52 protein-coding genes (2 of these 52 running past the window's edge) are annotated in these 57,671 nt (G+C 42.0%); 34 read left to right on the top strand and 18 right to left on the bottom strand.

Going from position 1 to position 57,671, the window contains the following annotated elements:
* The 18 genes from lexA to ABMY35_RS04100 form a co-directional block, all read left to right on the top strand.
* On the top strand, positions 1-524 hold the 3' portion of the coding sequence (lexA, locus tag ABMY35_RS04185; protein ID WP_349285142.1) for a transcriptional repressor LexA. It extends 94 nt beyond the left edge of the window; the window shows 524 of its 618 coding nt (coding positions 95-618); its start codon lies beyond the left edge, outside the window; it ends in the stop codon at positions 522-524.
* A 249-nt stretch (positions 525-773) separates the two neighbouring features.
* Complete coding sequence (gene coxB, locus ABMY35_RS04180) at positions 774-1,913, top strand: cytochrome c oxidase subunit II (RefSeq protein WP_349285141.1); 1,140 nt, start codon at positions 774-776, stop codon at positions 1,911-1,913.
* A gap of 2 nt (positions 1,914-1,915) precedes the next feature.
* Positions 1,916-3,496 carry a cytochrome c oxidase subunit I gene (gene ctaD, locus ABMY35_RS04175; RefSeq protein WP_349285140.1) on the top strand — a complete coding sequence of 527 codons (1,581 nt, stop codon included), beginning with the start codon at positions 1,916-1,918 and terminating at the stop codon, positions 3,494-3,496.
* Position 3,497: 1 nt separating this feature from the next.
* On the top strand, positions 3,498-4,049 hold the full coding sequence (locus ABMY35_RS04170; RefSeq protein ID WP_349285139.1) for a cytochrome c oxidase assembly protein: 552 nt from the start codon (positions 3,498-3,500) through the stop codon (positions 4,047-4,049).
* A gap of 8 nt (positions 4,050-4,057) precedes the next feature.
* The gene (locus tag ABMY35_RS04165; RefSeq protein ID WP_349285138.1) at positions 4,058-4,927 is read left to right on the top strand and encodes a cytochrome c oxidase subunit 3; all 870 of its coding nucleotides are present in this window, start codon (positions 4,058-4,060) and stop codon (positions 4,925-4,927) included.
* A 20-nt stretch (positions 4,928-4,947) separates the two neighbouring features.
* On the top strand, positions 4,948-5,670 hold the full coding sequence (locus ABMY35_RS04160; protein WP_349285137.1) for an SURF1 family protein: 723 nt from the start codon (positions 4,948-4,950) through the stop codon (positions 5,668-5,670).
* Positions 5,660-6,148 (top strand): transmembrane cytochrome oxidase associated protein, encoded by a 489-nt coding sequence (locus ABMY35_RS04155; RefSeq protein ID WP_349285136.1) that lies wholly within the window; start codon positions 5,660-5,662, stop codon positions 6,146-6,148. The genes ABMY35_RS04160 and ABMY35_RS04155 overlap by 11 nt, the downstream gene beginning before the upstream one ends.
* Positions 6,149-6,156: 8 nt before the next feature.
* Positions 6,157-7,158 carry a COX15/CtaA family protein gene (locus ABMY35_RS04150; protein WP_349285135.1) on the top strand — a complete coding sequence of 334 codons (1,002 nt, stop codon included), beginning with the start codon at positions 6,157-6,159 and terminating at the stop codon, positions 7,156-7,158.
* Positions 7,155-8,054: a heme o synthase gene (gene cyoE / locus ABMY35_RS04145; protein ID WP_349285134.1), complete on the top strand. Its 900-nt coding sequence runs from the start codon at positions 7,155-7,157 to the stop codon at positions 8,052-8,054. Before ABMY35_RS04150 ends, cyoE begins: the two co-directional genes overlap by 4 nt.
* A complete protein-coding gene (locus ABMY35_RS04140) occupies positions 8,054-8,644 on the top strand; it encodes an SCO family protein (RefSeq protein ID WP_349285133.1) in 591 nt (196 codons plus the stop codon). The genes cyoE and ABMY35_RS04140 overlap by 1 nt, the downstream gene beginning before the upstream one ends.
* Before the next feature lie 155 nt (positions 8,645-8,799).
* Positions 8,800-9,066, top strand: coding sequence for an STAS domain-containing protein (locus ABMY35_RS04135; RefSeq protein ID WP_349285132.1), 267 nt, complete (start codon positions 8,800-8,802; stop codon positions 9,064-9,066).
* Between the two features lie 14 nt (positions 9,067-9,080).
* Complete coding sequence (locus tag ABMY35_RS04130) at positions 9,081-9,443, top strand: response regulator (protein ID WP_058031180.1); 363 nt, start codon at positions 9,081-9,083, stop codon at positions 9,441-9,443.
* A gap of 14 nt (positions 9,444-9,457) precedes the next feature.
* Positions 9,458-11,563: a chemotaxis protein CheA gene (locus ABMY35_RS04125; protein WP_349285131.1), complete on the top strand. Its 2,106-nt coding sequence runs from the start codon at positions 9,458-9,460 to the stop codon at positions 11,561-11,563.
* Positions 11,564-12,049 (top strand): chemotaxis protein CheW, encoded by a 486-nt coding sequence (locus ABMY35_RS04120; RefSeq protein WP_349285130.1) that lies wholly within the window; start codon positions 11,564-11,566, stop codon positions 12,047-12,049.
* A 23-nt stretch (positions 12,050-12,072) separates the two neighbouring features.
* Positions 12,073-14,790 (top strand): methyl-accepting chemotaxis protein, encoded by a 2,718-nt coding sequence (locus tag ABMY35_RS04115; protein WP_349285129.1) that lies wholly within the window; start codon positions 12,073-12,075, stop codon positions 14,788-14,790.
* Positions 14,791-14,891: 101 nt separating this feature from the next.
* A complete protein-coding gene (locus ABMY35_RS04110; protein WP_349285147.1) occupies positions 14,892-15,704 on the top strand; it encodes a protein-glutamate O-methyltransferase in 813 nt (270 codons plus the stop codon).
* 1 nt (position 15,705) lies between these two features.
* Positions 15,706-16,323, top strand: coding sequence for a chemoreceptor glutamine deamidase CheD (cheD, locus tag ABMY35_RS04105; protein WP_349285128.1), 618 nt, complete (start codon positions 15,706-15,708; stop codon positions 16,321-16,323).
* 8 nt (positions 16,324-16,331) lie between these two features.
* Positions 16,332-17,363 carry a chemotaxis response regulator protein-glutamate methylesterase gene (locus ABMY35_RS04100; RefSeq protein WP_349285127.1) on the top strand — a complete coding sequence of 344 codons (1,032 nt, stop codon included), beginning with the start codon at positions 16,332-16,334 and terminating at the stop codon, positions 17,361-17,363.
* Here ABMY35_RS04100 and ABMY35_RS04095 read toward each other — a convergent pair.
* The gene (locus ABMY35_RS04095) at positions 17,353-18,390 is read right to left on the bottom strand and encodes a polysaccharide deacetylase family protein (protein ID WP_349285126.1); all 1,038 of its coding nucleotides are present in this window, start codon (positions 18,388-18,390) and stop codon (positions 17,353-17,355) included. The two genes, ABMY35_RS04100 and ABMY35_RS04095, sit on opposite strands and share 11 nt — an antisense overlap.
* Between ABMY35_RS04095 and ABMY35_RS04090 the strand changes: the two genes are divergently transcribed.
* On the top strand, positions 18,367-19,698 hold the full coding sequence (locus ABMY35_RS04090) for an MATE family efflux transporter (protein ID WP_349285125.1): 1,332 nt from the start codon (positions 18,367-18,369) through the stop codon (positions 19,696-19,698). The genes ABMY35_RS04095 and ABMY35_RS04090 overlap by 24 nt on opposite strands.
* Here the strand turns inward: ABMY35_RS04090 and ABMY35_RS04085 are convergent.
* Both ABMY35_RS04085 and nfuA read right to left on the bottom strand, forming a co-directional pair.
* Positions 19,643-19,918: a hypothetical protein gene (locus ABMY35_RS04085; protein ID WP_130254198.1), complete on the bottom strand. Its 276-nt coding sequence runs from the start codon at positions 19,916-19,918 to the stop codon at positions 19,643-19,645. The genes ABMY35_RS04090 and ABMY35_RS04085 overlap by 56 nt on opposite strands.
* 2 nt (positions 19,919-19,920) lie before the next feature.
* Positions 19,921-20,496 carry a Fe-S biogenesis protein NfuA gene (nfuA, locus tag ABMY35_RS04080; RefSeq protein ID WP_138478225.1) on the bottom strand — a complete coding sequence of 192 codons (576 nt, stop codon included), beginning with the start codon at positions 20,494-20,496 and terminating at the stop codon, positions 19,921-19,923.
* Positions 20,497-20,642: 146 nt separating this feature from the next.
* Between nfuA and ABMY35_RS04075 the strand changes: the two genes are divergently transcribed.
* Complete coding sequence (locus ABMY35_RS04075) at positions 20,643-23,198, top strand: M14 metallopeptidase family protein (protein ID WP_349285124.1); 2,556 nt, start codon at positions 20,643-20,645, stop codon at positions 23,196-23,198.
* Here ABMY35_RS04075 and ABMY35_RS04070 read toward each other — a convergent pair.
* Entirely contained in the window at positions 23,160-23,864 is a 705-nt protein-coding gene (locus ABMY35_RS04070; RefSeq protein WP_349285123.1) for a phosphoribosyltransferase family protein, read from the bottom strand. The genes ABMY35_RS04075 and ABMY35_RS04070 overlap by 39 nt on opposite strands.
* Positions 23,865-23,920: 56 nt before the next feature.
* On the opposite strand from ABMY35_RS04070, the gene bioH reads away from it, so the two are divergent.
* The 3 genes from bioH (at position 23,921) to ABMY35_RS04055 (ending at position 25,982) form a co-directional block, all read left to right on the top strand.
* Complete coding sequence (bioH, locus tag ABMY35_RS04065; RefSeq protein WP_349285122.1) at positions 23,921-24,658, top strand: pimeloyl-ACP methyl ester esterase BioH; 738 nt, start codon at positions 23,921-23,923, stop codon at positions 24,656-24,658.
* A 104-nt stretch (positions 24,659-24,762) separates the two neighbouring features.
* Positions 24,763-25,071, top strand: coding sequence for a hypothetical protein (locus tag ABMY35_RS04060; RefSeq protein ID WP_349285121.1), 309 nt, complete (start codon positions 24,763-24,765; stop codon positions 25,069-25,071).
* 5 nt (positions 25,072-25,076) lie between these two features.
* Positions 25,077-25,982: a putative metalloprotease CJM1_0395 family protein gene (locus tag ABMY35_RS04055; protein WP_349285120.1), complete on the top strand. Its 906-nt coding sequence runs from the start codon at positions 25,077-25,079 to the stop codon at positions 25,980-25,982.
* 80 nt (positions 25,983-26,062) lie between these two features.
* Here the strand turns inward: ABMY35_RS04055 and ABMY35_RS04050 are convergent, their stop codons facing one another.
* Both ABMY35_RS04050 and greB read right to left on the bottom strand, forming a co-directional pair.
* Positions 26,063-28,372 carry a Tex family protein gene (locus ABMY35_RS04050; RefSeq protein WP_349285119.1) on the bottom strand — a complete coding sequence of 770 codons (2,310 nt, stop codon included), beginning with the start codon at positions 28,370-28,372 and terminating at the stop codon, positions 26,063-26,065.
* Positions 28,373-28,460: 88 nt separating this feature from the next.
* Positions 28,461-28,934: a transcription elongation factor GreB gene (gene greB, locus ABMY35_RS04045; protein ID WP_058031162.1), complete on the bottom strand. Its 474-nt coding sequence runs from the start codon at positions 28,932-28,934 to the stop codon at positions 28,461-28,463.
* Positions 28,935-29,116: 182 nt separating this feature from the next.
* On the opposite strand from greB, the gene ompR reads away from it, so the two are divergent.
* Both ompR and envZ read left to right on the top strand, forming a co-directional pair.
* Positions 29,117-29,836: a two-component system response regulator OmpR gene (gene ompR / locus ABMY35_RS04040; protein WP_138478239.1), complete on the top strand. Its 720-nt coding sequence runs from the start codon at positions 29,117-29,119 to the stop codon at positions 29,834-29,836.
* Between the two features lie 8 nt (positions 29,837-29,844).
* Complete coding sequence (envZ, locus tag ABMY35_RS04035) at positions 29,845-31,146, top strand: two-component system sensor histidine kinase EnvZ (protein WP_349285118.1); 1,302 nt, start codon at positions 29,845-29,847, stop codon at positions 31,144-31,146.
* A 71-nt stretch (positions 31,147-31,217) separates the two neighbouring features.
* Here the strand turns inward: envZ and hemN are convergent, their stop codons facing one another.
* Both hemN and ABMY35_RS04025 read right to left on the bottom strand, forming a co-directional pair.
* Positions 31,218-32,588, bottom strand: coding sequence for an oxygen-independent coproporphyrinogen III oxidase (gene hemN, locus ABMY35_RS04030; RefSeq protein WP_349285117.1), 1,371 nt, complete (start codon positions 32,586-32,588; stop codon positions 31,218-31,220).
* A 107-nt stretch (positions 32,589-32,695) separates the two neighbouring features.
* Positions 32,696-34,726 (bottom strand): methyl-accepting chemotaxis protein, encoded by a 2,031-nt coding sequence (locus ABMY35_RS04025; RefSeq protein ID WP_349285116.1) that lies wholly within the window; start codon positions 34,724-34,726, stop codon positions 32,696-32,698.
* Positions 34,727-34,866: 140 nt separating this feature from the next.
* On the opposite strand from ABMY35_RS04025, the gene ABMY35_RS04020 reads away from it, so the two are divergent.
* Positions 34,867-35,622 carry an NADP-binding protein gene (locus ABMY35_RS04020; RefSeq protein WP_349285115.1) on the top strand — a complete coding sequence of 252 codons (756 nt, stop codon included), beginning with the start codon at positions 34,867-34,869 and terminating at the stop codon, positions 35,620-35,622.
* Positions 35,623-35,629: 7 nt separating this feature from the next.
* Here the strand turns inward: ABMY35_RS04020 and hutC are convergent, their stop codons facing one another.
* Positions 35,630-36,349, bottom strand: a complete 720-nt coding sequence (hutC, locus tag ABMY35_RS04015; RefSeq protein WP_349285114.1) for a histidine utilization repressor — start codon at positions 36,347-36,349, stop codon at positions 35,630-35,632.
* Between the two features lie 112 nt (positions 36,350-36,461).
* Here hutC and hutI point away from each other — a divergent pair, with 112 nt between their 5' ends.
* Positions 36,462-37,685: an imidazolonepropionase gene (hutI, locus tag ABMY35_RS04010; protein ID WP_349285113.1), complete on the top strand. Its 1,224-nt coding sequence runs from the start codon at positions 36,462-36,464 to the stop codon at positions 37,683-37,685.
* Positions 37,686-37,716: 31 nt separating this feature from the next.
* Positions 37,717-39,495 (top strand): GGDEF domain-containing phosphodiesterase, encoded by a 1,779-nt coding sequence (locus ABMY35_RS04005; protein ID WP_349285146.1) that lies wholly within the window; start codon positions 37,717-37,719, stop codon positions 39,493-39,495.
* A gap of 17 nt (positions 39,496-39,512) precedes the next feature.
* Here ABMY35_RS04005 and ABMY35_RS04000 read toward each other — a convergent pair whose 3' ends face one another.
* Positions 39,513-40,565 (bottom strand): formimidoylglutamase, encoded by a 1,053-nt coding sequence (locus tag ABMY35_RS04000; RefSeq protein WP_349285112.1) that lies wholly within the window; start codon positions 40,563-40,565, stop codon positions 39,513-39,515.
* Positions 40,565-41,074: a ribonuclease E activity regulator RraA gene (gene rraA / locus ABMY35_RS03995; RefSeq protein ID WP_349285111.1), complete on the bottom strand. Its 510-nt coding sequence runs from the start codon at positions 41,072-41,074 to the stop codon at positions 40,565-40,567. The genes ABMY35_RS04000 and rraA overlap by 1 nt, the downstream gene beginning before the upstream one ends.
* 251 nt (positions 41,075-41,325) lie before the next feature.
* Between rraA and ABMY35_RS03990 the strand changes: the two genes are divergently transcribed.
* Together ABMY35_RS03990 and ABMY35_RS03985 are read left to right on the top strand one after the other, a co-directional pair.
* Positions 41,326-42,354 carry a glycosyltransferase family protein gene (locus ABMY35_RS03990; RefSeq protein WP_349285110.1) on the top strand — a complete coding sequence of 343 codons (1,029 nt, stop codon included), beginning with the start codon at positions 41,326-41,328 and terminating at the stop codon, positions 42,352-42,354.
* 130 nt (positions 42,355-42,484) lie between these two features.
* On the top strand, positions 42,485-44,341 hold the full coding sequence (locus ABMY35_RS03985; RefSeq protein ID WP_349285109.1) for a methyl-accepting chemotaxis protein: 1,857 nt from the start codon (positions 42,485-42,487) through the stop codon (positions 44,339-44,341).
* A gap of 85 nt (positions 44,342-44,426) precedes the next feature.
* Here ABMY35_RS03985 and ABMY35_RS03980 read toward each other — a convergent pair whose 3' ends face one another.
* The 5 genes from ABMY35_RS03980 to priA form a co-directional block, all read right to left on the bottom strand.
* Positions 44,427-44,810: a gamma-butyrobetaine hydroxylase-like domain-containing protein gene (locus ABMY35_RS03980; protein ID WP_349285108.1), complete on the bottom strand. Its 384-nt coding sequence runs from the start codon at positions 44,808-44,810 to the stop codon at positions 44,427-44,429.
* An 88-nt stretch (positions 44,811-44,898) separates the two neighbouring features.
* Entirely contained in the window at positions 44,899-46,227 is a 1,329-nt protein-coding gene (gene hslU / locus ABMY35_RS03975; RefSeq protein ID WP_349285107.1) for an HslU--HslV peptidase ATPase subunit, read from the bottom strand.
* Between the two features lie 9 nt (positions 46,228-46,236).
* Positions 46,237-46,755: an ATP-dependent protease subunit HslV gene (gene hslV, locus ABMY35_RS03970; protein ID WP_058031148.1), complete on the bottom strand. Its 519-nt coding sequence runs from the start codon at positions 46,753-46,755 to the stop codon at positions 46,237-46,239.
* Between the two features lie 84 nt (positions 46,756-46,839).
* On the bottom strand, positions 46,840-47,373 hold the full coding sequence (locus ABMY35_RS03965; RefSeq protein ID WP_130254175.1) for an SPOR domain-containing protein: 534 nt from the start codon (positions 47,371-47,373) through the stop codon (positions 46,840-46,842).
* A gap of 7 nt (positions 47,374-47,380) precedes the next feature.
* Positions 47,381-49,552: a primosomal protein N' gene (priA, locus tag ABMY35_RS03960; RefSeq protein WP_349285106.1), complete on the bottom strand. Its 2,172-nt coding sequence runs from the start codon at positions 49,550-49,552 to the stop codon at positions 47,381-47,383.
* Between the two features lie 254 nt (positions 49,553-49,806).
* Here priA and rpmE point away from each other — a divergent pair, with 254 nt between their 5' ends.
* Both rpmE and ABMY35_RS03950 read left to right on the top strand, forming a co-directional pair.
* Positions 49,807-50,022: a 50S ribosomal protein L31 gene (gene rpmE, locus ABMY35_RS03955; protein WP_058031145.1), complete on the top strand. Its 216-nt coding sequence runs from the start codon at positions 49,807-49,809 to the stop codon at positions 50,020-50,022.
* Positions 50,023-50,621: 599 nt separating this feature from the next.
* A complete protein-coding gene (locus ABMY35_RS03950) occupies positions 50,622-51,875 on the top strand; it encodes a malic enzyme-like NAD(P)-binding protein (RefSeq protein WP_349285105.1) in 1,254 nt (417 codons plus the stop codon).
* 75 nt (positions 51,876-51,950) lie between these two features.
* Here the strand turns inward: ABMY35_RS03950 and metJ are convergent, their stop codons facing one another.
* The gene (gene metJ / locus ABMY35_RS03945; RefSeq protein WP_058031143.1) at positions 51,951-52,274 is read right to left on the bottom strand and encodes a met regulon transcriptional regulator MetJ; all 324 of its coding nucleotides are present in this window, start codon (positions 52,272-52,274) and stop codon (positions 51,951-51,953) included.
* 299 nt (positions 52,275-52,573) lie between these two features.
* Here metJ and metB point away from each other — a divergent pair, with 299 nt between their 5' ends.
* Positions 52,574-53,797 carry a cystathionine gamma-synthase gene (metB, locus tag ABMY35_RS03940; RefSeq protein WP_349285104.1) on the top strand — a complete coding sequence of 408 codons (1,224 nt, stop codon included), beginning with the start codon at positions 52,574-52,576 and terminating at the stop codon, positions 53,795-53,797.
* Between the two features lie 6 nt (positions 53,798-53,803).
* On the top strand, positions 53,804-56,152 hold the full coding sequence (gene metL / locus ABMY35_RS03935) for a bifunctional aspartate kinase/homoserine dehydrogenase II (protein WP_349285103.1): 2,349 nt from the start codon (positions 53,804-53,806) through the stop codon (positions 56,150-56,152).
* A gap of 88 nt (positions 56,153-56,240) precedes the next feature.
* Here the strand turns inward: metL and ABMY35_RS03930 are convergent, their stop codons facing one another.
* Positions 56,241-57,671, bottom strand: partial view of a PBP1A family penicillin-binding protein gene (locus ABMY35_RS03930; protein ID WP_349285102.1) — the 3' portion only. The gene runs 1,020 nt beyond the window's last position; only the last 1,431 of its 2,451 coding nucleotides appear in the window; the start codon falls outside the window, past its right edge; the stop codon is at positions 56,241-56,243.

Raw genomic sequence — 57,671 nt, 5'->3', positions numbered from 1 at the left:
CTGATGCGCTTGGTTTTAAAAGTGCTAATGCTGCTGAGGAGCATTTAAAAGCCTTAGCTAAGAAAGGGGTGATAGAAATGGTGCCTGGGGCTAGTCGTGGTATTCGATTAGTCGACGATGGCTCGTCTGAAGATACAGGGCTTCCTTTGATTGGTAAAGTTGCTGCAGGAGAGCCCATTTTGGCTCAAGAACATATCGAAAGTCATTATGAGGTTGATCCGAGTTTATTTAAGCCTGCTGCTGATTACTTATTACGTGTAGATGGAATGAGCATGAAAGACATCGGTATTCTTGATGGTGATCTTTTGGCTGTACATAAAGCGCAAGTTGCTCAAAATGGTCAAGTTGTTGTTGCTCGAGTAGACAACGATGTAACAGTTAAAAGGTTAGAACAAAAAGGTAGCAAAGTGCTATTACATGCTGAAAATGAAGAGTTTTCTCCAATCGAGGTTGATCTAGAACACGAACCTTTTGCTATTGAAGGTCTCGCTGTAGGTGTTATAAGAAATTCTAATTGGATGTAACTTCTATATAATTCTAACAATAGGTTAGCTGCTCTCTTTTTCTGTTTCTTTAGTCAGCTAACCATATCTCTTCTTACTTTCCATTTTAATATATCAAATTCTTCTATTTTACTTTCTTGCTAATTGCTTATTTATTGACTAATTGTTAATAGGTCATGTATTGCCTTCGACTTTAGTCGGATCCTATGACGGTCATCCAATAATTCTAACTGCGAACTTCATGCTGAAGTCGATAAATGGGGGCGTCGTATGAGAATAAGTAAATTTGCTTATTTGCTTACTTTTTTGTTGCTTAGTCCACTTTCATTAGCCAATAGTGACTACAACATGAGAAAAGGGGTTACTGATGTAAGTCATAGTGTTTATGAACTACATATGACCATTTTTCTAATCTGTTGTGTAATCGGCTTGATTGTATTTTCAGTGATGTTTTGGGCTTTATTAAAGCACAGAAAATCAAAAGGAGCTGTGGCTGCACAGTTTCATGAAAGTACCAAAGTTGAAATTGTTTGGACTGCTATTCCTTTTCTTATTCTTGTCATCATGGCGATCCCCGCAACTAAGACTTTAATTGCTATGGAGGACACCAGCAAGGCTGACATAACAATCAAGGTCACAGGGTCACAGTGGAAATGGCACTATGAATACCTTGGTCATGACGTTGATTTCTTTTCTGTGTTATCTACGCCTTTATCTCAGGTTAATAATGAGGAAGAAAAAACAGAGACCTATCTATTGGATGTAGATAAACCGCTGGTAATACCTACAAACAAAAAAGTGAGATTTCTAATGACGTCAGATGACGTGATTCATTCATGGTGGGTACCTGATTTTGCAGTTAAGAAAGATGCCAACCCAGGGTTTATCAATGAAGCTTGGACCAAAGTAAATGAAGAAGGTATTTACCGAGGTCAGTGCGCTGAGCTATGTGGTAAAGACCATGGCTTCATGCCTGTAGTTGTTGAAGCTGTCTCACCTGAAAAATTCGAACAATGGTTAACTGAGCAACAATTAGCCAAAACAGAAGCAGCGAAAGAGGCCGAAGCTGTACTATCACAAACTCTAAGTAAAGAAGAGTTAATGACAGAAGGTCAGACAGTTTACATGGGATATTGTGCAGCTTGTCATCAACCTACAGGATTGGGGTTGCCTGGCGTCTTCCCTGGTCTTAAAGATAATGCGGTTGTTAAAGGGGATCTAGATGAGCATATAGATGTGCTGCTAAACGGTCGCCCAGGTACAGCAATGCAGGCATTTGCAAAGCAACTTACAGTAAAACAAATTGCGGCTGTTATAACTTACAAACGCAATAGCTGGGGTAATGATACAGGCGAAGTAATCCAGCCAAGCCAAGTTCAAGCATTCATCGATAAAGCGTCAGGAGAGTAATCATGAGTACTCAGGTTCAAAGTTCAGAACATGCTCATGAAGAGCATCTTACAGGTATAAAGCGTTGGTTGTTTACGACCAATCATAAAGAAATTGGCTCTCTTTATTTAATCTTTTCGTTAGTGATGTTTTTGATCGGTGGAGCTATGGCCATGGTGATCAGAGCTGAGTTATTTCAGCCTGGACTACAGCTAGTTGATCCACACTTTTTTAATCAAATGACCACTGTGCATGGTTTGATCATGGTGTTTGGCGCTGTTATGCCTGCCTTTACAGGCCTCGCTAATTGGATGATCCCCATGATGATAGGCGCACCAGATATGGCGCTGCCTAGAATGAATAACTGGAGTTTTTGGATTTTACCTTTTGCATTTGCAATCTTACTTGCTTCACTGTTTATGGAAGGAGGGGGCCCAGCGTTTGGCTGGACTTTCTATGCACCGTTATCCACAACATATAGTAACGACAATACAGCATTGTTTGTGTTTGCAGTTCATATAATGGGCATCAGTTCAATCATGGGAGCAATTAATGTCATTGTAACCATTGTCAATTTACGCGCCCCTGGCATGACATGGATGAAGTTACCTCTCTTTGTATGGACCTGGTTAATAACCGCCTTTTTATTGATTGCCGTAATGCCTGTATTAGCTGGTGCTGTAACTATGGTACTTACCGATAAATATTTTGGTACCAGCTTCTTTGATGCAGCAGGTGGCGGAGATCCTGTTATGTTCCAGCATATTTTTTGGTTCTTTGGTCATCCTGAAGTTTACATCATGATACTGCCTGCATTTGGCATTATATCGACCATAGTGCCTACTTTTTCCCGGAAAAAGCTATTCGGCTACTCTTCCATGGTATACGCAACCTCTTCTATTGCTTTTTTATCTTTTATCGTATGGGCACACCATATGTTTACCACAGGTATGCCGTTAGCTGGAGAGCTCTTCTTTATGTATGCGACCATGCTGATATCTGTACCTACGGGAGTCAAAGTCTTTAATTGGGTTGCAACTATGTGGCGTGGCTCGATTAGTTTTGAGATCCCTATGATGTTTTCCATTGCGTTTATCGTGCTCTTTACGTTGGGGGGCTTCTCGGGGTTGATGCTTGCGATCACTCCAGCAGACTTCCAGTACCATGATACTTATTTTGTTGTGGCGCACTTCCATTACGTACTTGTAACAGGTGCTGTATTTTCCATTATGGCGGCTGTTTATTATTGGTTACCTAAATGGACTGGCAACATGTACTGTATAACCACAGCGAAGTGGCATTTTTGGATGTCATTAATTAGCGTCAACATTTTATTTTTCCCAATGCACTTTGTAGGCCTTGCGGGTATGCCAAGACGCATACCTGATTACGCGCTTCAGTTTGCTGATTTCAATGCCATCATTAGCATTGGTGGTTTTGCCTTTGGCCTTTCTCAGCTCATTTTTGTGTGGTGTGTGTTCAAATGTGCACGGGGTGGTGAATCGGTGCCAGCTAAAGTGTGGGATGGTGCAGAAGGGCTAGAGTGGGAGGTACCTTCCCCAGCACCTTTACATACATTCAGTACTCCTCCTAAGGTGAAGTAGTATGCATGCGGCACTCGTTAAGAAACTCATAATCGCTGTAGTAGGCATGTTTGCTTTTGCTTTTGCACTTGTGCCGCTTTATGACGTTTTTTGTGAAGTAACAGGCTTAAACGGAAAGCCTGATATGGAAGCGGCACAGGCTAGTAGTTTAGTGGATGAATCGAGAATGATTGATGTGAGTTTTATTACTCAAACTAAGCAAGGTGTGCCGTTTAGTGTAAAAGCAAAACAGTTTTCTGTCGCTGTAAAACCAGGTGAGATGTCAGAGCTTATTTTTGTCGCTAAAAACCTTAGTGAATACCAGAGAGTGATGCAGGCAGTACCGTCTGTTTCACCAGGAAAAGCAGCCAAATACTTACATAAAGTAGCTTGCTTTTGCTTTGATAGACAGCCGTTCGAACCTAATCAAGAAGTTGAGTTCAAGCTCGTATTTTATGTTGATACAGAGTTACCTCAAGACGTTCAAGAGCTAACCTTATCTTACGCCATTTTTGATATCAGTGACGTCGCGTTAGCGCGTGATGACGCGAAAACCGAACCTTACAAAGGTTAGGAGGAATTATGCAATCTCAAAGTTATTATGTACCCGCCCAAAGTCCTTGGCCAATTATAGGTGCTGTAGCTATGTTCTTCATTGCTGTTGGGGCAGGTCTGACTGTCATGCAATTGGGTAGTGAAGATTTAAGTGGTGTTCTCATATTAGGTTTAGGTGTTTTGATATTACTTTATATGCTTTTTGGCTGGTTTAAGCATGTTATCCAAGAGTCTGATAAAGGCCTGTATTCAGCGCAAATGGATCGTTCATTCAAGCAAGGTATGAGTTGGTTTATTTTTTCTGAGGTGATGTTCTTTTTTGCATTTTTTGGTGCTCTGCTTTACGCAAGAGTGTTTTCTGTACCTTGGCTAGGAGGTGCAAGCAATAACCAAATGACGAATGAAGTACTATGGCCAAACTTTGAAGCGATGTGGCCGCTACTTTCAACACCGGCTGGAGATGTAACACAGAGTATGCCATGGTATGGTCTGCCACTTATTAATACGATTATTCTGCTTACATCTTCTGTAACCTTACATTTCGCGCATAAAGCCATCGAGTCAAATAAACGCAAACCGCTCACTCTTTTCTTACTTATCACGGTAATACTTGGTTTTATCTTTTTAGCACTACAAGCCCAAGAATATGTCCATGCGTATGAAGCGCTCAACTTGACGCTTCAGTCAGGTATCTATGGCAATACCTTTTATCTTTTAACTGGGTTTCATGGTATGCACGTCACCATAGGCGCAATTTTATTAACGATTGTATTAATAAGAGTGGCAAAAGGACATTTTACCGAAGATAAACATTTCGCTTTTCAAGCCGCTGCTTGGTATTGGCATTTTGTCGATGTTGTATGGGTATGTTTATTTGTTTTCGTCTACGTTTTATAGGTGTGAAATGAGGGACTTATATGGCTTTAATCAGAGCGCTGCCATGGCAAGCTATAATCATTTGGCTAGTATGCATCACAGTTGTGACAACGTGCCTAGGTTTGTCTTACTGGCAGTTTTCTAGAGCAAAAGAAAAGCAGCTTCAACTTGATGAATTTAGTCAAGTTGAGCTGACTTCGTTAGAGTTTATCCAAGCATTGCAAAATCGCTCTATTGAAAGATTGCATGGCCAAACCGTTTCTTTAATGGGAAGGCTAGAGCAAGAATACATCTGGTTTTTAGATAATAGAATTGTGGATGGACGTGTCGGTGTTGATGTCATTTCCCTTTTTAAAGTTGCGGGTTTAGAAAAGTATCTATTAGTTAACTTAGGGTTTATACCGCTTCAAGGCCGAGGGCAACCTGACACACTCTCTTTTGACGAAATTCAAAACTTAAATTTAGTGATAAAAAGTCGCCACTTAGAGCACTTTACTTTAGCAAAGTCAGCGCTTGAAGCTCACTCTCAGCGGTTGCAGTTTATAGATCATTTGTACTTATCAAACTTAACAGGTAAAGATATCTACCCTGCCATTTTTTATCAATTACCTGACTCAGCAGTGATTGCTGAACCTCACTATCAACCAGTAGTAATGAGTCCTGAAAAACATCATGCCTATGCTTTGCAGTGGTTTTTAATTGCAGTCGCAGCGGCTTTTATTGCATTTAAGGCAACAAGAACAGAGGTGCCGAATGAAGCTTAAACCAATATGGATGTTTATTATCTGCTGTATTACGCCATTTATTTTGGCGTATGCGGCAATTCAGACAAACTGGCTGCCAGATAATACAACGAATAAAGGGCGTCTTCTCAGTAACGATATACAAGTGCCTAATTGGCAGGTAAATGATAATACGCTTTGGAGTATTGCACTATCTGCACCGGTTGATTGTGGGTTGGTTTGTATTCAACAAAATCAACGCTTACAAAATGTGTATCAAGCGCTTGGCAAAAAACAAGACAAAGTAAGTCTAGTGATTTTTGGTGAGGCGAAAAATAATGACATGACTCAGTATCCGGCACTACCTGAGTTGCAAGCTGGATGGCTTTATCTTGTAGATCACCATGGTTTAGTTGTGCTTGCTTATCCATACGAAGAAAGTGAGCAAAAAAGTAGAGTGTTACATAAAGGATTGTTATCGGATCTAAAGAAGTTACTCAATTATGCGCGCAGTAGCTAGGAGGAAAAATGAATAAAAAATATATTTACCTCACTGTAATTAGCACATTTATTACTTTTTGTGTCGTTGCTTTAGGGGCTTATACTCGCTTGAGTAATGCGGGGTTAGGGTGCCCAGATTGGCCTGGGTGTTATGGTTTTTTAACCGTGCCTAACACTGCAGATGAGTTACAAGCGGCAGCTAATGCTTTTCCTGGCAGTACAGTTGAACCTTTTAAAGCTTGGATTGAAATGATCCATCGTTATTTTGCGTCTTCGTTAGGTCTGTTGGTGATTGGCTTGTTGTATTTTTCGCTTAGAAAGCGTGTTGAGAAAGTCCCTAAAAAGTTAACTATTGCTTTGTTTGTGTTGATTTTACTGCAAGGTAAGTTAGGCATGCTGACAGTAACAATGAATTTGCAGCCCTTTATAGTGATGGGCCATTTACTCGGTGGATTTACTATTTTGGGACTGCTTTCAATGCATTGCTTTTATTTATTTACACCAGAAAAGCGTTTTCTCATATCTCCTACAAAAATCCCTGCTAGGTTGTCAGAAATTAGCTTGATTGTCTTGGTGTTACAAATCGCGTTAGGCGGCTGGGTCGCTGCTAATTATGCGGCACCACACTGCGTCGGATTGCCTATTTGTGAGAATATCCATTTATTTTCTGTAGAAAGTTTATTTCATCTTCCCATTGGGGAGTTGAACTATGAATATGGTGTATTGCCATTTGAAACTCGGCTATCCATACATATGGTTCATCGAGTTTGGGCGGTTGTCACAGTACTTACACTTGGTATATGGGCATGGTATGTGTTGACTAACAGTAAAGAAAAACTCTTAAAGAATACTGCAAGTTTACTTATTGCTGGCTTAGTTCTTCAGCTGTTTTTGGGAGCATTGATTGTGCACCTGCAATTTCCAATATTAATTACACTTTTTCATAATCTAATGGCGGCATGTTTGCTGATTGTTAGCTTATTTTTATGGTTTTTACTTACTTATAAAAGTACCAAGGAGGCAGCATGAAAAGTCTTACTCTCAAGCCCGAAGTACTGTTTCAGTCATTAAACTTATCTGCGTACTTGGGTATTTGTAAGGTAAAAGTAGTCGCTATGCTAGTCATTACCGCTTGGGTTGGGTTAATGCTTGCGCCTGATATGAACAGAACTCTCCTTGAGCAAAGCATGAGTTTATTAGGTATAGGGCTATTGTCAGCATCGGCCGCTGCGATAAATCATGTCGTAGATCGAGAGATAGATAAAAAAATGGCAAGAACAAGACATAGGCCGCTAGTGCAAACTCAACTGAGCGTGAAACAAGCACTTGGGTTTGCTGCGCTTATTGGTCTGATAGGGAGTGTGGCGTTATTTTATTGGAGCAATACTTTAACGCTCTTTATGACACTGGGCGCATTAGTTGGCTATGCGGTGGTATACACCATGTTTTTAAAAAGAGCGACACCACAAAATATTGTTATTGGTGGTTTGGCGGGGGCAATGCCACCGTTATTGGGGTGGATCAGTGAAACAGGTCAGCTCGATGTGCAAGCTTGGCTGCTAGTCATGATAATCTTTATTTGGACGCCGCCACACTTTTGGGCTTTGGCCATAGCAAGAAGGAATGACTATAAACGCGCCAATATACCTATGTTACCTGTGACACATGGTAGTGAATTTACTAGATTCTTCATTGTAATTTATTCAATTCTTTTATTTGTAGTTTGCTTGTTGCCTTATCTAGTTACTATGTCAGGCAACCTATATTTGCTTTGTATACTTATACTTAACAGTGTTTTCTTATATAAGAGCATTGTTCTGTATATAAAATGTTCAGATGAATCTGCGATGGCACTTTTTCATTTTTCAATTACTTATTTACTGCTACTCTTTATATCGCTATTTATTGATAGATGGATCCTTTGATGCGCTACATATTGTTTTTGCTAGCTTTATTATTGTTTGGATGTGATAAAAAAGTGCCTGTTTCAGAACATGCTATTCACTATAAACAAGCAAAAGAAATCCAAGATTTTAATTTGCAAGATCAGCATGGCAATACAGTCACAAAGCGGGACTTACTTGAGCAATGGACATTGATATTTTTGGGATACACAAGCTGTCCGGATATTTGTCCAATGACATTGGTAAAGCTCACCGAGTTACATGCTGAATTAGCACAACAACATAATGTTAAAGTTTGGTTTGTTTCGGTCGATCCTAATAGAGATACTCAGCAACAGCGCAAGGCATATATAGACTATTTTAACTCAGACTTTAAGGCGGTATCGGCAGAGCATGCAAACCTATTTCCTTTTGTCAGAAATATCGGTTTGATATATGCAATCAATAACAGTAAGGAAACAGAATATTATGTGGACCATAGTGCTTCAGTTGCACTAATTAACCCAGAAGGGAATCTAAGTGGTATTTTTAAGGCTAAATTTGCAGCCAATGAAGTGCCATTAATTGATGCAGCGCAAGTAATAAAAGATTTTAATGCTATCGTGCATTAGAGTGCTTGGATAAACTGGGTGAGCTTTATGATTGATTCATAAATCGAGCTAACACCCTAATTATTTTTAGCTTTTAGTTAATAACTTTTATGGCATTTCTGCTAACTGGGTCTAAGCTAAAAATATAAAAATTACACAAGGAGAGCGCATCGCGCATGTTAAAACTTCCTTCAGAACTCACAATAAGTCATGTTGAAGAGTTTCATCAACAGGTATTGCAAGTGCTTCATGCTGAGCACGATGTCAGTATTGATGTGTCAGATGTGCTACGTGTAGACACAGCATCAATACAAGTTTTATGTGCTTTGCAAAAGCATCTTCTTGAAATTAACAATGGAATTCGTTGGCATGGTGAAAGTCAGGCGCTTAATAAAGCGGTTGATGAGCTTGGTTTAACAGAATTACTCGCCCTATCGGCGTGAATTAAGAGGTCATTATGAAAAAGATTTTGGCAGTGGATGATTCAGCATCTATGCGACAAATGGTTGGCTTTACTTTAAAAAAAGCGGGTTTTGAAGTAGTTGAAGCAAAGGATGGCAGTGAGGCTTTAGGTATTGCTAAGCAACAAAGCTTTGATGCCGTGATCTCCGATGTCAACATGCCTGTGATGGATGGGATTACACTTATTAAAGAGCTAAGAACATTACCTAGCTATAAGTTTACTCCACTACTAATGCTTACGACTGAATCAGGTTTAGACAAAAAAACTGAAGGTAAAGCTGCAGGCGCGACAGGGTGGATTGTTAAACCTTTTAACCCAGATCAGTTGCTAGCTGTTCTTAAAAAAGTTATTCGCTAAGCTAGGGTGTTGTTATGAGTATTGATTTAAGTCAGTTTTTCGAGGTCTTTTTTGAAGAGAGTCTCGAAGGGTTAGATGCAATGGAAGCGGAGCTCCTAAACTTAGAGCCCGGCAATGAAGACATGGAAACCATCAATACTATTTTTCGTGCTGCGCACTCTATAAAAGGAGGAAGTGGCACGTTCGGCTTTACTTCTGTTTCTGATTTCACACATGTATTAGAAACATTGTTAGATCAAATCAGAGATGGACAACGTGCATTAACAGCAGAGCATGTAAACCTTTTACTGAAATCAGTTGATTGTTTAAGAGGCATGTTGGCAGCGTTACAGGCAGAGCAAGAACCAGACCTAACTGAAGCCGATGAAATTAGAAAGCGCTTTGAAGTTATTTTGGGTCTTTCTGAAGACTCTGATTCAACCAGTTCAGAAACTCCAGAAACACAAAGCGAAAATACTTACCAAATTGATTTTAAGCCTCACCCTCATTTATTCAAAACGGGTAACGAGCCCTTATATATGATTTCAGAACTTGCCGAGTTAGGTGAGTTAGAAACGCAGGCATTTTATGATGCCATACCCGATATAGATTCATTACATGCTGAAGAGTGCTTCTTGGCGTGGCGCTTTTTTTTGACGACATCTAAGCCTGAATCTGCGATTTCTGAAATATTTGAGTGGGTTGAAGACGATGCCGATATAGACATTGTTTTATGTGGTGGGTTATTTGAATCTGATTTATCAGATGATGAAGGTTCTACTCCCTCAGTTCAAGTGTCCACTGAATCTGAAAGTAGATTAGAAAACCCTGAGCCTGAAAGTAAAGCGGTCACGTCAATCGCCACAAATGCTCCTGTTGTGAAAAAAGCTGAGGCTAAGAAACCATCCGACTCCTCAGCAACCTCTATCCGTGTTGGCATAGATAAAGTTGATTCCTTAATTAATATGGTGGGTGAGCTTGTGATAACACAAGCCATGTTGAGTCAAATTGGTGAGCAAGAAATTACCGAATCAACGATTACAGCATTACAAGAAGGGTTAGCTCAACTTGCCCACAACACGAGGGACTTGCAAGAAAATGTCATGCGGATCCGCATGCTGCCGATTAGTTTCGTGTTTAGTCGGTTCCCAAGATTAGTAAGAGACACATCTCAAAAGCTGGGTAAACAAGTAGAGCTGAAATTATTAGGTGAACAAACTGAACTCGATAAAACCGTTATGGAAAAGATATCAGATCCTATGGTTCACCTTGTGAGAAATTCTTTAGATCATGGGTTAGAAACACCTGAGCAGCGTGTTGCTGCAGGTAAAGATCCGGTTGGTACTGTTACGTTAAATGCGTTCCATCAAGGCGGTAACATTGTCATTGAGATAATGGATGATGGACAAGGTTTAAATACTGAAAAAATAAGAAGCAAAGCCATTGCCAATGGCTTAATTCAAGAAACTGATGAACTCTCGCCGGATGAAATAAACGAGTTGATTTTTATGCCTGGCTTTTCTACGGCTGATGAAGTAAGTGATATATCCGGCCGAGGTGTGGGCATGGATGTTGTTAGAAGAAATATTCAAGCTTTAAACGGCTCGGTTGAAGTGGCCTCGGCTCCAGGTGTTGGCTCAACCTTTACAATTCGCTTGCCACTTACGTTGGCTATTTTGGATGGTCAATTAGTTAAGGTTGCCCAACATACCTACATTATCCCGCTCATTTCAATTGTTGAATCATTACAAATAGATATCAGTAAAGTCAGCCGAGTTGGGAAAGACCTAGACGTGTTAAGGCTTAGAGATGAATATATTCCGATTCTTCGATTATACGATATTTTCAATCATGGCGGTGCGATTGAAGAGTTAGATAAAACATTACTCGTTGTTGTTGAAAGTGATAACCATAAAGTTGGTTTATTGGTCGATGATTTACTTGCTCAACAGCAGGTTGTTATTAAGAGTCTTGAAGCGAATTACCAAAAAGTTGATGGTATCTCTGGTGCAACAATCTTAGGCGATGGCAGGGTGTCTTTAATTATCGATATCAGTGGCTTAATTAAATTAAGTGGTTTAAAAAGACCAGGTTCCCAAGACTTAATTGTCGAGCAAAACGCAGTAGGGGGGGCAGCATAAATGTCAGAACAGGCAGAACAAAATCAGCAATTGATCTTGGAAGGTCAGCACGATGAGAATCAGTACCTGACATTTATGATGGCAGGTGAAGAGTACGGAATGAATATTCTGGCTGTACAAGAGATTCGTGGATGGGAAGATGTCACTGCAATCCCTAATTCACCAAGCTTTGTGAAAGGTGCCATTAACCTTCGTGGCACGATTGTGCCGGTTATAGATTTAAGACTGCGATTTGGTATTGCAGATAATGAGTATGGTCCACTTACCGTTGTTATTGTTGTCGCAGTTGAAATAAATGGTCAGAACAAAGTGATGGGTATCGTGGTTGATGCTGTCTCAGATGTATATAGCATTTCTGAAGAGCAGGCTAAAGATGTGCCTGATTTTCAAGATTCAGATAACGCCGAGTTTGTTCATGGATTGGTTAATGTTGGGGAGAAAATGGTTGTTCTTCTTAATTTGGAAAGCGTTTTAAACTTAGAGTAAAAATAAGCACGGGTAGGGTCAAGATGAGTGGTAGAAACGTTCAAAGTGAAGTAACCAATAAGCTATTGATATCAGCAGTAGTTATAGTGGTGTCCATCGCAATTGCATTGCAAATTTTAGGTGTGTCATTGAGTGGTGAAAATGCGATTGGGTTAGGCTTGCCTTTCGTCATCACTTTAGCGGTAATATTTTATTTAAAACAAAGTTTCAGCACTTATGCGGCACAATTAGAAACGGTTGATAGTGCGATAAACTTGTTAAAGTTTAAAGATGAAGAAGCCGCACAGCGCTTAAATTTAGATGCCTATCCTCAATTACGTACTTTGTTGGTTGCAGATGATACAGAAGCAGAGTTGGAGGGTGATGGGCAACTTGTTGAAAGCATGATTAGTGCACTACAAGTATGTCAGGCAAATATTATGATTGCTGACGCTGATTTAAACATAAGTTACTTGAATGATTCAGTAACGGACATGCTCTCTGCCAATGAACATAAATTACAAAGAGATCTGCCGAACTTCAGTGTTGCTTCTTTAGTAGGCCAGAATGTTGATGTATTCCATAAAAACCCAAGTCATCAAAGGGGCTTACTAGCCAACTTAAGATCGGTCTATAAAACACAAATTACCGTAGCAGGTTTAACATTTGATCTTATAGCCACTCCAGTATTTGATGACCAGCAACAGCGTATAGCAACGCTTGTTGAATGGAAAGACCTCACCGAGCAAATTGCCTTCGAAAAAGAAAAACAAATTTCTGCAGCGCACAATGCCAGAATTACAAGTGCATTAGATGTTTGCCAAGCAAACGTCATGTTGGCTGACACAGACCTAAATATTGTTTTTGCTAATCACTCAGTACTTGAAATGCTGAGCAATAATCAAGAGCAGTTACGCTCCGCACTGCCAAACTTTGATGCAAGCAACTTAATTGGCGAAAACATTGATGTTTTCCATGCAAACCCAGCCCATCAAAGACAGATGCTAAGTGCCTTAACTGATACCTATAAAACTGATATTAATGTTGCAGGGTTCACTTTTGGGTTGATCGCAACCCCTGTTTATGATGACCAAGGCGATAAAGTAGGTACTGTGGTCGAATGGGATGATAAGACCCAACGACTAGCTGCAGAAGAAGCTGCGTCTAAGCTTGCGAATGAAAACGCTCGTGTTAAGAGTGCACTCGATAATGTAACTACAAATGCGATGATAGCCGATGCTGAATTTAACATTGTGTATTTAAATGACGCTGTTGTAAGCATGATGCGCAATGCAGAAAGTGACCTGAAGAAAGACTTGCCTAACTTCGATTCGTCCAAATTATTGGGTGCCAATATAGATATTTTCCATAAGAACCCAGCGCATCAAAGGGCGATGCTAGAAAGGTTAAGTTCTACATATAAAACAGAAATCGTTGTAGGTGGAAGAACTTTTGCTTTGGTTGCGAACCCAGTTTTCAACGATGAAAATGAAAGAATTGGCACCATCGTAGAATGGAATGATAGAACAAGTGAAGTCTTAATAGAGAAAGAGGTTGCAGATCTTGTTAGTGCAGCTTCTGAAGGTAACTTGACTCAGAGAATTAATGAGTCGGGTAAGGAAGGGTTCTACCTAAGATTATCACAAGGCTTAAACCAACTGGTCAGCATTGTAGATGATGCAGTAACAGACACTGCACAAATGCTTGATGCATTAGCGAATGGTGATTTAACACAAAGAATTACGCAGGAATATCACGGTTCGTTTGATAAGTTAAAACGCGATGCGAATGTTACGGCGGACAAATTAACTGAGGTCATTAATCGTATTAGTTCGTCCGCGACTCTTGTGGCTAGTGGGGCTGAAGAAATCTCGCAAGGTAATGCAGACCTAAGCCAGCGCACAGAAGAACAGGCATCTTCGCTTGAAGAAACAGCCTCAAGTATGGAGCAAATGACAAGTACTGTTCGTCAGAATGCAGATAATGCAAAAGTTGCCAATGAACTTGCAGAAGAAACAAGCTCCAAGGCAATGCAAGGTGGCGAAGTTGTGAACCGTGCAGTTCAGAGTATGTCGGGGATTAATGAATCTAGTAAAAAGATCGCTGATATCATTGGGGTTATTGATGAGATTGCTTTCCAAACCAATCTGCTTGCATTAAATGCAGCTGTGGAAGCGGCTAGAGCTGGTGAACAAGGACGAGGTTTCGCAGTTGTGGCAGGTGAGGTTAGAAACTTGGCACAGCGTTCAGCAGGTGCTGCGAAAGAAATCAAAGACTTGATCCGCGATAGTGTAAGTAAAGTTGAAGACGGAACACTACTCGTGAATGAGTCAGGTGAAACGTTGAAAGACATTGTCGCGTCGGTGAAGCGTGTTACTGACATGATTTCAGATATTGCTGAAGCATCTGTTGAGCAAAGTTCTGGTATTGAGCAAGTCAATAAAGCCGTGACACAAATGGATGAAATGACGCAACAAAATGCAGCATTAGTAGAAGAGGCATCTGCTGCAGGTGAGTCTATGGCTGAGCAAGCTAATGATATGCGCCGTTTGCTTAATTTCTTTACAATCGATGACTCGACTTCAACATCCATGATGCTTTCAGAGGTTAAGCCAGACAAAGCACCAGCGAGAATAGCTCCGACGCCTTCGACTGTTCAAGAAACTAAGTCAGAGATCCAGTCACCAGTGAAGTCTCCTGTGAATCCTGCAGTGACTGCTAATCAGTTCGCAGATAGCTCTGATGAATGGGAAGAGTTCTAATTAGGTATGAAGAAGGTGCTTATTGTGAGCACCTTCAAATCTTAAATACACCTTTCTTGTTGAGTCACTCGTTTAAGTGTTGCCTGTTTATAGGATAAATGATGAGAGAATTTGCACTATCTGATCAGGATTTTCAGACCATTGCACAAAAAGTCTATAAAGCATGTGGTATTGTTCTTGGTCCTCATAAAAGGGAAATGGTTTATTCAAGACTGGCGAGGCGTATTAGGGCAAATCAGTTGGATTCATTTTCTTCATATTTAAGATTCTTAGAAGAGAATGAAGAACAAGAGTTCAGTCAATTTATCAACGCTATCACGACAAACCTCACTTCATTCTTTCGAGAAAATCATCATTTTGAATATCTATCGAATACGGTTATTCCTAAGCTTCTAGAAGAAAATAAACTCTCAAAGAGAATACGTATTTGGTCGGCTGGCTGTTCTACAGGTGAAGAACCCTATAGTATCGCCATGACAATCGCAAACCGCTTCCCGTCTGATTGGGATGTGAAAATTCTCGCTACAGATTTAGACTCCAATGTGCTCTCAAAGGCGCAAAGTGGTGTTTATGATGCTGGCAATGTAACCGGACTCGATGATGACGTTTTGAAAAAGTGGTTTTTGAAGAGCTCTGACAATCATGCGTATAAAGTTAAGCCAAGCCTGCAGTCATTAATCTTTTTTAAAAGACTAAATTTACTTGAAAAATGGCCAATGAAGGGACCTTTTGATGTGATTTTCTGCAGAAATGTGTTGATTTACTTTGACAAGGAAACAAAAGATAAGTTGTTCAGAGGCTACCACCAAATGCTAGGTGAAGACGGGCACTTATTTATTGGCCACTCAGAAACCATGGGTAAAGAACATCATGAGTTTAAAAATTTAGGCCGCACCATGTATCAAAAGGTTTAGTATGGATAATCGATTTAAGCCGGTTATCAGCGGCTTTGAGCATGTCAAACGTTTTTGGGATTCAGGAAGAGGCTGTGTGATAGCCAAAGTGTTACCAGGAGAGTTCTATGTCTCAAAAAATGATGAGCTAATCTCAACTGTACTAGGATCATGTATTGCTGCTTGTGTATATGATGATAAATTGGGCGTAGGTGGAATGAACCACTTTATGCTGCCAGCAGCAAAAGGGATTAAAGAAATTCATGCGGATGATTTAACTTGCCGTTACGGAAACTGGGCAATGGAATACCTAATCAATGAAGTGCTCAAGAACGGTGCATCAAAAGCTAATCTGAAAGTTAAACTTTTTGGTGGTGGTAAAATAATTCGCTCTATGACAGATATTGGTGTCGGTAATATTCGTTTCGCAAATGCTTACATACAAGAGGAAGGACTCGAGTTGGTTTCTCATGATGTCGGTGGTCCATGGCCACGCAAAGTGGTATTTCATCCACAAACTGGTCGTGCACAAGTCAAGAAATTAAGAGAAATGCATAACGACACGATTGAAAGACGAGAAGTGCGTTATTTTCATGATATTGAATCGCAAGATGCACAGACAGATATTGAGCTGTTTTAGGAGTTGGCATGATAAAAGTTTTAATTGTTGATGACTCGCCTTTAATCCGAGGGATACTGACAGAGGTGATCCAGCAGGCTAATGATCTTGAAGTGGTAGGTAGTGCTGAGGACCCTTATCAAGCGAGAGAGATGATAAAGTCGCTTAATCCAGATGTGATTACGCTAGATATTGAAATGCCCAAAATGGATGGTATCAGCTTTTTAAGAAACCTGATGCGTCTTCGTCCTATGCCTGTTGTAATGATTTCAACTTTAACGCAACAAGGCTCACCTATTACGTTAGAGGCACTCGAAATTGGTGCCGTTGACTTTATTGCCAAGCCCAAAGTTAATGTAGCAGAGCAATTACAACATTATGCTGAAACAGTGCAAGAAAAAGTTCGCACAGCTGCAACTGCCCGCTTGCGGCCATATCGCACTTCTGAGGCTGCGGCTCATAAAGCGCAACTACCCTCAGGGCAATCTTTCGAACGGAACTCGATTATTGCTATTGGCGCTTCAACAGGTGGTACCGAGGCGATTAAAGAAGTTTTGGTTCAAATGCCAAAAGATGCCCCCCCAATAGTCATTACCCAGCATATTCCTCCTGTATTTAGCACGTCGTTCGCAATGAGGATGGATAAAACTTGTGCAATGCATGTCAAAGAAGCTGAAGACGGTGATATTCTTGAGTTTGGCCGAGTTTATATCGCGCCAGGAGATAAACATTTAAAAGTAGTCAACAAAGGGTTAAGTAAAGTTTGTGTTTTAGACGATGGCGCACTCGTCAATAGACATAAACCAGCAGTGGACGTATTGTTTGATTCCTTAAAACCATTTGCTAAACATGTATCAGCTGTATTGCTTACAGGCATGGGTAGTGATGGTGCAAGAGGTATGCTGGACTTGTTAGAAGCGGGGGCAAAAACCGCTGCACAAGATGAGCAAACCTGTGTTGTTTGGGGGATGCCAAAAGCGGCTGTAGATATGAAAGCTGCACAAAAAGTGCTACCACTACAAAGTGTGGCAGCACATCTGCTCAAGTCTACTAGTCGTTAGTTTGCAGCACCCAAGGCTGAGAAAACCAATAGAACTGACCGGAATGTTTGATGGAAGGGGCTGTACAGTTATAACGTGTACGGCCTTTTTTAATGTCTTTAGGTGAAGTGACCGACACCCTTTTCTCATTTTTCCAGGAAATATCAGCACGTCCAATACCTGAAACGAAACATGCAAATTGAGATTTGTAAAAATCTTTACTGGCAAACTCGATCTCAATAGTAGGTGTTGGATTAGTTGTTACAGAGTCTGTGTAAGCAAGCTCTGAGATTGCAAAAGGTAGTGAGTGTAATTTGGTTTTTAGGGTGTCTAATTTACTGTAAAAGCCTGATGCAGGGTATCGTGGGACGCGTGTATAGTCGGTAAATTTTGACACCGCACCAGAGTGCTGCCCAATACCAATAAAACCGAGTTCTTTAACGAGGTTTTGTAGTTGTCTATTGAACTCACCATAGGGGTAGGCGAGCAACTTTACATTATGACCCACTTCTTCTTTGATGCGCTTTTCTGAGAATAGGATATCTTCACGGACACGTTTCAACCATTGCGCTTGGGTTTCACTGTCTTGTTTTAAATGTAGGTGATCATGCTTCGCGCTGTGATTAGCAATTAATGCGCCGCGTTTTGCTAAAGCTCTGAGTTCGTCCCAAGTCATCACATACGATTTATTTTCATCGATAAGCTGAGGGTTTACAAAAATAGTATACGGGTAGCCAAATGCTTCGAGAATAGGCGCCGCTTGCTCAATGTTATTGTCGTAACCATCATCAAAAGTGATGGCCACGGTTTTGGCAGGCAGTGCCTTACCTTGTTGTATATGATGGAGTAACTTATTCAAGTGAATAACATTAAAGTCATTTTCTTTTAGGTAGGTTAAGTGAGTTTGAAACGTTTCTTCACTCACTGATGTTACCGCTGGTAACTTTTCGCTGACGTGGTGATACTGTAAGATCACAGCTGATAGTGATGGGTTTGAAAACAATAACAAAGCGAAAAAAAAACAATGAAAAAGATATTTAAAAATCATAAAACGCACCATATAAGTTTGCTATTGCTAGCGGGTCCGATGATTTTATCAAATATATCTGTGCCATTGTTAGGGTTAGTTGATACAGCGGTGATTGGCCACTTATCAGAAGCCCACTTTCTGGCTGGTATCGCATTAGGGTCGGGCAGTATTTCCTTGCTATTTTGGCTTGCGAGCTTTCTAAGGATGAGCGCCACGGGCGTGCTCGCACAGTCTTATGGAGCAAAAAACTGGCCTAGATTACAGCAGCAGCTTTTAGCGAGTTTGCTTATTGCTTGGACTTTTTCAATTTCATTAATCCTTCTGTCTCCTTGGTTATTAGATGGCATAAAAGCCTTATCAAATGCTTCCTCGGATGTTTTTGCCCAGGCACAAAGCTATTTTGAAATTCGAATATTTAGTGCACCTGCGGCCATGACTAACTTGGTGCTTTTGGGTCTAATGTTGGGTATGCAATACGGAAAAGGACCATTCTACTTACTACTATTTACAAATATCACTAACATTATTTTAGATGTGCTGTTTGTGATTGGTTTTGGGTGGCAAGTGGCAGGCGCTGCTTGGGCATCGGTGATTGCAGATTACACGGCGCTGCTGGTCGCGATTGTATTAATTAGAAAGCAACTGGCACAGCACCAAGTTCATTGGCGTTGGCTGCTGCCAAACAAAGCGCAGTTTTTGACATTGTTATCACTGAATCGAGATATTTTTATTCGCTCACTGTTATTACAGCTCTGCTTTAGCTTTATGACTTTTTATGGTGCACGATTGGGCGAAACAACACTGGCAGTCAACGCCGTTTTATTAAACTTTTTAATGTTGGTGAGTTTTGCTTTAGATGGCATTGCGTATGCTGCAGAAGCAAAAGTAGGTCAGGCGAAGGGAGAAGGCTCAGAAGCAAAGGTTAAAATCTGGGTAAAGTTAAGTTTGTTCTGGGGGGCGCTGTTCGCGTTGCTTTATAGCTTAGTCTTTGCTGTGTTTGGATTAAGCATCGTTCAGCTTTTAACAAACATTCCAGAGGTCATCAGTGCCTCAAAAGTTTATCTATTCTGGCTCATTCTTTTACCGCTATTGGCAATGTGGTGCTTTATATTCGATGGCATTTTTGTCGGCTTAACCCGAGCTCAAGATATGCGTAATAGTATGTTCTTTTCTGCTATTTTTGGGTTTATGGTGCCTATTTGGCTTACATTAGAGTATGAAAACCATGGTCTTTGGTTTGCCATGAGTTGCTTTATGTTATTGAGAGGCGTTACTTTGGCTTATCGTTATCGTCAAATTCAACGGCAGGGTTTATTGTTGCAATAACTTGTGAGAAGCGGTTAGCAAAGATACCTAAATAGCCCCAACCCGCAAAGAAAATTGCTGGCGCGAGAAATATTAGACCAATTATTTGTACCCAGGGTTGGTGATAATAACCCCAAGCAATAAAAGCAACAGCGACAGCAAACAGCCCCAAACCGATAAAAAAGCGTTTGAGGCTGAGTTTAGGTTGTTGCCCTAGACGGTAAATTATGGGCTTCAACATAATTAATAGTAAGAGTGCTCACCAGCTTGGTGCTCTGTGATATCACGTACCCCAGTGATCTCTTCGAACTTAGCAACCATCTCTTTTTCGATGCCTTCTTTTAACGTTACATCGATCATTGAGCAACCATTACAGCCACCACCAAATTGAACCACAGCGATGCCTTCAGCTGTAATTTCAACTAGGCTTACTTGGCCGCCATGATTGGCAAGTTGGGGGTTTACCTCAGTCGTTAGCATATGCTCAACACGCTCAGCTAAAGAAGCATCATCTTTAAGACGTTTAGCTTTAGCGTTAGGCGCTTTAAGTGTTAACTGAGTGCCCATTTTGTCAGTTACGAAGTCGATTTCAGCTTCATCTAAAAATGGTGCGCTTTCTTCATCAACAACCGCGTCGAAACCATTAAATGGTAGGCGAATATCAGTTTCTTCAACAGCATCAGGTGGACAGTAAGACACACCACATTCAGCTTGAGAAGTACCAGGGTTTACAACGAAAACACGAATGTTTGTGCCTTCAGTTTGATCAGCCAATAGCTTGGCAAAGTGACTTTGTGCAGTTTCAGAAATTGTGATCATAATCGAACTATACTTGACTAAATTACTCGGTTAATGGCTATGATACTCCGCTGGTGGCATTGTCGCCAGTGTTGAACGTAAAAATTTGGCTTATCTGATTTGGCTTGCTAGCTTACTTGCTACAATTTTAAGCAAAAGGTTTTAGTATGCGCACGCTCCTCGCACTCACATTGTTTTGCTGCACTTACTTATTCTCAAGTAGTGCAATAGCAAAACCGGTTTCCTATTACTTCCAACAGAATGTCCAGTTTGATCCTGCAATTCCAAAGCCTGAAGAGGTATTAGGTTATCAAGTCGGCCAGTGGCATGTGCGTCATGACCAATTGGTTCAGTATATGCGGGTGTTAGCTGAAAAAAGCCCTAGAGTGAGTATTGAAACCATAGGTTTTAGTCATGAACAGAGACCGCTACTGCTACTTAAGTTTAGTCAACCAGAGAATATTGCTCAGTTAGATCAACTTCGTGCGCAGCATCACGCACAAGTATTTAAAAAGCAGCCAGCGAGAAATTTACCTGCTTTCATTTGGATGGGGTACAGCGTGCATGGCAACGAATCATCTGGCAGTAATGCCGCTTTATTAGTTGCTTACTATTTAGCCGCAGCACAGGGAGAAGCAGTAGAGCAACTGCTAAATAACTCTGTGGTGTTATTAGACCCAGCCTTAAACCCTGATGGTTTGGCTCGTTTCGCTCAATGGGCAAATAGTAATAGAGGGCAAACTTTATCTGCAGATCCGCAGCATAGAGAGCATGTTGAGCAGTGGCCTTCAGGCCGAACAAATCATTATATGTTCGATTTGAACCGAGACTGGCTGTTACTACAGCATCCTGAATCACGTGCTCGAATTGCCGCATTTCATAAGTGGCAGCCACATGTCTTAACGGACTTTCATGAAATGGGCCCTAACAGCACGTATTTCTTCCAGCCGGGGATCCCGACGCGAACTCACCCACTTACGCCTAAGAAAAATACCCAGTTAACAACAGCGCTTGCAGATTTTCATGCGCAAGCTTTAGATGCGCAAAATCAGCTTTATTTTACACAAGAAAGCTTTGATGACTTTTACTACGGAAAAGGCTCAACATACCCTGATATAAATGGCTCGGTGGGTATTCTCTTTGAACAGGCAAGTAGTCGAGGCCATGTCCAAGAGACCATTAATGGCCAGCTGACATTTGCACAAAGCATTAAAAACCAAGTTACAACTAGCTTGTCTACTTTTGCAGGCGCAATGGCAAACAAGCAGCAATTAATTGACTACAAGAATAACTTCTACCATCAAGCCGAAACTTTGGCTGATAAAGAGAAGTTTATGGGTTATGTCGTTGCTAAAGGGGAAGACCCGCAACGTTTCAATGAATTTATGTCTGTGTTGTCACAGCATCAAATTAAAGCGTATGGCTTAAATAAAGCCATCAAAGCCTCTGATAAAAGCTTCATGCACGGTGATGTGTATATTCCACTGAAACAAGCTCAATTCCGTTTAATTAAAGCCATTTTCTCTGAGCAAACAAACTTTCAAGACAATACGTTTTATGATGTATCTGGTTGGACATTAGCACATGCTTACAACTTAAAGTTTGGTCAAGTATCTAGTCGCTGGGGGCTAGATGTATCAAAGCAAACTTGGCAGTCAGAAGGTGTAAGTTTTTCCGTAGTAAAAGAGAGTTATGCTTATGCATTTGATTGGCAGCCAAGCGCTGCACCTAAGCTCTTAAATGCACTTTTACAGCAAGGGGTTGATGCACGTGTTGCACTTAAAGGTTTTAAAGCAAAAACGGCAATAGGAAATCGAGAATTCAAAGCGGGTAGTATTGTTGTCGCTTCAGGTGTGCAAAAGCAATCTGACATTGTAGCCATCATGCAACGAGCACAAGCTGACTATGGCGTACAAATTCATGCAATCCAAAGTGGCCTAACCAGCGAAGGCGTTGATCTAGGCTCTCGTCATTTAAGGCCAATTAAAGCACCAAAAGTCTTACTATTAGGTGGGGCAGGCAGCAGTCAATATGAAGTGGGCGAAGTTTGGTATCATTTAGATACGCAGTTAGGTATAGCGCCGACTCTCATAGAGCAAGATAGATTGCACAGTGCAGAACTCTCTAAATACACACACATTATCTTAGCTCATGGCAATTATCGTCGTATGTCAGAAAAAGCCAAAACTAAAATTGCTGCTTGGGTAAGTAAAGGCGGGGTGATCTGGGGTCACAAAGGCGGCGCGAAATGGTTAGTTGATAATCAACTTTTGAGTGCACAGTTGATTTCGCCTACGCAAGTGGCAGAGCAGTTTGATACTGCTGGTTTAAGTTATGGTGATAGAGAAGTTTTATCAGGTAAGCAGCGTATTGCTGGTGCCATTTTTGCGTCAAAACTTGATTTAACACACCCACTCAGTTTTGGTTATGAGCGTGAATTGCTGCCGTTATTTAAAAATAGCACACAGCTGTTTGAGATGCCCGACAAACCATTTCTAACGGTTAGCCAATATCAGTCAAAACCTTTATTGGCAGGATATGCTGCGACAGAAAATGTCACTCAAATTGCAAACACGGCAGCATTGATAGGTCATCGTTATGGTCAGGGCAGTGTGGTTGGTATGATAGATAACCCTGTGTTTAGGGGCTTCTGGAAAGGCAGTAGTCGCTTACTAACGAACACATTATTTTTTGGTCACACTTTGGCTGTGCAAGGGCGTTAATGCTGTGGCATAAGCCCATATCTCTTCAGCGCCTGCTGCGTAACATGCTTTTGCTGCAGCGTTGATAGTCGAACCTGTGGTGATCACATCATCGATGATCGCCACTTTCTTCCCTTGTAGATTTTGCTTCACTTCAAATGCGCGTTTTACATTTTGCTTGCGTTGTTTAAGACTCAAACCACTTTGCGCCTTTGTGGGATTGATACGCGTTAAAGTTTCGGTGTTTACTTTGGTGTGAGGCAAATGGCTCAACCAGGTTTGTGCGACTTGGTTAAACCCCCGGTCGATTAAACGGTTTTTATGAAGCGGCAAAATAATATATACATCTGGTGAGAAAGTAGATGTACTTTCAAAGTGATCAAGTTGAGTCGCAATAACTGCATTGATAGCCGCTTGATAATGGCTCTGTTTGGTAAACTTAAATTCCCTTAGCCATTGTTTCATTGCGCCTTGATACCACGCACATGCCAGTAATCCATGACAATGAGGCAAGTCAAACATGCGTGCTATGTCAGGCTGGAATAATAAGTTTGGCTGCTCTAATGAGATAAAAGGAAAATCTGAGAGGCAAAATTGACAGATCCCCTCGTTACTTGCAAGTGGGTTCTGGCACATATGACAGTGACTTGGAAATAAGACCTCTGCTAAATTCTTCAATAGTGACATTGTGTTCATCCTTGGTATCCGTATCATACGGCTAAGTTTGGTTTAGAGTAGAAATAATGCAAAAAGAAATTGTGTTGCTTCATGGTTGGGGTATGAACCGACAGGTTTGGCAGTTATTAGAGCAAGAGTTACAAGGCGTTGTTGAAGGGCAGGTAAAAAGTTTGGATTTACCGGGCTTTGGCCATGCTCCCATGCCTGAACAACCCTATTCTCTTGCCTCCGCTGCAGCGCTTATTGCGGATCAACTAGCTGATAATTCAACCTTAGTTGGTTGGTCACTTGGTGGCTTGGTTGCGCTTCATATTGCAAAGTACTATCCACAAAAGGTAAACAAAGTAGTGCTAATTGCCTCAACGCCGTTTTTTGCCGAATCAGATAGTTGGTCAGGTATTAAGGTAGAGGTGCTAGAAAACTTTAAAGCGCAATTGCTTGAGAATAGTGCAAAGACTATAGAACGTTTTTTAGCGATACAAGCTATGGGGTCAGAACACGCTAAGCAAGATGTTAAACAATTAAGAGCTTGGTTATTAGAAGCGCCAGAGGCAAACTCCGAAGCCTTGAGTTCTGGGCTCGATATTCTTTTAAATGATGATTATCGGGAGGTTTTTAGCACGCTCGAACAGCCAATATATGGCTTATTTGGGAAGTTAGACTCTTTAGTGCCAAGACGAAGCATTGCTAAAATGAAGGCCTTAAACGTTAACTTCCAAGCAGAGGTTTTATCAAAAGCGTCACATGCGCCTTTTATTTCACATCGAGCTGAAAGTTTAAATTTCCTAAAATCAGTACTTTAATAAAAAGCGGCAAAAAATTGCCGCTTTTTACTGCCGAAAACTTTATTTTGTACTATGTTTGCGCAATAATTAAACATATTTAGATTTTTGCGAAGATGCTTATTATGCCTATTGGTGACGTGCTGAATAATGGTATAGACGGTTACAACCGTGCCAGTCAAGGTATTGAACGTGCCACGGCAGATATAAATCGCGCAACTGCGTCGGAGCAAGATGAATCTCAGCTTGCACAACAACGTCAGTTGCAAGGTGCTAGTCCTGACGAAGCTGTCACTGCGCCTGTATCTCAACCAGCAAAAGTTGATGAAGCCTTAGTTAATCTTAAAGTCGAAGAGTTTAACGCCAAAGCAAACACTCAGTCGATCCGCACCGCAGATGAAGTGCTAGGTACTTTGATAGATATATCAGTTTAAATGTTATGAATATTGCAACGCCGCAGCCGGCGATTAACTTAAATACATCCAACGTCTACACAGAAACAGCTAGGCGTGATAATCAGCTGCGCGAAGTAATACCTAAACCAGCCCCATCTAATGCAAGTCATACCGAAAATAAAGCGCTAAACGATGGTGAGAAATCACGTTCTCATCTTAACGATGATAGCGGTACTTACGACAGTACTGGTCAGTTACAGCAAAATAAGGTTATTGCTGAAGATGATGAGCAACGCGAGCAACAGAGTAAAGGTGGCTCGCAAGAAGAAACTTCAGAACAAGAACAACAAAACCAAGAAGCTGAGCAGCAGCAAATTGAAGAGTTAAAAACTCGAGACAGAGAGGTGCGTTTGCATGAGCAGGCGCATGCGCGTGTCGGTGGGCAATATGCAGGCTCTCCAACTTATGAATATCAGCGAGGACCAGACGGTAACAACTATGCTGTTGGTGGTCAGGTAATGATTGATGTTGCTGAGGTACCCAACGATCCAAAAGCAACCATAGACAAAATGCAAACGGTGCGTGCTGCTGCACTGGCACCGGCAGAACCGTCAGGTGCAGATAGAGCAATAGCTGCTGATGCAACTCAAAAAATGGCGTCTGCACAAGCTGATTTGGCTCAGCAAGTGATTAGTGGTGACGAGCAAGCTGAATCTGAAAGTGGTTCAGTGGGGACATATGAAACACGTAGATTAAGTGAAGAAGATAGCTCTGATAATGACATTCAAACTTTAGAGCGAGCTTCATTGCAAAGTGAAGGCGACCCCTATTCAGTTGCTTTACCTATAGAACCTGATCCTGAAATTCAGGCTAGAGCATTGCGGATCAGTGATTTTTATCAGCACGTTGCTGTGCCCAACACCAATAGCAACTTATCTGTGTTAGTTTAATATATTAAAAAAGCCGCTTGGAGCGGCTTTTTTATTGGTTCAATATCAACTATTTTGATTAATTATGACGGGCACTGATATTATTTTTTCAGTTTAGCAAAAGCTTCTGCAAAGGCATTGCCCATTGCAGCATTTCCTGCATCTTTTTTAGGGCGCTGTCCTTTGGCTTGCTTGTTATTAGGTTTACTCGAGGTAGACTTACCCTGAGGCGCAGCTTGCTGCACGTCATCATCTAGACGCATTGTAAAGCTAATACGTTTTCTAGCCACATCGACTTCTAACACTTTCACTTTTACGATATCGCCCGCTTTTACGACTTCGCGCGGATCAGAAATAAACTTATTGGTGATCGCAGAAATATGTACTAGACCATCTTGGTGAACACCTACATCAACAAAAGCACCAAAGTTAGCCACATTTGATACGACGCCTTCTAAAATCATTCCGACTTTTAGATCTTGAATGGTTTCGACACCGGCTTTGAAGATTGCCGTTTTAAATTCAGGTCTAGGGTCACGCCCTGGCTTATCTAGTTCAGAAATGATGTCAGTGACCGTTGGTAAACCAAATTTGTCATTAGTGAATAGAGCAGGCTCGAGCTGTTTTAAAACTTCGCTGTTACCGATCAGGTCGCTCACTTCGATATTTTTTTCAGTACAGATCTGTTTAACCACAGGGTATGCTTCAGGGTGAACCGCTGAGCTATCAAGTGGATCCGCACCGTTTACAATGCGTAAGAAACCGGCTGCTTGTTCAAATGCTTTTGGCCCTAAGCGCGCGACCTTTTTCAACTGTGTACGGTTGTTAAATGAACCGTTCTCATCTCTAAACTGCACAATATTGCTAGCCAGTGTTTTGTTTAGGCCAGAAACGCGGGTAAGTAGTGGTACCGAAGCGGTATTGACATCAACGCCCACCGAGTTTACACAATCTTCAACCACAGAGATAAGTGACTGACCTAGTTGACTTTGAGAAACATCGTGTTGGTATTGGCCTACACCAATTGATTTAGGCTCAATTTTTACCAGCTCTGCAAGCGGGTCTTGTAATCGGCGAGCAATTGAAACTGCACCACGTAACGATACGTCTAAATTTGGGAATTCATTCGCGGCAAACTCAGAAGCAGAATAAACAGATGCACCTGCTTCACTGACCATGATTTTGCTCATGTTGAGCTCTTTGTTGTTAGCTAATAGTTCAGCTGCAAGTTTATCTGTCTCACGAGAAGCTGTACCGTTGCCAATGGCGATTAGCTCTACTTTATGCTGACGACATAATTGCTCTAAAGTACGTACTGACTTGTCCCAGTGATTCTGTGGTGCATGTGGGAAGATAGTATTTGTGGTTAACAGCTTACCTGTTGCATCAACCACAGCCACTTTACAGCCCGTACGCAGGCCTGGATCGATACCCATAGTGACACGAGGACCAGCTGGGGCTGCCATCAATAGGTCCTTTAAGTTCTTGGCAAATACATCAATGGCTTGTGCCTCTGCTTTTTCACGCATGGTGCCTAAAAACTCATTTTCTAGGTGCAGAGATAGTTTTACTCTCCAAGCCCATTGAACCACTGACATTAACCAAGCACTTGCTGTTGCTGAACTTACATTTAATTGGTAATGATCAGCGATGATTTGTGCACAATATTGTGCTGGGTTTTCGCTGCTTGGTTCAGGGTTAATGTTTAACTGTAATATGCCTTCGTTGCGGGCACGCAGCATAGCTAATGCACGATGCGAAGGGACTTTTGTGAGCTTCTCAGAATGCTCAAAGTAGTCGCGGTATTTAGCACCAGCGTCTTCTTGCCCTTTGATTACTTTGGCTTCGATTACACCCTGTGTGTCGATTTGTTTTCTTAGCTTTGCCAGTAACTTAGCGTCTTCGGCGAAGCGTTCAATTAAAATAAATTTAGCACCGTCTAGTGCCGCTTTGTCATCTTCAATGCCTTTTTCAGCATTTACGAATTGAGCTGCATGGCTTTCAGGGTCTAAGGCAGCATCCTTATAAAGGGCATCTGCAAGTGGCTCTAAACCTGCTTCAATGGCAATTTGACCTTTAGTACGGCGCTTAGGCTTGTAGGGTAGATATAAATCTTCTAACTCGGTTTTACTCTGCGCGCTGTTGATATCAGCGGCAAGGGCATCACTTAACTTACCTTGCTCTGAAATGGTATCAAGAATGAAGCGTCTTCTGTCTTCTAGTTCTCTTAAATAACCAAGTCGTTGTTCTAGAAGACGTAATTGTGTGTCGTCTAGACCGCCGGTTACTTCTTTACGGTAACGAGCAATAAATGGAACTGTGGCACCTTCATCAAGAAGTGCAGTGGCAGCAATAATTTGCTGTTCTTTTGCATTTAGCTCTTGTGCCAAACGTGCAGAGATGTTGCTCATGCAAAATCCTTATAAATTCAGATGTATACGTGCTGTCTAAGCGTATTTTATGTGGGCGATCATAGCATAGCGTCTATGAATAAGAAGCTTATTTAAGGTATTCGATAGTATTTACATACCAGAGCTTTTCTCCCTCTGGTGTGCGCACGACAAACTCGTCGTCGACTTCCTTACCTAATAGTGCTCGTGCCATTGGTGCGTCTATAGAAATATAGTCTTTTCGGTCATAAATTTCATCTGGACCGACAATTCTGAAACGTTTTATTTCTTCTTGTTCATTTTCAATTTCAACCCAAGCGCCAAAGTAGACTTTGCCGGCTTGTTGAGGGTCATATTGAACAATCTTTAAATCGGGCAAACGTTTTCTTAAATAGCGTACTCTGCGGTCTATTTGCCGCAATAAGCGCTTATTGAAGGTATAATCAGCATTTTCAGAGCGATCACCTAAGCTGGCTGCCCAATTCACAATTTTGGTTATTTCAGGGCGTTTTTCATACCAGAGGTGGTCATGCTCTTTTTGCAGTTGGTTATAACCCTCAGGGGTAATTAAGTTAGTTTTCATTCGCTAATTAGGGTTATCTTTACTCACCTAACACGGTAATAAAAAATCATCTGGGTGTCGAGCTAGCAAAATATTAAAAAATTGTAATGTTCGGTAACAAAACTCTTCATAGTAATGGTGTCGAGAAATGACATTTTCAATTATATTAAGCAAAGATATTGGATAAAAAGAAGAAATCAATCATGGGAAATGAAACTACCAAGGTATTAGTTGTCGACGATGATATGCGTTTACGCAGTTTGTTGGAGCGTTATCTCGTCGAGCAAGGTTTTATTGTTCGTGCTGCGGCTAACAGTGAGCAAATGGATCGCTTACTTGAGCGCGAAAACTTTCATTTAATGGTGTTAGATTTAATGCTTCCTGGCGAAGACGGCTTGTCTATTTGTCGCCGCTTACGTCAAAAAGAGAACGAGATCCCAATCGTCATGCTAACAGCTAAGGGTGATGAAGTTGACCGTATTATAGGTCTAGAGTTAGGGGCTGATGATTACATCCCGAAACCATTCAACCCAAGAGAGTTATTGGCGCGTATTAAGGCTATTTTACGTCGTCGCGCCAAAGAAGTACCAGGTGCGCCTGCTGCCGAAGAAAACGAAGTAGAGTTTGGTATCTTTAAACTGAACTTGGCGACCCGTGAAATGCAAAAGGGTGATGAGGTTATCTCACTAACCAGTGGTGAATTTGCGGTATTGAAGGCTTTAGTGAAGCACCCAAGAGAGCCATTGAGTCGTGACAAATTAATGAATCTTGCACGTGGCCGTGATTATAGTGCCCTTGAGCGTAGTATCGACGTTCAGGTATCACGCTTACGCCGTATGATCGAAGAAGATGCAGCGAACCCTAGATACATCCAAACTGTTTGGGGTCTAGGTTATGTGTTTGTGCCAGACGGTGAAAAGTAGTTTCGTTTATGAGCTTTTTTCCACGTAGCGCTTTTGGGCAAACGGTTTTCTTTGTTGGTGCTTTATTGCTTATCAACCAAATCGTTTCTTATATCACAGTGACACTGTATGTGTTTAAGCCAACCTTCGAGCAAGTGAATTTGATGTTGGCTAAGCAAGTCAAAACAGTATTCATTGATTGGGAAGAAGGGGTCGAAATAAACAAAGCGACCTCAGATAAATTCTTTGAAATCACGGGTATTGAAGTAATGACCCAAAGACAAGCGTATATGAATGGTTTAGACAAGGCCAAAGAATATAGTTTGTTGTCTAAGAGTATGTCTGAGCAGTTAAATGGTTCTGCAAGAGTGCGGATCAGCCAAGGCGATCCAGTGGTCTATTGGGTAGAAGCGCCGCAAGCGCCTGGCTATTGGGTGAGGGTACCGCTGACAGGCTTTAGTGAAACAAAAATGGAGTTTTTGATTTTCTACCTGTCGAGTATTGGCTTTTTGAGTGTATTGGGGGGCTGGTGGTTTGCAAGGCATCTTAACCGCCCACTAAAAGCATTACAAACAGCAGCCGGTCGAGTCGGTGTGGGAGATTTTTCTACTCGACTCGTGGAGCGAGGATCAACGGAAGTTGTTGAAGTAACACAAGCATTTAACAAGATGTCGAAAGGCATCGCTGAGCTCGAGAATGACCGACGACTCTTGATGGCCGGTGTTTCTCATGACTTGCGCACACCACTGACCCGTATTCGTTTAGCTACCGAAATGATGTCAGACGAAGAAGACTACTTAAAAGAAGGGATCATTGATGACATTGAAGATATGAATGCCATTATTGATCAGTTTATTGAGTATCTTCGTCACCACAATAGCGGGGAAATGCACCCTGATGATGTGAATAGTCTAGTGTCTGAGGTGGTGCATGCTGAGCAGCAACATCAACGTGAAATTAACTTAACAGCTGCAGATAGCTTACCAAAAGTGATCATGAATACGGTTGCGTTAAAACGTGTTGTTACCAATATGATAGAAAATGCCATTCGTTATTCCGATGAGGCCATTGATGTCAGCACTGCATACAACCCACGTAAGAAAATGGTGATTGTCACTGTGAAAGACCGTGGACCGGGTATTCCTGAAGCTGAATTGGAAAGTGTCTTTGAGCCTTTTAAGCAAGGTGACCAAGCTCGGGGCAGTGAAGGCAGTGGTTTGGGTTTGGCAATTATAAAACGCATTGTCGCGACACATGGCGGTACGGTGAGGCTTCGTAATCGTCAAGAAGGCGGCTTAAGTGCTGAAGTATATTTACCGGCTTTAGCCTAATATCTGATTTAGAAAGCAAAAAGGATGGCTCAGCCATCCTTTTTTGTACGTATTTATTAGATGAGCAGTGCTTAAATAACACGTGAGAATCGCGTATTTTTAATCTGCTGTTGTAAATATGCGTCAAAGCACATACAGATAATGCGAATGAATAAATTGCCTTTGCTGGTGACTTCAATACGCTGCGCTGACAATGTCACGAGCTCATCTTCTGCCAGAGGTTTGAGTGCTTCTAGGGCTTCGCTAAAGTAATCGTTAAAGTCGATATTATATTTAGCCTCAATCGCCTTGATGTCTAATTCAAAATGACAAATAAGTTGTTTGATAACATCGGCTCTGAGCTCATCGTCATTATTCAGACGCATCCCTTTATGGGTCGCACAGCCAATCTCGTTAATGTCTGAGTAATAGGCTTTAAGCTCTTTTTGGTTTTGCAAAATCGCATTACCAATTTGTGAAATAGACGAAACTCCTAGGCCTAATAAGTCGCAATTACCATGTGTTGTATAGCCTTGGAAGTTACGATGAAGCTCTCCATTTCTTTGCGCAACAGCAAGCTCGTCGTCTTTTTTAGCAAAGTGGTCCATACCGATAAACTGATAGCCTGCCTCAGTCATTTGCTGTAGCGTATTTTTGAAGATCTCAAGCTTTTGCTGCGGACTTGGCATGTCCGCTTCTTTTAGTTTGCGTTGCGCGGCAAATCTATCAGGGAGGTGAGCGTAGTTGAACACCGACACTCTGTCTGGGCTCAGCGCTATCAGTTGCTCTATGCTTTGCTTAAAACTTTCTGGGGTTTGGTGAGGTAAGCCGTAGATCATATCTGTATTGACTGATTTAAACCCGAGTGCTCTTGCTTGCTTTATCAGTGCTAAAACTTCTTCGACACATTGCGGACGGTTTACCGCAGCTTGTACTTCATCATTGAAATCTTGAATACCAAACGAAACTCGGTTGAATCCCAACTTTTTCAAGGTGACTAACATGTCGTCAGCAATAGAGCGGGGGTCGATTTCAATACCGCGTTGCGCGTCTTCAGTGAAGTTGAAGTGTGCTTCTACAATATCAATCAGGCGTGTCATTTGCTCGGCAGTTAAAAACGTTGGCGTGCCGCCACCTAAATGCAATTGCTCAACACGGTAATGCGCAAACACAGAGGACTGCGCCTGTACTTCTTTTTCTAGATGATCTAAATAGACGTCAGCTTTTGACTGATGGCGTGTCACGATTTTATTGCAACCACAGTAGTAACAAAGCTGGTGGCAAAATGGGATATGAATATAGAGCGATAAAGCCTGATTTTTTGACTGCTTCACTGCGGTATGTAAATCAGTCTGTTGATAACCGCTTTCTAATGATAATGCAGTTGGATAAGAAGTATATCTTGGTCCAGACACATTATATTTTTTGATTAGGGACTCATCCCAAGTTGGTAAATTAATCACGATACGCACTCATCTATTAGATTAGAGCGTGTAGTGTATGACGAGAAGTGAAGGTCGGTTTTGATCTGTAGCAAAGCAGGGCATAAATCATGCCCTGCTCAGAATAGTTAAAGCTTGAATTGGTTTACCGTACTATTAAGTGATTTAGCCAATCCATTTAGATCATGTGCCTCATCAGCCAAAGTGTGAGCGTGATTAGCAGTGCTGTTAACTAGGTCATTAATTGCATTTAAGCTGGTGTTAATGTCTTCAGCCACAATGGTCTGCTGCTCAGTTGCGGTTGCAATCTGATGGCTCTGATCTTGAACCGTTGCCACAGAGCTGGCGATTTCTTGCAATGAATCGAGCACTTCTTGTGTCTGTGATACAGAGCCCTCAGCCTGATCTTGGCCTTGTTGCATCATAGTTGATGCTTGCTGTGCAATTTGTTGTAGTCGCGTGATCATATTGCGAATATCGTCTGTTGATTCTTGCGTTCTACTCGCCAGCGAGCGCACTTCATCAGCAACTACTGCGAAGCCTCGACCTTGTTCACCAGCACGTGCCGCTTCAATCGCAGCGTTGAGTGCCAGTAAATTAGTTTGTTCGGCAATGCCATTGATCACGTCAATTACCGCGCCAATGTTAGTAGTTTCTTTTTCAAGACCTGCAACAACTTTTGCAGCCTCACCGATGTGGCTAGCTAATTCAGTCATCACTGTTTGTGCTTGGCTTGAACGCGTCGCGCCGTCGTTCGTCATGCGTTGTACTTGCTCAGCAGCGTGACTGGCTTCTTGTGCATTGCGTGAGATTTCAGTCACAGTTGCAGCCATTTCTGTTACCGCAGCACTGACACTGTCAACTTGTTCTTTCTCTTGTTGGATTTCACTATTGGTACTGGCAGACACAGAGCTTAATTGTTCAGAGGCATGACCTAGCTGAGAGGCTTGTTGCGCCGTGGTTTGCATCATTGCACGCAGCTTTTCAATAAAAGTGTTCATATGGGAAGCAAGCTGACCAACTTCATCATTGCTTTCAATATTGATACGACGCGTTAAGTCGCCTTCACCTGACGCAATGTCACGCATAGTGTCGGCAAGAGACACAATCGGTTTAGTGATCATCTGTGTCGCCCATAAGATCATAAGAACCACAATGCTGATAATCACTAGGAAGGCGATCACGGTACTCATGACGGCTTCATTTACTGGCTCTTCTATAAATGATACTGGGATCATGACACCCACATGCCAATCGAGTAATGGTTCATCGAGTTTTACGCTGTTATACACCACGTAATAGTCTTGGCCTTTGAAGGTAACAACTGATGTGCCTGATTCATTATTTTTAATTTCAGAGTTTAATGCTCGGAAGCCTCTGGTATCTGAAAACTGTTTTTCTAGCCCGTCTAGGCCTTCTTTTCCATTCGGACCTTCATCGGTAATAGACAGCTTGTGGCCTGTTTGTTTTGATAAATGAACAACGTTTAAATTGTTGTCTAGCAGGAAGCCGTACCCTTGGCCTTGAAAGCGGATCTGCTCAACCAACTGGTTGATTTGTTCCATTTGCAAATCAATACCTGCGATCCCCAATAACTTACGCGATGAATTGTAGACAGGTAGCTTGATCACGGCAGATACGTCGCCTGTGTTTGCATCGACTGAAACCGGGCTCACATGCAATTTACCAATCGCCATTGCCTCTGGCCACCATCCACGCTTATAAGCAAAATATGGACGACCATCAGAGAAGTGAGAAGTACGTTCGTTTTCTTTGAAGTACTCACCTGTAATAGCAGACGCAAAGAAAGTTGACAACACATTGTCATTATTTGTCGTGAGCCTATCAAAATCTCGATTGACTAGGTCATAACCCGGTTGGCTTGATAGCTCAGCTTCGCGCTCGGTATATTGCTCAAAAAAGTCTACAACATGAGCGCTTTGTGCAAAGGTGCTGACTAGTTCACCGTATTGTGCAAAAAACGATTCCATCGACAGTTTTTCGGCATAAATGTAGCTTTGCGCTTCACGTTCAACACTGTCGCGAGAAATCGTTGCCAGGTGATTTACAAAGTAGCTGGAGGCGATAATAAGCAGTACAGAAATTGTACCACCGATCAGTAGGAGTATTTTTCTCCTGAGGGATAAGTTGTTAAGCATGATATATTCTTTTTATTGGTAACCGCACTACTCTTAATCAAAGCATATCTGAGTCGCTTTGACCACAGTTAACATAAGATTGACGTTATATTGTTCCTATAATAGTACTTTGCGGTTTGAAATTAATACAGAGGTATGAGATGAAGCTAGTTGTTTTGGGGGCTGGTTGGCTGGGAAGTGCGTTAATCGAGAGAGCCACAGAGGTAAATTGGCAAGTACAGGGTACCAGTCGTAGCTCAAACTCCAGTAGTGTAATCATTCGACAGTTTACATTGCAAGAAGACAAGTTAATTCATTCTGTGGATTTAAAAGACGCTTATTGGGTGTGCGCTATTCCTCCGAGAGCACGTCATGCTGACAGCAATTATCTTGAAACTTTATCTGCTGCGTTAAGGCTTTCTGATGAATTAGCGTGTAAAGGGTTTTTGTTATGCTCAAGTACAGGTGTGTATTCAGAGCAAGATGGTACCTATACCGAAAGTGGTGAATTAGACACTGAAACCACGCGTAAAAAGATTTTGCTTGCAGCAGAGCAAAAAGTATTTGATGCCAAGGGGAAGGTTTTACGTTTGGCGGGGCTCGTTGGGCCAAATCGAGAACCAGGGCAATTTGTAGCGGGTAAAACACTTAAAAGTAGCAGCCAAGCGGCTGTAAACATGGTGCACCAAGCTGATGTCGTTGCTGCCATTGAGACGGTAATACTCAACTGGGCGGGAGCTAATGCTGTTTATAATGTTTGTCACCCTAGCCACCCAACTCGTCAAGATTACTACCAGCAAAGATGCGCTAAGTTAGGCACACAGCCCCCTTCATTTGCAAGTGACATCGCCAGTGCAAGAGTGATAGATGGTTTAGCCATTGAAGCACTGGGCTTTTGCTATCAGGCTGAGATTTAACTGTGCGTTATTTTACTTTTTTCTTAAAGGTAAGATGACCGCCTAAACGATATTTGCTGCCTGGAGAAATGAGCCGGGTAAAGCTGACAATACCATTAGTACTCCATGTTCTTCTGATCATTTGTAAGCAAGGCTCTTCGTTATATAAGCCAAGCCACTGGCAAACATCTTGGTTTGGCATAATGGCTTCAATGGTGTGTTTTGCTTCAGTCAGCGGCGCCACTGCCGAAAGGTATTCATGTGGTGTGACGATAGTAAAATCTTGCGCCAGATAATCAGGTGCAAGTGCTGGGGTGACAAAGCGCTCTTCAGCTTGGAGTGCTAGGCCATTTTCATGGTGAACAATCACGCTGCGGTAGACTTTGCTGTCTATATCAACACCGAGTGCGATAGCGATAGGGGCCATGGCAGCGATTTCTTCTAGGGCTATGACCTCAGCACTGTACTCACCATTTCTCTCTTTTACTTCATCGGCGATATTTTTAATCTCCAACATAGAAGACTGTGACTTGAGGCTTGCTACAAACGTACCTAAACCCTGACTCCGCGTTAATACTCCACTGTCTGTCAATTCACTCAAAGCACGTCTGGCGGTCATACGACTTACACTAAATTGCTCAGCAAGTTCATTTTCAGAGGGAACACGTTGGTCTTCTTTCCAAATACCGGCACTAATTTGGTCGGTGATATGCTGCTTTATCAATGCAAATTTAGGTTCGTTGGCCATACTAGATAATGAAATAGAGAATACATGCCATTAAAAATGGCACAGATTTCTTGTATATACAAGTTTGCATGATAGGCTTATAGGCAATTAAACAAACTCAAATGAGGCAGTGATGTTTGAAGCAGATTTAGTGATCACCGATGTTAATTTGGCAACCATGGATAGCAATATAGATGTCCCTTATGGTGCTATTGAACAAGGCGCGTTAATAATCAAAGACGATAAAATCGTTTGGATAGGTAAGCAAAGTGACTTGCCTGAGTTCGATGCTCTAGCGATACCTGTGATTAACGCAAAAGGACAGTGGTTAACGCCGGGCCTAATTGATTGTCATACGCATATTCTTTTTGCAGGAAACCGAGCCGGCGAGTTTGAACAACGTTTAAATGGTGTTTCTTACCAAGAGATAGCACAGCAAGGCGGTGGTATTGCTAGTACTGTACGTGCCACTCGAGAAGCAGACGAAGAAACCTTGTTCGTAGCAGGTAAAAATCGTTTAAATAGCTTATTGAGCGAAGGCGTAACGACAGTTGAGAGTAAGTCGGGGTATGGCTTAGATTTAAACACTGAGATTAAATTACTTGAAGTGAATAAAGTCTTAAATGACAACCACCCAGTTGATATTCAAAGTACATTTTTGGGCGCACATGCATTACCGCCTGAGTTTAAACATGACTCAGATGCATATATCGATTTAGTATGCGATGTTATGTTGCCAAAAGTGGCTGAGCTTAATTTGGCAGATGCGGTGGATGTATTCTGTGAAAATGTAGGATTCAGTTATGCGCAGACAAAGCGGGTATTTGAGAAAGCACGTCAACTAGGCTTACCAGTAAAATGCCATGCTGAACAATTATCAAATCAGCACGGTACTGAATTAGTTGCTGAGTTTAAAGGTCTGTCGGCAGATCATATTGAGTATCTCGATGAAGCAGGTGTAAAAGCGATGGCTGATGCAGGTACGGTTGCGGTGTTATTACCTGGTGCTTTTTATTTCCTGAGAGAAACACAAATGCCACCGATTGAGTTACTTCATCAATATAATGTCCCGATGGCGATAGCCAGTGACTTTAACCCAGGCACTGCACCGCTGTGCTCATTACGTTTGATGCTGAATATGGCTTGCACTTTATTTAGATTAACACCAGAAGAGACTTTGCAGGGGGTAACGGTAAACGCTGCGAAAGCACTAGGGCTGGCAGATCGAGGTATGCTTAAAGTGGGCATGCGAGCCGATTTAGCACTATGGGATATTGCAACTCCAGCGCAATTAAGTTATCAATTTGGTGTAAATGAGCTATCAAATTTGTGGATCTCAGGTAAACTGATCCAATAAGAAGTATTTAATTTATAGGTGAAAGTTGGTGATGACCTTACTAGGTACATTGACCAGCTTTCCTGTATTCAATGGATTGCAACAGGGGGAGCTGGCACTACTAACCGCGTTTTTAGGTGGGTTAGTGTTAATGGGCAGTATCGCTTTAATTATCCTTACCCATTCGCAATCAAGTCGTGCTCTTCATGTTGTCACTATGCTGGTGGCTTTCACCGCATTGCTTCCCAATATGTGGGCAACGTATGCAATCTCTCTGGTGTTATTCGGCCACCTCTACCTAGCGCTTAAACTTGGTTCAAAAACTTTACTTTTGATGTCGTTTATCGCGGCAGCAGCATATTTACTGTTATTAGGGGGAGCGATAGTTTGGTACTGGCCAATTCAGTTAACGTTACTTTCTTTACTCTTGGTGTATATTTCACAGCTTTATGAGTTCTCTTTAAAACCCAGTAATAATAGCGCCTCAGATTTATCTGAGCAGGGCGAAATAAGAAAGCAAGATGTGCTAGGTTTACCCCCTAGAAGTGCGTTGAGAGATGCTTATTATGCTCACACAGAGCAAGATGCTTCTCCTATGGTATTAGTGATGATCCGCCTCGAAGGGTTTGAACAGGTGAATTTTCACTTAGGTCGAGAGTACGGCGATTTATTACTTGCGCAATCAGCGAACCGAATTAAGCATCAATTGCAAAACGAGGACATTGTAAATATAGAACGAGGGGATGAATGCGCTAAGCTTGCGCACTTAGGAGGATTAAACTTTGTGTTCATATGCTCCTTAGCCCATCAACAACATCTTCATGAACAAGTTATAGGTGCCATAGTGCAAACTACGTTAAAGCCGTTTAACGTAGGCCACTGCACCATAGAGATAAAAGCCAAGGCAAGTTATGTTTCTTTCGCTGATAAAGTCAGTGATTTTGATAATGCCATCACGTGTGCATTCTTAGCGCTCGATTCAGAGCCTAATAAGGTCGTGACTGAATATCAAAATAGCATGCGAACAGCAAAACAAGAGCAGCAAGCGCGTTTGGCTGAGCTTACTCATCACGACTTTAGAGATCAGCTCGAGCTATATTTTCAACCAGTAATTCGCCATAGCGATAATGGTATTGAGTTCTTAGAGCTATTGCTGCGTTGGCAGCATCCCAAGCAGGGGATTTTAGCTGCCGGTAAGTTCATCGATGATATTCGCATTGCAGGGTTAGCCTTGCCTGTTGCTCAGTTCGTGATCGAGCGAGCTGCGGAGATTGCGATGGCGCTGAAAATGGAAGGGATCAAAATGGCGTTGAGCGTCAATGTTTTTGGTCCAGAAATGCTGCATGAAGAATTTATTGAGTTTTTAGACGATGTGCTGTTGACTCACCATCTTGAAGCAGGTGACTTAATTATTGAGTGTCCATCTGCGCTGTTTATGTCTTTGGATGCACAAGGCGTGGCCATGATAGCACGTCTTCGCAGTATTGGTGTTCGTCTGTGTGTAGACGGCTTCGGTGAGGCTCCACTAGTATTGGCTAAGTTACCGAAATTAACCGTTGATTATGTCAAAGTCGGGCAGTCCCTTACCCGAGATCATCAACATCAAGGTGCGCTCAGAGGCATTGTCAGAGGACTGGTAGACATGCAGCATCAGTTAGATTGTGCGGTTATTTGTGAGGGCATTGAAAGCCAAGAGCAGCTTAACTTTGCGCAAAGCTTAAATACCTTTGCCGCTCAGGGATATTATTTCGAAAGGCCGTTGAGTAGTGTGGGTATGCTGAGCTGGATAAAACAGTATCAGCTTGAGCATCATCATTTAGTTGATCACTAAAAAGGGGTAGCATTGTGCTACCCTTGCAGTTTGCCCAATAAATAACTACAAACTAGTCCACTTAGTACTTGCCCAGCTTCAGTTATGCCTTGCTCTAAGCCATTCGGGTGTGTCGAAGGTGCTGCCTCACACAGGTGTAAATAACGGCTAGCACTATGCGTTGCACCCAAATAGACAAAATGTTCTGCATCGCTGACAGAAAAGCCACAATTCGTGAAAGCGCTGACAGGCATGCCACTAATGGCGTCTACATCAACTTCGATACCTAATGGTTTATCAATTTTAAAGCGGGCTAAACTGTGTGTGCAGTCTGAAGTTAAACTACGGCTACGCATAACTTGCAAGGTTTGGTAAGTGGTGTAGGTAAACCCGGCATTAGTCAGTGAACTGATAATGGTTTGGTTATTTTTTTGCTCATGCATGCCAACTACATGGTAATCATGTAAGTATCCGTCTTGATATGCATAGTGGAAACCGTTGCCACTATGACGACCTTCAATGGCCCTAAAATCAGCATGTGGGTCAAAGTTAATAGCATTACATGGCTTAGCTTCACTGGTGCTTAAGGCTTTTAAAATTGGGTAACAATTATTGTGGCCACCACCTATGACAATCGCTTCTAAACCTGCATCAAAAACAGGTTTTAAAACGGCTGTCACTCGCTCATCTAATTCGCCACATAAACGTCTTAATTGTGCTAAACCTTCGGCATTTGCGTTATCCAATGTTTTGCTTTGTGATTGCAAATCATCAGAATTGACTTCGCCTAACAGCAATACTGATCTGGGATCTAGGAACTCATTACTAGGTAAGTTTAAAAAGCGTTTTAAAAACGCTTGCCAACCTTGTGTTGCGCCTCCGCGACCACAGTTTGCTCTTGGGCCTATGTCCTCGTTAATGCCGAGTAAAACATATTTAATACCAAACTCAGCTGCATCTTTTAGTGCACTTTCTAAAGGGGCAGATTGATCTAAATAAGAGATTGATTGCCAAAAGCGAGTTTCATTCGCTCTGCTGGTAGTAAAGCACTTTGTATCGGCTTCACTATATCGAATTAACCAGTTACTCATTATGCTTCGACTTCTTCAAGCGCATCTTCAAGTACCAGCTCTTCGGCGGAAATGATAATCCCTGTGCTGTCAGCATATAGGTAATCGTCTTCATAAAACGAAACACCTGCAAAGTTGACGGGGACACCTTGCTCGCCACTACCTTGGCTATCAGCTGCGACTGGAATAGACGCAATAGCTTGTATACCTAATTCACACTCTTCGAGTTCATCAACATGCCTAACTGCACCATAAACAACAATACCTTGCCAATGATTCTCTACAGCCAGTTCAGCCAATTCGATATCAATCAGCGCTCGGCGCGAAGAGCCACCACCATCAATTAATAGAATTTTACCAGTACCATCTTGTTCTAAAATCTCTTGAATCAGTTCGTTGTTTTCAAAGCATTTCACTGTGACGATGCGACCGCAAAATGCAGAGTGTCCACCAAAGTTAATGAACATGGGTTCAAGTACATCGATAGCATCTGCAAAATGATCGCATAAGTCAGATGTGCTGTAGTCCATATTGAGTTCTCCAGAGAGTGTGTGTTTGTTCCAGTATACTCTGATGCAAGCTCATAGCAATGGCAAAATTGCTGTAAAAGCAGGCACTTTGTGCGTTCAATCAAAGTCTTTTGAATTCCATAATAGTGTCTTAAAAAGTTCACCCAACTGTTACTTTTAAAGTCTAAAGTTTAATCAGTAGACAACAGTTTTGTGTAAGAAATGCCAGTTTTGACAACGCCCAGGTGTTCTTGCCACAAGGAACAAATAAGGTGAATTCATTGAAAGTGTTATATGCAGCAAAAATCATCGATCTTGCACAATTACAGCAAACACTTTTGTTGATTCAGTGCTTCAAAGCGCATCAAGTAAACTCAGATGTGATCCTATCCGGTAATAGTCTGTCAAACCCTATGAGTAAGCAGATAATTGCCGAAATTGAAGCGCTTAAAGTGGGGAGTTGCTCGGTGCGGCATAAACCAAATCGCTTTACGAAAACCTTCAGACAAAAAGTTTCTGATATTTTTACTCATCGAGCATATTTTAAAGTCGCAAATTATGACTTAGTCATTACTGACAATGAGTCGATTGTCGCCTGGTCGGCAAAGCTTTCAGGGTTCCCTGTGCTCGCTTTGGGGCATCATGTGGCAGTAAACCATCATCAACTGCCTTTTGAAGGGGCGAATCTAACGAGAATTTGGCAGCAATGGTTAGTGCCTGCTGATTACCGTGTTGGGTTTCACTGGATCCCTTTTGCGAAAAATATTTTGCCTCCTATCGTGCCTAGCTATAACACGACTTGTATTAAAAATAAGGTGGTTGTTTATTTGCCGTCAGAAAAATTAGAGGCGATAGAGGTATTATTGGCAAGCTTTCCAAATACGGAATTTTATTGTTTTCACCCAGCAGCAGAGGTGAGGTCGGTGGGCAATATTCATTACCGGCCCGATGATCATGAGCAGTTATTACATGATATGAAAAGTTGTAAAGGCGTGATTGCACATGCGCAATTTGAAGTACTTAATGCAGCACTGAATATGGGAAAAAGCCTATTAATTAAACCACTTGAGCAAGAACTAACACAGGTGATTGATGCAAGCTTGTTAATTAAACTTGGCTGGGCAAAGCAGATGCATTATTTAAATGCCAATGCAGTTGAAGATTTTTTGGACACCGCGCCTAAAAAATCGGTGGATTTTTCAGCAGATCCGTGTGCCCTTGTTGAGTGGATTAAAGCAGAGCAATGGCATGATGTCAGCGCATTGCATGATTTCGTTTGGAAATCATTGAAAGTTGGATAGTTCCAAATAGAAAATCCGTTTAATTATTGCGCATATTGGCACTTTTTTATTGTTTTTATGTGAAATCTAAAAGCCTAATTTTCAGCCTTGGTCTATACTAAGCATATGTTTTATAACCTTAGGTAACAGTATGGCCTTATTAGAAAATTTAACCATCAAAAGGCGTTTACAGCTCAATGCGATAGTTGTTGGTATCGCAATGCTGGTAATGCTAGCGGTGATTATCTTTGAAGCTCGCACAATGCTTAAACTCAACGAAGCAATTCAGTACGCTGAAGAGCTTGAAATTCATGAGTTATCCATGCGCAAGTTTGAGAAGAATTTTCTATTCTATAAGGACACGGAAGCGCTTAGTCAATTTGATAAAGAATATCAGCACTTAATCACAAAGATAGATCTATTAAATGTTTTACTGGATGACTTATCTATTGATCAAGGGGAGCTTGAAAAGTTTCGTGGGTTAAGTCGATCTTACAAAGAAACATTTGAAACTGTAGTCGTTCTGCAAAAGAAGATTGGTTTACACCCTAAAGATGCATTATATGGTGCGTTACGTTCTGCGGTGCATGAAGTCGAAACAGGGTTAAAGCAACACAACAACTTCGAATTACTAAGCTTGATGCTACAACTTAGACGAGCTGAAAAAGACTTTATGCTTCGCCTAGATACCAAATACCTAGGTAAATTTAATAAAACCTACGATGAGCTTTACCCCAAATTACAGTCTTACGGCTTATCACCTTTACTTTTGGAATACAAAAACAAGTTCACTAACCTTGTTGATGCACAAGTCGAACTAGGTGTATCGCTTGATAGCGGTGCATTAGGCGAGATGGTTAAAATTGTAAAGCAAGGTGATGCAACGGTTGAGAATATTGTACTGCAAACAAAGCAAGCTATTGAGGATAATGCTAGAGCAACGCAAGCTGCTGCCATAGGTATATTTGTCGTCGCAGCGATTATCGTTATGATTTTGGTACTGTCTACTAGTCGTTCAATAATTGGACCTGTGGAACGTGTCTATCAAACCATTGAGCGAATTCGCCGTGAAAACAACTTAGCAATTAAAATTGAGTCTACTGGTAATGATGAAATTACCACGATGACAGAAGATTTTAATAGCTTGATAGGTGACTTCAAGATTCTGATCTCAGAAGTAAACACGGCTTTAGGTACGATTAATGAAGCGACTCATCATCTAAGTGAAACTACCGCACAAACCAGTGCGGGTATGCATGAGCAGTTGCATGAGGCGGATATGGTCGCGACTGCAGCGACTGAGATGCAAGCGACGATTCAAGATATCTCACATAATACTGAAGCTGCAGCGAATAAAGCTGAGTCAACTAATGGCAATGCGCAACAAGGTAGAGTAGAAGTCGATGCGACAATTCAGCGTATTATGGCCTTATCTGATTCATTAGGTGGCGCATCAGATGTTGTTTCGCAACTTGAACGTGATGCTGAAACAATTGGTTCGGTTTTAGATGTTATCCGTGGTATTGCAGAGCAGACAAATTTACTTGCTTTGAATGCGGCAATTGAAGCTGCACGTGCAGGTGAGCAAGGTCGAGGCTTTGCTGTTGTTGCTGATGAAGTTCGCTCTTTAGCACAGCGTACGCAAGATTCGACACAAGAAATTGAGAGTATCATTTCTACTCTACAAGAGCGCACACAGTCTGTTGTCACTATCATGCAACAATGTCGCTCTCAAGGTAGTGAGAGTGTTTCTCAGGCCGAGAAGGCTGGTGAGTTATTAAGCTCGATTACAGCAGACGTGCAAACCATTATGGAAATGAGCACGCACATCGCAACTGCCATTGATGAACAGAACCAGGTTGCTTCTGAGGTGAATAAGAACGTTGTTCGCATTCGGGATATTGCGCAAGTTGCATCTGAGCATGCACAGAGTAACGCCCAAAGTAGTGAAGAGGTTTCAGAGCAAGCCAAAGTTCTACATGAGGCAGTTGCTAAATATAGATATTAAATAAGTACCGCTACTAGCTTGCTAATAAAACTAAAAAACGCAGCGTTTGCTGCGTTTTTTTATATTCAAGTTTTAGCACTCTAGGCTAGGGCGTGAACTTGATTGGAATACGATCTTTATTGGCATGATAGTCCTCAACTCTCGCTTGGTATCTCTGCCAACGTTCAGTCTGTTCTTCTGATAGTACTCGTAAATATTGCCAGCTATACAGCCCTGAGTCATGGTCGTCATCAAAAATAAGTCTCACAGCATAATGTCCAACAGGCTCAAGCTTTCTGATGGCTACTTCTTGCTTATTTAACACCAAGTTCAGAGGATCTTTAGACTGATTACCATGCCCTTGTACTTCAGCAGAAGGGGAGTGTGTTCTTAAATACTCACAGCTTAACGTGAATACTTGCTCATCATCGAAATGAATGTCGAGCGCTTTGGAAACGGTATGATAGTGAAGTTTATTGACAATATACATGACTGTTCTCAATGAGTATTTTATCTATATCTTACAAAAAAGCGGAGCACAGGCCCCGCTTAATTGTAACGCATAATCTTTACTAAATTTAAAGAATAAAGCGGCTTAAGTCTTCATCTTGTACCAGCATATCTAAATGCTGCTCAACATAGCTTGCATCGATAGAAAGCGTTGTGCCTGTCTTCTCAGAAGCATCAAAAGAGATTTCTTCCATCAGCTTTTCCATCACAGTATGAAGGCGACGTGCACCGATGTTTTCTGTTTTCTCGTTTACTTGCCATGCAGCTTCTGCAATCTTAGTGAGCGCATCATCAGTGAAGTCGACAGTCACTTGCTCGGTGCCAAGTAGTGCTTGTTGTTGTTCAGTAAGCGATGCATGAGGCTCGGTAAGAATGCGTTTGAAATCAGCTGCCGATAAAGCTTCAAGTTCTACACGAATAGGTAAGCGACCTTGTAACTCAGGAATTAAGTCAGACGGCTTTGACATTTGGAACGCACCAGAGGCAATGAAAAGAATATGGTCAGTTTTAACCATACCGTGTTTCGTGCTGACCGTTGAGCCTTCAATTAGAGGCAGCAAATCACGCTGTACACCTTCACGGCTCACATCAGGACCTTGTGCTTCACCGCGCTTACAGATTTTGTCGATTTCATCGATGAACACAATACCGTTTTGCTCTACGGCAAAAATAGCTTGTTCTTTAAGCTCTTCTTGATTCACCATTTTAGCGGCTTCTTCTTCAACAAGAAGCTTGAAAGCATCTTTGATTTTCAGCTTACGGTTTTTACGCTTGTCGCCACCCATGTTTTGGAATAGACCTTGTAGTTGGTTGGTCATTTCTTCCATACCTGGTGGTGCCATGATCTCAACTTGAGGTGCAACTTCAGCAACATCAATGTCAATTTCTTTGTCGTCTAGCTGACCTTCACGTAATTTCTTACGGAATACCTGACGAGTACTATTGTTCTCGGCTGGTTGAGTCTCACCCCATGCATCTTTTGCTGGTGGAAGTAGCGCATCAAGAATACGTTCTTCTGCGGCTTCTTCTGCGCGATGTTGGTGTTTTTTAGCTTGTTGCTCACGCGTCATTTTGATTGAGATGTCAACAAGATCACGGATGATAGTCTCAACTTCTTTACCTACATAGCCCACTTCTGTGAATTTAGTTGCTTCAACTTTCAGGAAAGGCGCATTTGCAAGTTTTGCTAAACGGCGTGCAATCTCCGTTTTACCGACACCTGTTGGGCCGATCATTAGAATATTCTTTGGGGTTACTTCAGAGCGCAAATCGTCGTTAAGTTGCATACGACGCCAGCGGTTACGAAGTGCAATTGCCACGGCTTTTTTGGCTTTATCTTGACCGATAATGTGCTGATCTAACTCGTGCACGATCTCTCTTGGGGTCATCGCAGTCATGGCAATCCTCTATAGTTCTTCGATGGTTTGGAAATTATTAGTGAATACGCAAATATCGCCAGCAATTTTTAGGCTTTTTTCTACAATTTCACGTGCACTTAGATCTGTATTCTCTAACAGTGCAGTTGCAGCAGATTGTGCAAAGTTACCACCACTACCAATGGCGATTAAATCATGCTCTGGTTGCACTACGTCACCGTTACCTGTGATGATCAAAGAAGCGGTTTCATCAGCAACTGCCAACAGGGCTTCTAGTTTACGAAGCGCGCGGTCGCTACGCCAGTCTTTCGCCATTTCCACAGCTGCTTTGGTTAAATGGCCTTGGTGCATTTCTAGTTTGCTTTCAAAGCGCTCAAATAATGTAAATGCATCTGCAGTACCACCGGCAAAACCCGCTAATACTTTACCGTTATAAAGACGGCGTACTTTTTTGGCATTACCTTTCATTACTGTATTGCCAAGTGACACTTGACCGTCGCCGCCGATAACAACTTTGTCGTCACGACGCACGCTTACGATAGTAGTCATAAAATTCCTTACTGTGCGTTAACTCACACTTGTCTTACTTAAATATCTTAGATTGCTGTAGGTATATGGGCTGTTAGTGAGAAATCAAGTCCAGCCCCAAATTCCACAGCTTACGATGTTGATACGCTTGAGCTTATTTTTATCGCTTTCCGCTTGTCGCTTATTTTCATAAGGGCCTAGACGTACTCTAAACCAGACACCATTTGACCCTTCGGTTCTGCGGATTTCAGCAACTAGGCCAACAAAAGCAATTTGTGCTTTCATGCTCTCTGCGTCTTCGTGTTTTCTGAATGAACCACACTGCATCTGGTATGGACCGCGTTTTTTGATTTCTTTAATCTCGACTTTGATTTCTGCGTCTTTAATTTCTTGAATAAAGTCAGGATCTTTAGGCTTAGGTTTCACCACTGGTTGCTCTTTTTTGGCAATTGGTTTGGCGGCTTCTTCTACTTTTTTAGGATCGGCATTTTGTGTGATATACCAAAGACTATATGCAAAACCGCCAACGAGCAGTAAGGCCAGCAAGATAAGCAATTTTGAGACGGGTTTTGGGCTAGGCGCCGCTTTTTTGGTATTTCTGCCTTTTGGCTTTTTATTTATAAAGTCGTGTTGTGCCATAAGTTACTTAATAAGTATCCATAGGATCTATGTCTATACTCCAGCGCAGTCGGTTTGCTAAGGGGTGTTTATCTACATAAGCCAATAACTGAGTTAAATAACTATGAAGAATTACACGGTCCTGCGCTTGAATATGTAATTGATATCGATATTTTCCTGCCACGCGCTCCATCGGCGCGGGAATTGGTCCGAGCAATTGTATACCAGAGAATGGGCTTGCAGGAACCAGATCCGATAAAAAGTCGATGACTAATTTGGCATTGTTAGCTTCGGCGCGTATTAAAGCTAAGAAAGAAAATGGTGGTAAGGCAACTTCTTCACGCTCTTTGAGTGCATAACGGGCAAAGTCGCCGTAGCCATTATTGACTAGATCTTGTAACAGCGGGTGTTCGCAATAATGAGTCTGTAATAATACCGTGCCGGGTTCGCCACTGCGCCCAGCGCGTCCAGCAACTTGAGTTATTAATTGAGCCATATGTTCTGTGGCTCTAAAGTCACTACTGTATAAACCACTGTCGACATCTAAGATAACCACTAGGCTGACATCTGCAAAGTGGTGACCTTTCGCCAGCATTTGAGTGCCAACCAGGATACGTGCGCCACCTTCATTAATTTCATTGAGGGCTTCTTCGAGTGCGCCTTTACGGCGGGTTGAATCTCGATCTATACGGCTCAGTGGCGTGTCGGGAAATTGCAATTTTAAAAACTGTTCAACTTGTTCAGTGCCCAAACCCACTGGCAAAATATTGGTACTGCCACAGTCAACACACTGGGGTGGCACATAGCTTTGCTCACCACAGTGATGGCATACTAAGCGTGACATGCCTTTATGGTAGGTGGCACTGGCACTACAGCGGTGACACTCGCTGAGCCAGCCACACTCATGACACATTAAAGTTGGCGCATAACCCCGTCGGTTTAAAAACACCATGACTTGCTTGCCACGTGCAAGCGTACGTTCAATATGCTGTAAAGTGCTTGGTGCAAAACCATTTTGATGCGGCTGGCCTTTCATATCAACCAACAAGTAGGCGTTATCTACTTTGGTTTGCGCACGTTTAGTCAGCGACACTAATTGGTATTTGTCACTGAGTGCATTGTGTAGGGTTTCTAGTGCGGGAGTTGCAGTGCCTAATAAAAGCGGTATTTGCTGTGTTGCAGAGCGGTAAACAGCCAAGTCTCGAGCGTGATAACGCAGTCCATCTTGTTGCTTAAAAGATCCGTCATGCTCTTCATCTACCACGACAATGCCTAGACTTTTAAAAGGTAAGAAAATCCCTGAACGAGTTGCGATAACGAGCGCGCTACTACCTTGCTCAGCGCGCCGCCAAGTGTGTAAGCGCTCATTATCAGTTAAATTTGAATGCCATAAATCAATGGGAGTATCTGGAAAGCGGCGCCTGAAGCGATTGACGGTTTGTGGCGTCAGGCCAATTTCTGGCACTAAAACCAGTGCTTGTTTACCGGCATTGAGTACCTTCTCTAGACATTGTAAGTAAACTTCAGTTTTACCACTGCCCGTGACCCCTTCAATTAAGAAAGTGCGATACCCTACTTGTTGATTCACAGCGGCACAAATGGCAGCTTGCTCTTCATTTAGACGCGGTTTGCTTGCAATCTCAAGTGTGTTTGACGACCAAGCTTCACAGTGGCTAATGGCTTCTGTTATTAGGCCTTTCTCTTTGAGTGGTTTAATTTGTTGTGTTGTAAACCCTAATGCCTTTAACTCAGTGAGGCTCGTTACGCCCGAGCCTTTTAAATGCTCAATCAGTGCTAGTTGCTTTTTTGCGCGAAGCTTGGGAGATGCTTTTCCTTCCTCAGTGAGAGTGTAATCGGGCACTTGGGTTTTATCTGGATGTTCACCTTGACGCAAAGATGCTGGCAGCGCAGTAAAAATGGTTTCGCCTAGCGAGTGGCAATAATAACGTGCTGTAAATTTCAAAAAGGTAAGATACGCATCATTGATAATCGGGCGCTCATCTATGACAGAGGTAATGGCTTTGATTTTATTATCGGGCACATCTGACTGAGTCTTGATGTCAACGACCATGGCGACCAATTTTCTATTGGCAAAAGTCACCCATACACGACAGCCTTTTTGAACTCTAATATTCGGGGCGATTTTATAATCAAAGGTTCTATGTAGTGGGACTTTTAGGGCAACTTCAACAAATAGCATGAATGTTCGAACATGACAGTAGATGGTTATAATGTACTAAAGCAGACCTTGAAATCCCAGTGAAAAACGCTCGGTAAATTGCTGTTCATTGGATTAGGTGTAATGAACGCGGGATTTATTTACTTTTTGTGCAATTATTGCTTGTAGATCTCTGGCTACTTCAATAAAATACGCGTCCACTAATTTGAATATAACTACGTATGGTGCCAAACTTCGGGTTTGGAGAGCGATACGGCCTAACCTAGAGGTTTACTATGAAAGAAGGTATCCACCCTAAGTACGAGTCAATCACAGCAACTTGTTCATGTGGTAACAAATTCGAAACTCGTTCGACACTATGTAAAGACATTCACCTAGACGTATGTTCTGCATGTCACCCGTTCTACACTGGTAAGCAGAAGATTCTTGATACAGGTGGTCGTGTTGATCGCTTCAACAAGCGTTTCGGTGCTCTTAGCAGCAAGAAATAAGCATCGCTTGTTTGAGAAAAGCATCCATTTGGGTGCTTTTTTTATGTCTGAATTTCATTAATCCTCTGAATATTCATTATTTCCTGCTGACTTAGCATCGCTTATCTGGTCGTTCTTCTGCAAAATTCTTTCTGATGCATCAAACCTTTTTCATAGCAAAGCCGTACAGAATGGCGTAATAACTAAATGCATAACTTTGCACTTTTTATCGAGATTGACTTTAGCTTTCTCAAAGATACGGTTGTTTTAACTGGTTTTGTTTTGAGTGTTAAAGTTGTCTAAATGTGTTTAAAAGGGTCTAAAATTCAGTAAAAATCGTTAAGTTTGATTTTCTTTTCGTGATTGCTAGGGTGACATTTTTAGTCGCATAAATTGCTGGTTTATTAAGCGCGCTGGCCCTTTTTTAGGTCAATGAAATGTCAAAAAAGCTAAAAGAATGTTTAATAAAATCTGCAAAATTACGGCATCTTGCAGATAAATTTCGCTAAAAAGTGGATAGACCTGAAATTGCTTGAATATATCTAGAAAGCGAGTATCTTTTAGTTATTGCGAATTATTTCACTCTCACTTTTAACTTCTTTGCAGGAAAAAATCGCGTCATGTCAGACTTTCGTGAACAAGCTTTACATTACCACGCTCATCCCGTTCCAGGTAAAATCAGTGTTGAATTAACTAAACCAGCCGAAACAGTTAAAGATCTTGCGTTGGCCTACAGCCCAGGTGTGGCTGAGCCAGTTCGAGAAATTGCTGCAGACCCTGCTAATGCTTACCGATATACAGGTAAAGGCAATATGGTTGCGGTGATCAGTAATGGTACTGCAATTTTAGGTTTAGGTAACTTAGGCCCACTTGCTTCTAAACCAGTAATGGAAGGTAAAGCGCTACTATTCAAACGTTTTGCAGGCTTAGATTCAATCGACATTGAAGTAAAGCACCGCACCACAGAAGATTTTATTAACACGGTTGCGAATATTGCAGACACCTTTGGTGGTATCAACCTTGAAGATATTAAAGCACCAGAATGTTTTGAGATTGAAAAAGCGCTTATAGAGCGTTGTGATATTCCTGTATTCCACGACGACCAGCATGGTACTGCGATTGTAACTGCTGCGGGTATGTTGAATGCGTTGGAAGTACAAGGCAAAGACATTCATGACGCTATCATTGTATGTTTAGGTGCAGGCGCTGCAGCAATCGCATGTATGGAACTGTTGATTAAATGTGGTGCACAGCGTGAGCACATTTACATGTTAGACCGTAAAGGCGTTATCCATACGCGTCGTGATGACTTGAACGAGTACAAAAAGCTATTTGCTAACAACACTGATAAGCGTACGCTTCAAGACGTTATTGCAGAAGCAGATGTGTTTGTGGGTGTATCTGGCCCTGACTTACTTTCTCCAGAAGACCTAAAGCTTATGGCAGACAAGCCAGTAGTATTCGCCTGTTCAAATCCTGACCCTGAAATTAATCCAGAAGTTGCACATGGTGCACGTAACGATTTAATTATGGCGACAGGTCGTTCAGATTATCCTAACCAAGTGAACAATGTTTTATGTTTCCCGTTTATCTTCCGTGGTGCACTTGATGTGCGTGCAACAGCGATTAACGATGAAATGAAGATCGCAGCGGTAGAAGCCATTCGTGGTATTGCGAAAGAGCCAGTGCCTGAGCAAGTGCTTAAAGCAGCCGATGTTGAGTCGTTAGAGTTTGGCGCTGAGTATATTATTCCTAAGCCAATGGATCCGCGTTTATTGCCTCGCATTGCTAAAGCTGTAGCACAGGCTGCGATTGATTCTGGCGTTGCGCAAATCGAACTACCAGAAAACTACATGGCACAATTTGAATCTTAGGCAAGATTAAATTAATAAAAAACCTCGCAACGGCGAGGTTTTTTTATGTTTTCTTTGTAATAACAAAAAAGCTGATTAACCTTCTTCGTTAATCTCTGGGATCTCTAAGCCCATCTCTTTCATAATGTTACGCACTTCAACAGGGATCTTCTCCGGATTGTCTTTACGTAAGTCCTCGTCGCTCGGCAACGGTTGGCCCGTAAAGGCATGCAGAAATGCTTCACACAGTAACTCGCTGTTTGTTGCATGGCGCAAGTTGTTCACTTGACGGCGGGTACGCTCATCAGTCAGTACTTTTAACACATTTAAAGGAATAGATACGGTGATCTTCTTCACTTGCTCTGATTTTTTGCCATGCTCTGCATAAGGGTGAATATATTCACCATTCCATTTAGCCATAATATTTTTTCTGATGCCTTTAGAGTAATTACTGCCAATAAGACTACGCTCGTTTGCGACGGCTTTAATTGACCTAGTTTGACTAACGCCCAACTCAAACTAAGGTTAATGTACCGATTTATGGTCAAAAACCCAGTCTTATTAACAATATTAGTTAACGAGGTGGCGAAATTTTATCGGTTTAAAAAAGATAGTCAAATTCTAGTTAAATAGCCATTTAGCAGTATAAATGTTTTGACTTCTCTAATTTGATCATCTAACCTTTTAGACGTCTAAACATCCATATACTAGGTGGTGATATGAGCCAACGCAATAAATCTACAGTCGCAGTCAGACATGGTATCGAAGCCGATAAACATCATGGTGCGGTTGTGCCTCCTCTTTATCTTTCAACAACGTATTCGTTCGCTGACTTCGATACTAAGCGTGATTACGATTACGGCCGTAGCGGTAACCCAAATCGCGATATTCTAGCTGAAGCATTAGCGCAGCTTGAGGGTGGAGAAAAAGGCATCATCACAGCGACCGGTATGGCAGCTGTACACCTAGTAACACAACTTTTAAACCACGACGATACCTTAGTTATTCCACATGATTGTTATGGTGGTAGTTATCGTTTATTCACATCACTTGAAAAGCGTGGCTTGTTAAAACTAAAAGTTTTAGATTTAACTCGCGCTGACAGCCTTGCACAAATTGCAGAGATCAAACCTAAACTGGTTTGGATTGAAACACCGAGTAACCCAATTCTTCGTCTTACAGATATAGAGGCGGTTGTGAATGCAGCCCATGCAGTGGGAGCATTAGTTGGGGCTGACAATACGTTTTTATCTCCTGCGCTACAAAACCCAATTTCGTTTGGTGTTGATATTGTGGTGCATTCGACCACGAAATACATTAACGGCCATTCTGATGTTGTTGGCGGTGCGGTAATAGCGAAAACCCAAGCGTTAGGCGAAGAGCTGGCTTGGTGGGCAAATAATATTGGTATTACGGGTGCACCATTCGATAGCTATCTGACATTACGTGGTTTAAGAACTCTTAAAGTGCGTCTTAAGCAGCACGAAGAAAATGCCTTAGCTATCGCCAAGTACTTAGAACAGTCTGAGTACGTTCGCAAAGTGTATTACCCAGGTCTTGAGTCACATCCACAACACGAACTGGCGAAAAAACAGCAGTTAGGGTTTGGTGGCATGGTGAGTTTTGATATCGCAGGTGGTCTTGAAGATGCTGCGGCATTCTTAACAACAGTGAAAGAGTTCTCGTTGGCAGAGTCTTTAGGTGGTGTTGAGAGTTTAATTTGTCACCCTGCAACCATGACACATGCAGGCATGGAACCTAAAGCACGTTTAGAAGCGGGTGTAGGCGATACTTTGATCCGTATTTCTGTCGGTATTGAGGAAGTAGTAGATCTACTTGCAGACCTCGAAGCGGCTTTTGCTAAAACAAAGCCAGGTAAAGCTCCTGCGCCTGCTGATAACAAAGCCTGTAAATTAACACCTGCCCATCCAGCACTTTGGTAAAAGAAAATGACAAGAGTAGTACATAAATTTGGTGGGTCGAGCTTAAGCTCGGCCTCGCGTTATCAGGCTGTCGCACAGATCGTGGTTGGCCAGTGTCAGTTGGGCGATTGTGTTGTGGTTTCTGCAGCAGGTAAAACAACCAATACCCTAGTTAAACTATGGCAGAGTTATCAGCAACAAGAGCAGCAAAGTTTTAACGATATTCTATTACAGGTTGAGAACCATCAAGTCGAACTGATTAACGCACTATTCCAGGGGGAAAAGCAGCGTCAATTGGCCGATACACTGTTAACTGAATTACAAGTGATCACCCAAGCTGCGAACAGTAAAACTCTAAATGAAGCTGAGCTATTAGCACACGGTGAATTATGGTCTGCGCGCATTCTAGCAAACTACTTATCAGAGTCCGGTTTACAAGCCCAAGCGATTGATGCCAGAACGTTATTTACTGTGCATAACGGTCAGTTAGTGCATCAACAAAATAAGCAAGCGTGCTTAGCGACCTTAGATAACGATCACATCTTTGTGGTCACAGGTTTTATTGCCGCTGACGACCAAGGCAATACTGTGACGTTGGGACGCAATGGTAGTGACTACAGCGCAACATTGTTAGCAAATTATAGCGATGCAGGTGCAGTCTCTATCTGGACAGATACGCAAGGTGTATTCAGCACCGATCCACGAAAAGTCAGCAATGCAATTAAATACCCTAAAGTGTGTCGTGAACAAGCAAATTTACTAGCGCGTTTAGGTAATCCTGTATTGCATGCTAAAACTTTATCTCCTTTGAAAAATACCAGCATCAAGTTACAGGTTCGTAGCAGTTTTGACCCTGAAGCACCAGGTACTGAAATCGTTAAAGCGGGTTACAGTAAGGCGAAACGTTTTATTACGTCATTTGATAATTTAGATCTTGTGCGTGTTGACCGTTTAGGTGTTAATGAAGTGCGTGAAGTGAGTCAGCTTATCCAGCATAGTATTCATCACTTTGTACAAAATGGCGAAGAGTTTTTATTGCTACCAGGTGCTTTCACACATCAAGTAAGCCAATATTTTGCAGGCCGTCTCACCTTGGTTGAAAGCCACTTACAAGGCTTTGCACTGGTTGCAGCAAAATCCGATATCTCTGCATTAGAGCTGCAGGCTAAATCAGTGTTGGCAGAGCAAGACGTGGTACTCAGATTTGCACATAGTGATGAAGATTATGCACTGTTTTTAACAGATCAAGCGATTGACAGCGATGTTTTGGCTATTTTACATGACAAACTAGTGAATAAAGGTCGAGAGCTGGCGGTTATCATTGCGGGTCTAGGTAATGTTGGTGAGGTTTTCCTTGAACAGTGCCAAACTCAGGTTGCTCGTTTGCAAGCGCAATTTGATTTAAAAGTTGTCGGTTTATTACGCTCGCAGCAAATGCTATTTGCAGCCAGTGGTTTAAATTTAGATAACTGGCAAACTCAGTGGCAAAATGAAGCGCAAGCATATGCGCAAAATGAAGTGCTAGAGCGTATTGAAGAGCTAGATTATGAGCATAAAGTAGTGGTTGATATCACTGCGAGTGAGTCATTTAGCTTGTTATACCCAGAGTTCGTTAAGCGTGATTGCCACCTTATCAGTGCTAATAAGTATGCAGGCACAGCGCATCAAGACTGGTATTTATCTTTGCGTCAGCAACTTGAAGAACGTAATTTACTATGGCGTTATAACACCAGTGTTGGCGCGGGCTTACCGGTTAATTTTGCGTTAGCTGACCTGCAAAATAGCGGTGATAAAATCACCCAAGTTGAAGGTGTGTTTTCGGGTACCTTGTCTTGGTTGTGCAGTGAGTATGATGGCAGTAAAGCTTTCTCAGACTTAGTACTAGAAGCACAGGCTATGGGTTATACAGAGCCAGATCCTCGCGAAGATTTATCAGGTCGAGACATGCAGCGTAAGCTGTTAATTCTTGCCCGGGAGCTTGGTCTTTCATTAGATGTAGATGATATTGGTTTAGAACCATTAATGCCTGAGCATTTAGCAACTGGTAGCTGGCAAGACTTTCTTGCCAAGAAAAGCGAGCTAGACGCGTTTTATGAGACTAAGTTTGCACAGGCGAAAGCCAATGATTGCGAACTGCGTTATACCGGTTTATTAAGTATCGCTGAAGATGGCAAGGTTGACGCAAATGTGGGTATTGCGTTTGCTGAGCAAGGTTCTGCGATTGCCAACTTAACACCAGGCGATAATATCTTTGTAGTGAAAACCCTATGGTATGATGCAAATCCTCTTGTTATTCAAGGGCCAGGAGCTGGTAAAGAAGTGACTGCAGCGGGCATTCATTCAGATTTATTCTGGTTATGTCAGAATCTTAAATAGCCACGAGTTACTGTTACTTAAAACAAAAAAAGCGAAGTGTTTTTAGCACTTCGCTTTTTTTGTTTAACCGTTAGATATAGCTTATGTGTTAGAACAGCTCATCTTGTTCAGGCAAAGAGTCAGAAGAGAATGGGGTTTTTGACTTATCTTGCTGCACATATTTAGTCGGTACAGTGTCAGACTCAAAGTATTCGAAACGGCTAGTGTGATCGTTTTTCGAACTTAATAAGCCAGTTTTTAAATCAACTCTAACAGAAGTTAAGCCAGGTGCCGGGTCAATCGGTGCAAGCGGTTCATTTTGAAGTGCTGTTTTCATAAAGCGCACCCAAGCTGGCTGTGCGGTAATTGCGCCTGCTTCAGCACCAACTGCTTGGCCTTTACCTAGATTATTGTTGTAGGCTGCGCGACCAAGAGATTTGCTTGCATCGTCAAAGCCCACCCACACTGTGGTTAATACATTTCGATTGTAGCCCGTGAACCAAGTATCCACTGAGTTATTGGTGGTACCAGTCTTACCTGATAAGTCTCTGCGTTTTAAAGTTTGCGCTCGCCAACCTGTACCAACCCATCCTGTTTTGTGTTTCCAGCTACCGCCACCCCAAATCGCGCTATGTAATGCACTTGAGACAAGAAAAGCATTTTGTTCACTGATAATTTGTGGTGCACATTGCATAGTATTTTCGAGGCGCAGCTCTTCATCACATGCGATTAATGGCTGAGCTTTACCCAGTGAATTACCATAGGCATCTGTTATCTCACTGATAAAATAAGGTTCAATTAGATGACCGCCATTAGCAAAGGTGCTCATGCCGCGAGCCATTTCTAATGGTGTGATTGCAGCGCTACCTAATGCTAAAGATTCACTACGATTAATATCTTCATCAGCAAAACCAAATTTAAGTAAATGATCGGCAGAGCGCTGCAGGCCAACGCCTCTTAGTAATCTAACTGAGACGACGTTTTTTGATTGCGCTAATGCGCGACGAATTCTAATCGGACCGCTATATACTTCAGGACTATTTTTAGGTCGCCATGCAACACCTAGGCTTTTATCCCAATGGTTGATAGGTGCATCATTAATAATTGAAGCAAGTGTATAACCGTCTTCTAATGCCGCTGAATAAATAAAGGGTTTAATATTTGAACCAACCTGACGTTTCGCTTGCACTGCACGGTTATATTGGCTTTGTGCGAAACTATAACCACCGACTAAGGCTTTGATCCGGCCATCTTTTGGATCTAAAGATACAATGGCACTCGATGGTTGTGGATACTGACTTAATTGCCAGCCATTATTTTCTCGTAACCAAATCTGCATACCAGGCGAAAGTACATCGTCCGCTGCTTTAGGGGCATCACCTTGTCGTTTTTCGTTGATGTATGCGCGCGCCCACTTCAGACCATCCCACTCAATGACCACAGATTGACCTGACTTTAATAGCACCTCAGCGCTCTGCTCGTAAACATGCGTGACTATACCGGCAACGAGTGGGTCAATTTCATTAACGTCATTGAGTGT

This window comes from Pseudoalteromonas sp. BZB3 (genome assembly GCF_040104455.1).
Lineage (GTDB): Bacteria > Pseudomonadota > Gammaproteobacteria > Enterobacterales > Alteromonadaceae > Pseudoalteromonas.
This window is presented reverse-complemented; position numbering and strand designations above follow the sequence as displayed.

Coding starts and splice junctions, on each gene's coding strand:
- ABMY35_RS04070 (WP_349285123.1), bottom strand. CDS start 23,864: ATGTCACTATTGAAGAATTTAGCAGAGGTCTTATTTCCAAGTCACTGT.
- nfuA (WP_138478225.1), bottom strand. CDS start 20,496: ATGATCACAATTTCTGAAACTGCACAAAGTCACTTTGCCAAGCTATTG.
- hslV (WP_058031148.1), bottom strand. CDS start 46,755: ATGACTACTATCGTAAGCGTGCGTCGTGACGACAAAGTTGTTATCGGC.
- ABMY35_RS04130 (WP_058031180.1), top strand. CDS start 9,081: ATGAAAAAGATTTTGGCAGTGGATGATTCAGCATCTATGCGACAAATG.
- ABMY35_RS04020 (WP_349285115.1), top strand. CDS start 34,867: ATGAAGCTAGTTGTTTTGGGGGCTGGTTGGCTGGGAAGTGCGTTAATC.
- ABMY35_RS04085 (WP_130254198.1), bottom strand. CDS start 19,918: ATGTTGAAGCCCATAATTTACCGTCTAGGGCAACAACCTAAACTCAGC.
- bioH (WP_349285122.1), top strand. CDS start 23,921: ATGCAAAAAGAAATTGTGTTGCTTCATGGTTGGGGTATGAACCGACAG.
- cheD (WP_349285128.1), top strand. CDS start 15,706: ATGGATAATCGATTTAAGCCGGTTATCAGCGGCTTTGAGCATGTCAAA.
- metL (WP_349285103.1), top strand. CDS start 53,804: ATGACAAGAGTAGTACATAAATTTGGTGGGTCGAGCTTAAGCTCGGCC.
- ABMY35_RS04005 (WP_349285146.1), top strand. CDS start 37,717: ATGACCTTACTAGGTACATTGACCAGCTTTCCTGTATTCAATGGATTG.
- ABMY35_RS04165 (WP_349285138.1), top strand. CDS start 4,058: ATGCAATCTCAAAGTTATTATGTACCCGCCCAAAGTCCTTGGCCAATT.
- ABMY35_RS04150 (WP_349285135.1), top strand. CDS start 6,157: ATGAATAAAAAATATATTTACCTCACTGTAATTAGCACATTTATTACT.
- ABMY35_RS04095 (WP_349285126.1), bottom strand. CDS start 18,390: ATGATTTTTAAATATCTTTTTCATTGTTTTTTTTTCGCTTTGTTATTG.
- ABMY35_RS04055 (WP_349285120.1), top strand. CDS start 25,077: ATGAATATTGCAACGCCGCAGCCGGCGATTAACTTAAATACATCCAAC.
- hslU (WP_349285107.1), bottom strand. CDS start 46,227: ATGACTGCGATGACCCCAAGAGAGATCGTGCACGAGTTAGATCAGCAC.
- ABMY35_RS04110 (WP_349285147.1), top strand. CDS start 14,892: ATGAGAGAATTTGCACTATCTGATCAGGATTTTCAGACCATTGCACAA.
- envZ (WP_349285118.1), top strand. CDS start 29,845: ATGAGCTTTTTTCCACGTAGCGCTTTTGGGCAAACGGTTTTCTTTGTT.
- hutC (WP_349285114.1), bottom strand. CDS start 36,349: ATGGCCAACGAACCTAAATTTGCATTGATAAAGCAGCATATCACCGAC.
- ompR (WP_138478239.1), top strand. CDS start 29,117: ATGGGAAATGAAACTACCAAGGTATTAGTTGTCGACGATGATATGCGT.
- ABMY35_RS04120 (WP_349285130.1), top strand. CDS start 11,564: ATGTCAGAACAGGCAGAACAAAATCAGCAATTGATCTTGGAAGGTCAG.
- ABMY35_RS03980 (WP_349285108.1), bottom strand. CDS start 44,810: ATGTATATTGTCAATAAACTTCACTATCATACCGTTTCCAAAGCGCTC.
- ABMY35_RS03950 (WP_349285105.1), top strand. CDS start 50,622: ATGTCAGACTTTCGTGAACAAGCTTTACATTACCACGCTCATCCCGTT.
- ABMY35_RS04135 (WP_349285132.1), top strand. CDS start 8,800: ATGTTAAAACTTCCTTCAGAACTCACAATAAGTCATGTTGAAGAGTTT.
- ABMY35_RS04155 (WP_349285136.1), top strand. CDS start 5,660: ATGAAGCTTAAACCAATATGGATGTTTATTATCTGCTGTATTACGCCA.
- ABMY35_RS04170 (WP_349285139.1), top strand. CDS start 3,498: ATGCATGCGGCACTCGTTAAGAAACTCATAATCGCTGTAGTAGGCATG.
- ABMY35_RS04140 (WP_349285133.1), top strand. CDS start 8,054: ATGCGCTACATATTGTTTTTGCTAGCTTTATTATTGTTTGGATGTGAT.
- ABMY35_RS04060 (WP_349285121.1), top strand. CDS start 24,763: ATGCCTATTGGTGACGTGCTGAATAATGGTATAGACGGTTACAACCGT.
- cyoE (WP_349285134.1), top strand. CDS start 7,155: ATGAAAAGTCTTACTCTCAAGCCCGAAGTACTGTTTCAGTCATTAAAC.
- ABMY35_RS03985 (WP_349285109.1), top strand. CDS start 42,485: ATGGCCTTATTAGAAAATTTAACCATCAAAAGGCGTTTACAGCTCAAT.
- ABMY35_RS04100 (WP_349285127.1), top strand. CDS start 16,332: ATGATAAAAGTTTTAATTGTTGATGACTCGCCTTTAATCCGAGGGATA.
- coxB (WP_349285141.1), top strand. CDS start 774: ATGAGAATAAGTAAATTTGCTTATTTGCTTACTTTTTTGTTGCTTAGT.
- ABMY35_RS04000 (WP_349285112.1), bottom strand. CDS start 40,565: ATGAGTAACTGGTTAATTCGATATAGTGAAGCCGATACAAAGTGCTTT.
- ABMY35_RS04160 (WP_349285137.1), top strand. CDS start 4,948: ATGGCTTTAATCAGAGCGCTGCCATGGCAAGCTATAATCATTTGGCTA.
- ABMY35_RS04125 (WP_349285131.1), top strand. CDS start 9,458: ATGAGTATTGATTTAAGTCAGTTTTTCGAGGTCTTTTTTGAAGAGAGT.
- priA (WP_349285106.1), bottom strand. CDS start 49,552: ATGCTATTTGTTGAAGTTGCCCTAAAAGTCCCACTACATAGAACCTTT.
- ctaD (WP_349285140.1), top strand. CDS start 1,916: ATGAGTACTCAGGTTCAAAGTTCAGAACATGCTCATGAAGAGCATCTT.
- greB (WP_058031162.1), bottom strand. CDS start 28,934: ATGAAAACTAACTTAATTACCCCTGAGGGTTATAACCAACTGCAAAAA.
- ABMY35_RS04075 (WP_349285124.1), top strand. CDS start 20,643: ATGCGCACGCTCCTCGCACTCACATTGTTTTGCTGCACTTACTTATTC.
- ABMY35_RS04025 (WP_349285116.1), bottom strand. CDS start 34,726: ATGCTTAACAACTTATCCCTCAGGAGAAAAATACTCCTACTGATCGGT.
- rpmE (WP_058031145.1), top strand. CDS start 49,807: ATGAAAGAAGGTATCCACCCTAAGTACGAGTCAATCACAGCAACTTGT.
- ABMY35_RS04115 (WP_349285129.1), top strand. CDS start 12,073: ATGAGTGGTAGAAACGTTCAAAGTGAAGTAACCAATAAGCTATTGATA.
- metJ (WP_058031143.1), bottom strand. CDS start 52,274: ATGGCTAAATGGAATGGTGAATATATTCACCCTTATGCAGAGCATGGC.
- rraA (WP_349285111.1), bottom strand. CDS start 41,074: ATGGACTACAGCACATCTGACTTATGCGATCATTTTGCAGATGCTATC.
- ABMY35_RS04090 (WP_349285125.1), top strand. CDS start 18,367: ATGAAAAAGATATTTAAAAATCATAAAACGCACCATATAAGTTTGCTA.
- ABMY35_RS03965 (WP_130254175.1), bottom strand. CDS start 47,373: ATGGCACAACACGACTTTATAAATAAAAAGCCAAAAGGCAGAAATACC.
- hutI (WP_349285113.1), top strand. CDS start 36,462: ATGTTTGAAGCAGATTTAGTGATCACCGATGTTAATTTGGCAACCATG.
- metB (WP_349285104.1), top strand. CDS start 52,574: ATGAGCCAACGCAATAAATCTACAGTCGCAGTCAGACATGGTATCGAA.
- ABMY35_RS04050 (WP_349285119.1), bottom strand. CDS start 28,372: ATGAGCAACATCTCTGCACGTTTGGCACAAGAGCTAAATGCAAAAGAA.